The following is a 57274-nucleotide window of genomic DNA, read 5'->3' as shown; positions in this document are numbered from 1 at the left end:
CCAGGTCAGCTCGGCGTCGTCGAGGGCGCGCCGGGCGGCCTCCCGGACGAGCCCGGCGATCGACACGTCCCGGCGCGCCGCGACGTGTTTGGTCTGGCCGATGCCTACGACGGCCACGGGCTCCTTGCTCATCGCGGATCCCCTTCGAGTACGGCGACCAGGTTCTGTTGCAGACAGGGGCCGGACGTGGCGTGCCCGAGGGCGCGGTCGGACTCCCCCCGGTGGACACGGGCGGCGGCCTCGCCGATACGGATGAGTCCGGCGGCCATGATCGGGTGGGCGGCGAGGGCGCCTCCGGACGGGTTGACTCGCACGTCGTCGCCGAGCCGGAGCGCCCTGCGCAGGACGACCTCCTGCGAGGTGAAGGGCGCGTGCAACTCGGCGGTGTCGACGGGCCTTTCGAAGGCACCGGCCTTCTCGGCGGCCAGCCGGGTGGAGGGCGAGTCGGTCAGATCGCGCACGCCCAGACTGTGTGCCTCGATGCGGTGGTCGATGCCGCGGATCCAGGCGGGCCGCTCGCACAGGTCCCGGGCGCGGTCACCGGCGGCGAGGATCACGGCGGCGGCGCCGTCGCCGATGGGCGGACAGTCGCCGGTACGCAGGGGACGGACGACGTACTCCCCCTGCGGCACCGGATCCCGCAGTTGCGCGTGGGAGTTGGCGGCGGCGTCCGCCCGGCTGCGGGCGGCGACGGCGGCGAGCGCCGGCTCGTCGGTGTCGCCCGCGTCGATGAGCGCCTGTGCCTGGAGTGCGGCGAGGGCGACGGAGTCGGGCCACAGGGGGGCCACGTAGTACGGGTCGAGCTGCCGGGTCAGGACGTCGCGTACGGAGCCGGGTGAGGACTTGCCGTAGGAGTACACGAGCGCGGTGTCCGCGTCGCCGGTGAGCAGCTTGGTCCACGCCTCGTACAGGGCCCACGCGCCGTCCATCTCGACGTGCGATTCGGAGATCGGCGGCCAGGCTCCGACTCCGTCGAGGGCGAGGGTGAAGGAGAAGGCGCGGCCGGCGAGGTAGTCGCTGGAGCCGGAGCAGGTGAAGCCGATGTCGGCGGTCTTCAGGCCGGTCTGCGCGAGGACGTCGTGCAGGACCGGCATGAGCATCTCGACCTCGGAGAACTCCTCGCTGGTGCGCCGGTGTTCGGTCTCGCCGAAGGCCACCACGGCAATGTCGCGCGTCACAACAGCTCCTTGTAGGTGTCGTACTCCGCGTCCGGCTCGCCGGTCGGCCGGTAGTGGTCGGGATAGCGGGATCCCTCCGTCCACACGGCCTCGACGCGCAGGCCCATCCGCACCTGGTCGTAGGGGATGCCCGCGATACGGCCGTGCAGGGCGAGGTCCGCTCCGTCGAGGGCGATGTGGCCGTAGACGTACGGGACCTCGATGTCGAGATTCGCCGTATGCGCGGCCTTGATGTTGACGATGCAGAACGTGGTGACCGTGCCGCGCGGTCCCACTTCCACCTGTTCCGCCGTGGCCACACCACAGGTGGGGCACGCACCCCTCGGGGGGACGTACACCTTGCGGCAGGACGGGCAGCGCTCGGCGACCATGCGGCGGTCGCCGAGGGCGTGGATGTAGGCGGACTGGGCGCGGCCGGGTGAGTAGGTGTAGTCGAGGCGGGCGGGGGCGACGATGCCGGTGACCGGGTTCTCGAACTCGCCGGCGTGCACCGTGACTACGGATTCCTCGTCGCCGCCCGGCTCGAAGCAGGCGATGTCGGTGATGGCACCGGTGCGCTCCCGCGCCCACCGGATCCGGACCCGCATGCCGGTGTGCACGGCGTCGGGGCCGGGGGCGTCGAGGGCGTGCAGGAGTGCGGTGTCGGCGCCGTCGAGGCGGACCAGGACCCAGGCGAACGGGGTGGCGAGAGGCTGGCCCCGGCGGGGTTCGTGGTTCCAGGCCCAGGTGGTGACGGTGCCGGTGGAGGCCACGTTGACGAGTTCGCAGATCTCCTCGGCGGTCACGGGGTCGTACTCGACGGGCGGGACGAGAACGCGGCCGTCGCCGGTGCGTACGCCGAGGACGACGCGTTCGCGCAGGCCGGTGAGGAAGGCGCTCTGGACGGGGCCGAGGGACCGGGTGAAGGGGAACTCGACGACGAGCGGCGCTTTGAGGACGTCGGGCATCGGGGCTGCCTCCTTGGGAGGGTCAGGCGCGCTTGTACTCGGGGGGCCGCTTCTCCGCGAAGGCGCGGGCGCCCTCCTTGGCGTCGGCGGTGTCGAAGACGGGCCAGCCGCGCTTGAGTTCGGCGGCGAGTCCGTCGGCCTCGGTCTGCTCGGCGGTCTCGTACACCGAGGCCTTGACGGCCTCCACCGCCAACGGGCCGCAGGCGTTGATCTGTTCGGCGATCTCCAGGGCCTTGGCGAGGGCGGTGCCGTCGGGGACGACATGCCCGATCAGGCCGATGTCCGCGGCCTCGCGGGCGGTGTAGGGGCGGCCGGTGAGCAGCATCTCCAGGGCGTGGGTGCGCGGGATCTGGCGTTGCAGCCGGACCGTGGAGCCGCCGATCGGGAACAGGCCGCGCCTGACCTCGAACAGGCCGAAGGTCGCGGACTCGCCCGCGACGCGGATGTCCGTGCCCTGGAGGATCTCGGTGCCGCCGGCGACGCAGTACCCCTCGACGGCGGCGATCACCGGTTTGCGGGGGCGGTGGTGGCGCAGCATCGCCTTCCAGTGCAGGTCCGGGTCGGCCTTGAGGCGGTCCCGGAGATGCTCGCCCGCCATGCCCTTTCCGGCGAGGGCCTTGAGGTCCATGCCCGCGCAGAACGCGCCGCCGGCACCGGTGAGCACGATCGAGCGGATGTCGTCGTCCGCGTCCGCCTCGAGCCAGCCGTCGTACAGGCCGACCAGCATGGACAGCGAGAGCGCGTTCTTCGCTTCGGGCCTGTTGAGCGCGAGCACGAGTGTGGCGCCCTCGCGTCGCACGGTGAGGTGTTCCGTCCCAGCCATGGGCCATCTCCCCTCTGACAGAACGAGAACAGGTTGCAGGAGGCGCCGGAGCACTTCAAGAGTTTTCTGACAGTCAGTCAGATTTCTTCGGTGCGGACCCTTCACACTTGCGGCGCCCTTTGCTCTGATGACCGCGAACCGTGGCGGAGCCAGGGCCCCTGTCCGAGGTCAGGAGGAGCGGTGGAGTACAACATTGCCGACCTGTTCGAGTCGGTCGTCGACGTGGTCCCGGACCGCGAGGCGCTCGTGTACATCGACCATCCCGGCACGGGCGCGGAGCGCCGTCTGACGTACGCGGAACTGGACGCGGCGGCCAACCGCGTCGGCCATCACCTTCTCGACAGCGGGATGCGCCCTGGCGAGCACGTGGGGCTGCACCTCTACAACGGGGTCGAGTACCTGCAGACCGTGCTCGGCTGCCTGAAGGCACGGATCGTCCCGGTCAACGTCAACTACCGCTACGTGGAAGACGAGTTGGTCTACCTGTACCAGGACGCGGATCTGGCGGGACTGGTCTTCGACGCGGAGTTCACCGACCGGGTGGCGGCCGCCCTGCCCCGCACACGGGCGCTGCGGCACCTGGTGCGGGTCGGGGAGCCGGCGCCGGGGGCGGCGGACGTGACGGCGGTGCCCTTCGCGTCCGCCGAGGCGGCGGGCTCCCCGGAGCGCGGCTTCGGGCCCCGGTCGGGGGACGACCAGTTCATCATCTACACCGGAGGCACCACCGGGATGCCCAAGGGCGTGATGTGGCGCCAGGAGGATCTGTTCTTCTCGGGGCTGGGCGGCGGCGCGCCGACCGGGGAGCCGGTGAAGAAGCCGGAGGAACTGGCCGAGCGGGTCGCGGCCGGCGGTGCGGGAATCACCTTCTTCCCCGCTCCCCCGCTGATGCACGGCACGTCCACACTGACGGCGTTCATCGGCTTCAACTTCGGCCAACGGGTCGTGCTGCACCGCAAGTTCGTTCCCGAGGAGGTGCTGCGGACCATCGAGAAGGAGAAGGTCACCAGCATGTCGCTGGTCGGCGACGCGATGCTGCGCCCGCTGATCGACGCGCTCGAAGGACCCATGAAGGGCACCGACATGTCGTCGATGTTCAGTGTGTCGTCGTCCGGGGCGATCATGTCGGACACCGTGCGCCGGCAGTTCCAGGCGCTCGTGCCGAACGCGATGCTGCTCAACAACTTCGGCTCCTCGGAGTCGGGCTTCAACGGCACGGCGACCGACGACTCCGGACCCGAGCGTGGCTTCCGTATCCGGGTCAACTCCCGTACACAGGTGGTTGATCCGGCCACGTACGAGCCGGTCGCCGTCGGTGAGGTGGGGCGGGTCGCGCAGTGCGGTCATGTGCCGCTCGGCTACTACAACGACCCGCGGAAAACCGCCGAGACCTTCTTCGAGAAGGACGGCCGGCGATGGGTGCTGCTCGGCGACATGGCCACCGTCGACGAGGAGGGTGTGGTCACCGTTCTCGGCCGCGGGTCGCAGTGCATCAACACCGGCGGGGAGAAGGTGTACCCGGAGGAGGTCGAACAGGCCCTCAAGGCTCATCCGGACGTGTACGACGCGCTGGTGGCCGGGGTGCCGGACGCGAAGTGGGGCCACCATGTGGCGGCCGTGGTGCAGTTGCGCTCAGGCGCCGCCCGGCCGTCCCTGGAGGACATCCAGGCGCACTGCCGGTCCCGGCTCGCCGGTTACAAGATCCCGCGTCGGCTGGTGATCGCGGAGGCGCTCCGGCGGTCACCCAGCGGCAAGGCGGACTACCGGTGGGCCCGGGAGGTGGCGTCGGCGGGCGGGTGAGATTCGGTCCCGTTGGCTTGAACCAAAGGTGACGTTCGGACGTACTGATGGTGGCAGGCTGGGCCCTCGGGCCCTGTTCGCCATGCCATCGCACGACCGTACGGAAGGACCCCCGGGTGTCTCTCTTCACTCGCTCTCGTCAACTGCCCGACGCCGAGGGCGAGGCGATCCAGGACGGCGGCAGTACCGCTGTGACGGGCGGGACGAGAGACGAGGAGGCGGCTGAGCAGGCGGGCGAGGACGCCGACACGGTGGAGGGGACGGCCGTGGAGGCCGTTGGGACGGAAGAAGCCGCACCGGCCGAGGACAACGGGGACAAGAGGGCAGGAGCACCGACCGGCGAGGAAAGGGCAGCCGCGCCGGAGCAGTCGGACGACACCGCCGACGAACCGGCCGAAGCGGCGGAAGCGGCCGAAGCGGTGGCCGATGACCGGTCCGGCCCCGGTGAGTCCCCTGGGTCCCCGAAACCCGGCTGGTTCGGATGGCGCCGCCGCTGTCCCGGCGCCGCACGCGGTGTGGCCGTGGGAACGACCGTGCTGGCCGCTGCGGTGGTGCTCGCCGCGCTGGTCATGCCCAACCGGCTCGACCGGATCTCGGCGCTCTCCTTCCTCCGCATGCCGGTCGAGGGGATCGTCCTGGCGTGTCTGCTGCTCGCGCTCCCCGGGAAGCCGCGGCGGATCGCAGCCGTCGTCTCAGGCGTCTTCCTCGGACTGTTCACCGTCCTGAAGTTCCTGGACATGGGCTTCTACCAGTTCCTGGCGCGACCGTTCGACCTCGTCTTCGACTGGATCCTGCTGAACGACGCCGCGGACTTCGTCAAGGATTCGTTCGGCCGCTCGGGCGAGGTGCTCGCGGTAGCCGGGGTGATCGTCCTGCTGATCGCCGTCCTCACCCTGAGCACGCTCGCGGTGGTGCGGCTGACGAACGTCATGGCCCGGCACCGTCAGGCGGCCGTCTACACCACCCTCGTCCTCGGCACCGCGTGGGTCACCTGCTTCACGCTGGGTGTGCAGGTCGGCGGAGTCACGATCGCGACCAAGGGCAACACCGAGTTCCTCGCCAACCGAGTGCAGAACGTGCGCAACGGCCTGGGCGACGCCAAGGTCTTCGAGAAGAAGGCCAGGGTCGACGCCTTCGCCGCCACCCCGCCCGACCAGCTGCTGACCGGTCTGCGCGGCAAGGACGTCCTGTTCACCTTCATCGAGAGCTACGGCCGGGTCGCCCTCGACGACCCGGCGATGGCGCCGGAGATGGACGCGACCCTGAAGGAGGGCACGAGCCGGCTCAAGGCGGCCGGCTTCGAGTCGCGCAGCGGCTGGCTCAGGTCGCCGGTGTCGGGCGCCGGCAGCTGGCTCGCCCACTCGACGTTCCTGTCCGGCCTGTGGGTCAAGAACCAGCAGCGGTACCGGAGCCTGACCACCGGCGACCGCGCGACCCTCACCAGCTACTTCCAGAAGACCGGTGCCTGGCGCACGGTCGGCATCGTCCCCGGGGTGCGCAAGGCCTGGCCCGAGGGCAAGTACTTCGGTCTGGACCACATCTACGACTCCACACACCTCGGCTACCAGGGCCCGTACTTCAGCTGGACGCCCGTGCCGGACCAGTTCAGCCTGGAGTCCTTCGAACGCCTGGAGCACGGCAAGAAGGACCGCGACCCGATCATGGCGGAGATCATCCTCGCCTCCAGCCACAACCCGTGGTCCCCCATCGCCCGCGTGATCGACTGGGACAAGCTCGGTGACGGCTCCGTCTTTGACGAGATCAAGAAGGAGGGCACGGACCCCAAGGAGGTCTGGAAGAACCCGGAGAGCGTGCGCAGGGAGTACCGGCGCGCCGTCCAGTACTCCCTGGACAGCCTGACCCAGTGGGTCCAGCGCTACGGCGACAAGAACACGGTCCTGGTCTTCCTCGGCGACCATCAGCCCGTTCCGACCGTCACCAAGGGCGACACCGGCAAGGACGTGCCGATCACCATCGTCGCCCACGATCAGAAGGTGCTGGACCGGATCTCCGACTGGGGCTGGACGGACGGCCTGAAGCCCGCGAAGAACGCGCCGGAGTGGGGCATGGACACCTTCCGCGACCGCTTCCTGACCGCGTACGCCAAGTGAGGCCTCACGCCGCCAGAAAGTCCCGCACGACGGCCAGGAACTCCTCCGGCCGGGCCTCGTGCACCAGATGCCCGGCGTCGATCGTCACCACGCGCGCGTCGGGCAGGCACCCGGCGAACGCGGCGATCTGATCCTGCGGAACGGGACTGGTGACTCCACCCCCGATCAGCAGTGTGGGCATGGTGATCCGCCCCATGTGCTCCCACCACACAGGATCGGGGGCGTTGCGCAGTTCGTCGGTGGCGCGCACCATGGCCCAGTCGAAGGCCAGGTCTCCGACAGGGCGTTCGGTGGGCGCCCGCGGCGGATCGAGCGGGATCGGTGCGGGAACGTCCTCCAGGACGAGGCGGCGTACGACCTCGGGAGCGCTCTGCGCGAGCAGATACCCGACGATCCCGCCCAGCGAGTGCCCGACGACATCCACCCGGTCGAGGGCGAGCGCCCCGAGGAACGCGAGGACGTCGTCGCGCATCGCCTCGTAGCCATACGTCTCCGGGCCGGCCCCCGGCTCGCTGCCGGGCCAGTCGCTGCGCCCGTGTCCGCGCAGGTCGGGCGCGTACACCCGACGCGCTCCCGGCCCCGTGGCCAGCCGCTCGGCGATCGGCGACCAGTCCGTGCCGTCGGCAGCGCGACAGTGCAGCAGGAGCACGGGCGGGGCGTCCTCGGAGCCCCAGCGGCGGTAGGCGAGCGTGATGCCGTTCGCCTTGACGGTACGAGGGTCGGTGTCCATACCGGTGACCGTATCCGTGGTACCGAAGCCCTCCGTTCTTCCTCTGCCGAGAGCAGAACCGGCAGCCCCCCCTCTCCGTCGAGAATGTACGGACCGTTCCCTTGCCTGGGGCAGGGTCCTTTGGATTACTGATCTACAGCATCACGACCGAATGATCGGTCGCCCGGATTGTTGTGGTGGGTGAGAGGGAGAGGGTCGGCATGGCGGACGCGACGAACCTGCTCGACCCGGGGGAACGGCTCGGGCCGGACGCGCTGCGGGAGCTGCAGCTGGAGCGGTTGCGGAACTCGCTGCGGCACGCGTACGAGCACGTGCCCTTCTACCGGGAGTCCTTCGACAAGGCCGGGGTCCGCCCGGAAGACTGCCGCTCCCTCGCCGATCTGGGCCGGTTCCCCTTCACCACCAAGGCGGATCTGAGGGAGAACTATCCGTACGGAATGTTCGCCGTGCCCCAGGACCGTGTCCGCCGCGTCCACGCGTCCAGCGGCACCACCGGACGCCCCACCGTGGTCGGTTACACCGACCACGACCTCTCCCTGTGGTCCGACATGGTGGCGCGCTCGATCCGCGCGGCGGGCGGACGGGCGGGAGACACGGTGCATGTGGCGTACGGCTACGGGCTGTTCACGGGCGGACTCGGCGCACACTACGGGGCCGAGCGGCTCGGCTGTACGGTCATCCCCGCGTCCGGCGGTATGACCGCCCGCCAGGTCCAGCTGATCCGGGATCTCCGCCCCGGGATCATCATGGTGACGCCGTCGTACATGCTGACGATCCTCGACGAGTTCGAACGGCAGGGCGTCGATCCGCGGGGCACCTCGCTGCGGGTGGGGATCTTCGGCGCCGAGCCCTGGACGGAGCGGATGCGGAGCGAGATCGAGGAGCGGTTCGCGATCGACGCCGTGGACATATACGGGCTGTCGGAGGTGATCGGCCCCGGGGTCGCGCAGGAGTGCGTGGAGACCAAGGACGGGCTGCACATCTGGGAGGACCACTTCTTCCCCGAGGTCGTCGACCCGATCACCGGCGAGGTGCTGCCCGAAGGGCAACGGGGCGAACTGGTCTTCACCTCGCTCACCAAGGAGGCGATGCCGGTCGTCCGGTACCGGACCCGGGATCTGACCCGGCTGCTGCCGGGCACCGCCCGGGTGTTCCGCCGGATGGAGAAGGTCACCGGCCGCAGCGACGACATGGTGATCCTGCGCGGCGTGAACCTCTTCCCCACCCAGATCGAGGAGATCGTGCTGCGCACGCCGGGTGTCGCACCCCACTTCCAGCTCCGGCTCACCCGCGAGGGCCGCCTCGACACCCTCACCGTACGGGCGGAGGCCCGCCCCGACGCGACACGGGAGGACCGGGAGACGGCAGCGCGGACCATCACGGCGGCCGTGAAGGACGGCATCGGCGTCTCGGTGGCCGTAGAGATCGTCGATCCGGAGTCACTGGAGCGGTCGCTGGGCAAGATCAGGCGGATCGTGGATCTGCGCCCGCACTAGTCACTCCGGCACCGGTCACTCACTGAACCGGTCCCTGAGTTCCCTCTTGAGGATCTTCCCGCTCGCGTTGCGCGGCAGCTCGTCCACGAACACGATCCGCTTCGGAGCCTTGAAGTGGGCGAGTTTGTCGCGGGCGTGTGCGAGGAGGTCCTCCTCGGTGACCTCGCCGCGCGGGACGACGACCGCCGTGACCGCCTCGATCCAGCGGTCGTCGGGCAGGCCGATCACGGCGACCTCTGCGACCGACTCGTGGGTGTACAGGGCGTCCTCGACCTGGCGCGAGGCGACCAGTACGCCCCCGGAGTTGATGACGTCCTTCACCCGGTCGACGATGGTGAAGTAGCCGTGGGCGTCGCGCACCGCGAGGTCGCCGGAGTGGAACCAGCCGTCGCGGAAGGCCTCGGCGGTCTCCTCGGGCTTGTCCCAGTACCCCTCGCACAACTGCGGGGAGCGGTAGACGATTTCGCCGGGCGTGCCGTCGGGCACGTCCTTGCCGTCCTCGTCGACCACGCGGGCGTCCACGAAGAGGACGGGCCGGCCGCAGGAGTCCATGCGCCCCTTGTGCTCGTCGGGCGCGAGGACGGTGGCGAGCGGACCGATCTCGCTCTGGCCGAAGCAGTTGTAGAAGGCCAGCTTCGGCAGCCGTTCCCGCAGGCGTTCCAGGACGGGCACCGGCATGATCGACGCCCCGTAGTACGCCTTGCGCAGTCCGCTCAGGTCACGGGACGGGAAATCCGCGCGGTTCGTCAGCGCGATCCACACCGTGGGAGGTGCGAACAGGCTGTCCGCGCGGCCGGCCTCGATCAGGTCGAAGAGCTGGTCGCCGTCGGGGGCGCCGAGGATGATGTTCGTGGCGCCGACCGCGAGGTACGGCAGCAGGAACACGTGCATCTGCGCCGAGTGGTAGAGCGGGAGCGAGTGCACCGGGCGGTCGCCCGCGCTGAGGTCGAGGGCTGTGATCGCGCTCAGATACTCGTGCACCAGGGCGCGGTGGGTCATCATCGCGCCCTTCGGGAGGGCTGTCGTCCCGGAGGTGTACAGCAGCTGGACCAGGTCCTCGCCACGCGGCTCGGGACCGTCGTACGCGGGTGTCGAGGCCAGGCCTGCCAGCAGGGAGTCATCGGCGTCGCGCAGGGGCAACGTACGGAGACCGTCCGGCAGTCGACCGGCGAGGTCCGGGTCCGTGAGGACCAGGGAGCTGCCGGACTGGCCGGCGATGTACGCGAGGTCGTCGCCGGTCAGGTTCTGGTTGACCGGCACGTGCACCAGGCCCGCTCGGGCGCAGGCGAGGAAGGCGATCAGGTAGGCGTCCGAGTTGTGGCCGTACGCGCCGACCCGGTCGCCGGGGGCGAGCCCCTGCTCGAGGAGCAGACTCGCCGCGCGGGAGACGGCCTCGTCGAGTTCCTCGTACGTCCAGGCGCGGTCGGCGTACTCCACCGCCACTCGCGCCGGGGTGCGCCGGGCGCTGCGGCGCAGCACCCCGTCGACCGTGCTGCCGTGTCCTGGCGTCATGACACATGATCCTCGGTCCGGCACGGAGGCAGGTCAAGCGGTTGCCCGGGTTTCACCATGCCCGGACACGGTCCTCGCGGACACCGCCACAGAACGGCGGACGCTGAACCGGGGGCCCCGAACCACCGGCAGCCGGCTTCGCACCCGGCCCGCGACTCACGGTTGTCGGCTCACGTCTGCCGGCTGGCGGCTGGCGGCTGGCGGCTGGCGGCTGACGGCTGGCGGCTGACGGCTCGCGTCTGCCGGCTGACGGCTCGCATCTGCCGGCTGACGGCTCGCATCTGCCGGCTGTCGGCTCCCGGCTCCCGGCTCCCGGGGCACCGGTGACGACTGTGACGAGGCGGTGCCGTCATCCATGTGGTGGGGCCACACCCTTGGCTAGGCAGGGAGGTGGCCGAGCTTGTCCGGGTTGAGTACCGCGTAGATGCCTCCGATACGGCCGTCCCGGACGTCGATCGTGACGACCTGCTCGACGCCGTCGACCGCCAGGGCCGCCGCCGGCCGGCCGTTGACGTCCACACGGCGGGGCGTGCCGAGGGGGTAGCGGGTGACCAGGCCCGCGACGAACGGGATGACCTGGTCGCGGCCCTCGATCGGCCACAGGACCGTCCTGACCTTCCCGCCGCCGTCGTTCCAGGCGACCACGTCATCGGTCAGGAGTTCGATGAGGACGGCCATGTCGCCACTCTGCGCGGCCTCCAGGAACCGCGTCAGCAGTTTGGCGTGCTCATCCTCCGAAAGCGTGAACCGGTTGCGTCCGGCGGCCAGTCGGCGGACGGTCCGCAGATGCATCTGACGGCAGCTCGTCTCGGTGGTGTCGAGAATGCGGGCGAGCTCGCCGTACGACACCTCGAATGCCTCACGGAGGACGAAGACGGCCCGTTCGGGGGGTGACAGACGCTCCATCAGGTGGACGGTGGCATAGGCGATGGTGTCCCGCAGTTCGGCCGTGTCCAGCGGGCCGAGCCGGTCGGTGGCCACGGGTTCGGGCAGCCAGGGGCCGGTGTACGCCGCCCGGGCCGTCCGGGCCGAACTGAGCCGGTCGAGGGCGAGCCGGGTGACGACGGTGACGAGGTGGACCCGGCCTTCACGGATCCCGGCGTGGTCGGTGCCGGTCCACCGCAGGCAGGCGTCCTGGACGACGTCCTCGGCGTCCCACATGCTGCCGAGCAGCCGGTAGGCGAGCCCGAGCAGCGGGGGACGGTAGGTCTCGAACTGCTCGGTCGCCGATTCCGGGGTTTCCAATTCCCGTGTCCTTCCCAGTCGTTCGCTGTGCGGAGCGGTGGTGCGCGGAAGCCGCGTCCGGTGCGCGGTGGCCGCACCAGTCAACTCCGCTCCGCACCCGTCGCGCCACCCGGCGTGACAGGGACGCCAGTTCAGGGTAAGGACAGTGTGCGGTCGGGCGAGGCCCGCACCGCGACACACCTCGCATGGGCCGTCACGCCGGTCACACGGGCCGGGTGCGGCCCTCCCAGTACGGGTCCCGCAGCCGCCGCTTGTACAGCTTGCCGTTGGGGTCGCGGGGCATCTCGGCGATGAAGTCGACGCTCTTCGGCCTTTTGTACCCGGCGAGTTGCTCGGCGCAGTGGTCGAGGAGGGCGGCGGCGAGGGCGGGGCCGGGCTCGTGTCCGGGGGCCGGTTCGACGACCGCCTTGACCTCCTCGCCCCAGTCGTCGTGCGGGATGCCGAAGGCGGCGGCGTCGGCGACGGCGGGGTGGGCGAGCAGGGCGGACTCGATCTCCGCCGGGTAGATGTTGACCCCGCCGGAAATGATCATGTCGATCTTGCGGTCGCGGAGGAAGAGGTAGCCGTCCTCGTCGAGGTAGCCGAGGTCGCCGACGGTGAAGAAGTCGCCGATGCGGTTGTTCCGCGTCTTGGCCTCGTCCTTGTGGTACGAGAAGCCGCCGGTGTTCATCTTCAGGTAGACGGTGCCCAGTTCGCCCGGCGGGAGCCGGTTGCCGTCGTCGTCGAAGACGGCGAGTTCGCTGATGGGCCAGGCCTTGCCGACCGTGCCGGGTTTCTTCAGCCAGTCCTCGGCGGTCGCGAAGGCCCCGCCGCCCTCACTGGCCGCGTAGTACTCCTCCACGCACTCGCCCCACCAGTCGATCATGGCCCGTTTGACGTGGTCGGGGCAGGGGGCTGCGCCGTGGATGGCGTGGCGCATGGAGGACACGTCGTAGCGGGCCTTGACGTCGTCGGGGAGGGCCAGCAGACGGTGGAACTGGGTCGGGACCATGTGGGTGTGCGTGCACTTGTGGGTGTCGATGAGGCGGAGCATCTCCTCGGGCGTCCACTTGTCCATCAGGACCAGGCGGTGGCCGATGTGCAGGGACGCACCCGCGAACTGGAGGACGGCGGTGTGGTAGAGCGGCGAGCAGACGAGGTGCACGTTGCCGTCGAACGGGCGGATGCCGAAGATCCCCAGGAAGCCGCCGAGGTAGGCCTCCTCGGGCGGCTTGCCGGGCAGCGGGCGCCGGATGCCGCGCGGGCGGCCGGTGGTGCCCGAGGTGTAGTTCATGACCCAGCCCAGTGTGCGGTCGGCGGGCGGTGACTCCGGCTGCCCGTCGAGGAGTTCGGCGTACGGCCTGAAGCCCTCGACCGTTCCGACCGCGTACCGGTGGGTGGCGGGAAGGCCGGCCACGTCGGCGGCGTGCCGGGCGGCGCCGGCGAAGCGTTCGTGGGCGAGGAGCACCTTGGCGCCGGAGTCCGCGACGATCCAGGCGATCTCGGGGCCGACCAGGTGGTGGTTGACCGGGACGAGGTAGAAGCCGGCCTGGCTGGCGGCGAGGTACGCGGCGAAGAACTCCGGCCCGTTGGGCAGGACGACCGCGAAGGCGTCGCCGCGTTCCAGTCCGGCCGCGCGCAGCCCGTGCACGAGACGGTTGGCGGCGGCGTGCAGGCGTCCGGCGGTCCACTGGGACCCGTCGGGGGCGACCATGACCATCCGGTCCGGATCGTGGGTCGCCTGGGCCCAGAAGCCCGCGGGAGGTGTACCGGTCACTGGCCGCTCCTTCCGGCGATGCGGTTGATGCGGTCCACGGCCCGCTCGAAGCCTCGGGTGAGGTCGTCGAAGACGGCCTGGACGCTGCGTTCGCTGGTCATCCGGCCGACGATCTGGCCGACGGGGGTGCCCAGCAGCGGTTCGACCTCGTACTTCTGGATGCGCGAGACTGCCTCGGCGACCAGCAGCCCCTGCAGGGGCATCGGGAGGGTGCCGGGACCGTCGGGGTCGTCCCAGGCGTCGGTCCACTCGGTGCGCAGCTGACGGGCCGGTTTCCCGGTGAGGGCGCGGGAGCGGACGGTGTCGCCGGAACCGGCGGCGAGCAGTTTGCGGGTCAGGGCGGGTGAGTGCATGTCGGCTTCCGTGGTGGTCAGCCACAGGGAGCCCAGCCACACACCCTGGGCGCCCAGTGCCAGTGCCGCCGCCACCTGCTGACCGCTTCCGATTCCCCCGGCCGCCAGTACGGGCAGCGGGTCGACGGCCTCGACGACCTCGGGCGTGAGCACCATGGAGGCGATCTCGCCGGTGTGGCCGCCGGCCTCGTACCCCTGGGCGACCACGATGTCGATGCCCGCCTCCTGGTGCTTGCGGGCGTGCCGGGCGCTGCCGGCGAGCGCGGCGACGAGCACGTCCTGGTCGTGGGCGCGGGCCACCACGTCGGCGGGCGGGGAGCCGAGGGCGTTGGCGAGCAGCCGTATCGGATAGTCGAAGGCGACATCGAGCTGGGTGCGGGCGACCTGCTCCATCCAGCCGGTGATGCGCCAGCCGGAAGCCTCGCCCTCGGCGAGTTCGGGCACGCCGTGCTTGGCGAGGGTGTCCTGGACGAACTGCCGGTGGGTCTCGGGGATCATCGCCTCGACATCGGCCTCGGTGACTCCTTCCACCTTCTTCGCGGGCATGACGACGTCGAGGCCGTACGGCTTCCCCTCGACATGTGCCTCGATCCAGTCGAGGTCGCGTTTGAGGTCGTCCGGTGCGGTGTAGCGGACCGCGCCGAGCACTCCGAAGCCGCCGGCCCGGCTGATGGCCGCGGCGACGGCGGGGAACGGCGTGAAGCCGAAGACGGCGTGCTCGACTCCCAGGGTCTTGCTCAGCTCCGTCTGCATGGGCGCAGGATGCCGCAGTCCTCCGGACGACGGAAGAGGTTTTCTGATGCTCCGTCAGATTTCTCTTTGGCCGCACGCCCCGTTGACAGGCCGCACCCCTGACGCAAAAGTTTCACCGCGCACAGCGATCCGGGAAAGATACTTTCAGCCGGTGTGGTGGGAGGCCTCGATGAGTACCGGCTGTACGTCGGCCGCGGCGCGTACGTCGACGGGCTGCGCGTGGAGACGGCGGACGGCGTCCTGTTCGACGAGGCACGTCCGGCGGACGGGGCGCGCATCGAGGCGCGAGGCTGGACCGTCTCCGCGGACTGACGGCTCAGCCGGGAACGTCCATGCGTTGCGTCCCGACGACCGACAGCAGCCGGAACGCCTCCTCGGACGGCGAGCCCGGTTCGACGGTGTAGATGATCACGCGCTGGTCGCGGTCGGTGATGTCCAGGACGTCGCAGTTGACGGTGACGGGGCCGACGACGCGGTGGTGGAAGGTCTTGCAGAGGGTGGGGCGCGTGGCCACCTCGTGGGCGGCCCACAGCCGCGCGAACTCCTCGCTGCCGGCGAGGAGTTCCTCCACCAGACCGGTCATTTCCGGGTCGTCGGGGTAGCGGGCCGCGGCGGCGCGCAGGTGCTGGGTCGCGGTCCGGGCGAACTCGTCGGCGTCCGACACGCTGTACAGCCACCGGCCACCGCCATGCGGCTCCAGGAACCTCCGCCTCAGGAGGTTGCGGTCGCGTCGGGGCAGGGCGGAGAAGTCCTCCATGAGCGCGGCCGCCAGGTCGTTCCAGGCGATGACCTCGTACGTCGCCGACAGCACGATCGCCGCGGCCTGCGGAAGCCGGTGCAGCAGGTCGACGATGCTCTGCCGTACCTCGCGGGAGGGGCCGGGCGGCGGGCCCGGCGGCGTACCCGCGAGATGGTGGAGGTGGTCGCGTTCGGCGTCCGACAGGCGCAGGGCGCGGGCGAGCTGGGCCAGCACCTCGCGGGACGGGTGCGGGCCTCGGGCCTGTTCCAGGCGGGTGTAGTACTCGGTGGAGATGTAGGCAAGGTGTGCCACCTCCTCGCGGCGCAGTCCGGGGGTGCGGCGGCGCGGTCCGGCGGGCAGCCCCACGTCGGAGGGGGCGATGCGCTCGCGCCTGGTGCGCAGGAAGTCAGCCAGTTCTCGTCGGTCCACGCTCCCAGTGTGCGGGCCCGCCGAACCGCCAGCCAGGTACCGGTGGTGCCTGGATGAGCACCGCGGCCGGACGCAGGCTCGACGGCATGACCAACGCAACGACCACATCGTCCACGACCACCGGCCTGCTCGCCGGCAAGGTCGCCTTCATCACCGGTGCCGGCCGCGGCATCGGTGCCGCCGCCGCCCGGCTGTTCGCCCGGGAGGGCGCCCGGGTGCTCCTGGCGGCCCGTACCGAGACCCAGCTCAAGGCGGTCACCGAGGAGATCCGGGCCGCGGGCGGCACCGCGGACTACATACCCTGCGACCTTGCCGACCCGGCGAGCGTCCGCGCCGCCGTCGACCGGACCGTGCAGCTGTACGGCCGTCTCGACGTCGCCTTCAACAACGCGGCGACCATCCAGCAGCCCGGCCCGATGGACCAGCTCCCGGAGTCCGACTTCGACCACGTCTACGCGATCAACCTCAAGGGCCCCTGGCTGGCCATGAACGCCGAGATCGCCGCCATCCGGGCCACCGCCGGGACCGGGGCGATCGTCAACACCTCCAGCGTGGGCAGCCTGGGGGGCAACCCGGCGCTGCCCGCGTACGGCGCGGCGAAGCGGGCGCTGAACAGTCTGACGGCCTCGGCGGCGGTGACGTACGGCCCGGAGGGCATCCGCGTCAACGCGATCGCGCCCGGCACGACGCTGACCGAGATGATCGACGAGTGGGAGGCGGTCTCCCCCGGGATCGTCGATCAGCTCAACGCGCAGACGCCGCTCGGACGGGCCGCCGACCCGCACGAGGTCGCCGAGGCCGCCGCCTGGCTCCTGAGCGACCGCGCCTCCTACGTGACCGGCACGGTGCTCAGGGTGGACGGCGGTATGCGGGCCTGACCGGCAGCGTCGGCCGGCCCGTCACGGAAGCCGCGCGGGCCTCATCGGTCGACACCGGATTCCAGCACCGCCATCGCCGCGTTGTGCCCCGGCACCCCGCTCACCCCTCCCCCGCGCACCGCGCCCGCCCCGCACAGCAGCACGTTCGGGTGCCGGGTCTCCACGCCCCAGCGGCCGGTGCCCTCCTGTGCGTACGGCCAGGACAGGTCGCGGTGGAAGATGTTGCCGCCGGGGAGGCGGAGGTCCCGTTCCAGGTCGAGCGGGGTCTTCGCCTCGATGCAGGGCCGTCCGTCGGCGTCGGTGGCCAGGCAGTCGGCGAGCGGTTCGGCGAGGTGGGCGTCGAGCTGGGCGAGGGTGGACTTCAGGAGTTCCTCGCGTACCGCGTCGTTGTCCCGGTCGAAGAGCCGGGCCGGGGTGTGCAGACCGAACAACGTCAGAGTCTGGTAGCCCTGTTCGGCCAGGTCGGGGCCGAGGATGGTCGGGTCGGTGAGTGAGTGGCAGTAGATCTCGGAGGGCGGCGCGGCGGGCAGTTCGCCGGAGGCGGCCTGGGCGTGGGCGGTGGCCAGCTGCTCGTAGCCCTCGGCGATGTGGAAGGTGCCGGAGAACGCCTCGCGGGGGTCCACGGAGTCGTCGCGCAGCCTCGGCAGCCGCTTGAGGAGCATGTTCACCTTGAGCTGGGCGCCCTCGGCGGCGGCGGGTGGCTCGTCGCCGGTGAGGGCGGCCAGTTCCCGCGGGGAGGCGTTGACCAGGACGTGCCGGGCGGCGACGGTGCTCTCCCCGTCGGCGGTCCGGTAGGCGATCTCGGCGGTGTGTCCGTCGGTGTCGATGCGGACGGCCTCGTGTCCGGTGGCCAGGACGGCGCCCGCGGCGCGCGCCGCGGTGGCCAGGGCGTCGGTGAGGGCGCCCATGCCGCCGACGGGGACGTCCCAGGCGCCGGTGCCACCGCCGATGACGTGGTACAGGAAGCAGCGGTTCTGCGTCAGGACGGGGTCGTGGGCGTCGGCGAAGGTGCCGATGAGGGCGTCGGTGAGGACGACGCCCCGCACCAGGTCGTCGGCGAAGCGGTCCTCGATCGCCGTCCCGATCGGTTCCTCGAAGAGGGTTCGCCAGGCGTCCTCGTCGTCGATGCGGTCGCGCAGCTCGGCGCGGGTGGGCAGCGGTTCGACGAGGGTCGGGAAGACCCGCCTGGCGACGTGGCCGGTCATGGCGTAGAAGCGCTGCCAGGACTCGTACTCGCGGGCGCCGCCGGTGAGCCGCGCGAAGGCCTCCCGGGTGCGTCGCTCGCCGCCGCCGACCAGCAGACCGGTCGGCCTGCCGTCCCGCTCGACGGGGGTGTACGACGACACGGTGCGGGTGCGGACGCGGAAGTCCAGGCCGAGGTCCCGCACGATCTTCTTCGGCAGCAGGCTGACCAGGTACGAGTAGCGCGACAGCCGCGCGTCCACCCCGGTGAACGGGCGGGTGGAGACAGCGGCGCCGCCGGTGCGGTCCAGCCGCTCCAGCACCAGTACGGAGCGGCCCGCCCGGGCCAGGTAGGCGGCGGCGACGAGGCCGTTGTGGCCGCCGCCGATCACTACGGCGTCGTACGTCCGGTGTCGCTCGTGTGCAGGCATGGTTCTTGGTAACACGGGGTGATCCACGTCGGCCAGAGATGGACCGTGCCCGGGGTCGGCGGCGCGGACTCCGCGGCTTCCCGGCGGTCCTGGCCGCAGGGGCCGCGGAGGTGCCACACGGTCAGTGCCCGCAAGGGCCGGGCATGCTCGGCGGTCGCCGTCCGCAGGGGCCGCGGCTGCCTCATGGTCAGTGGCCGCCCGTCCCTCGCTGCTGCCGCAGGACGGCCACCTGGCGGTACAGCTCCACGGCCTCTGCGCCCCGCCCGAGCTGTTCCAGGCAGTGGGCCTCGTCGTTGCGGCTGGCGAGGGTGTCGGGGTGGTCGGCGCCCAGGACGCGCTCGCGGGCGGCGGCCACTGAGCGGTACTCGGTCAGCGCGTCCGGCCAGCGGCCGAGCCAGCCGAGGCCGACGGCGACCTCGCGGCGGCTGACCAGGGTGTCCGGGTGGTCGGGGCCGAGCACCCGCTCGCGGATCGCGCACACGTCGCGGGACTCGGCCAGAGCCTCCTCCCAGCGGCCGAGGCGGCCCAGGTTGACGCCGAGGCCGTGGCGGGCGCGCAGGGTCTCCGGGTGGGCGGGGCCGTGGACGCGGGTGCGGTCGTCGATGAGTTCGCGGTAGAGCTGGAGTGCCTCCGCGCTGCGGCCCAGGCGGCCGAGGCTGATGCCGACCTCGTAGCGGGCCGCGAGGGTGTCGGCGTGGTCGGGGCCGAGGGCCTGGGCGCGGGCCTCGGCGACCTCCCGGTAGGTCTGCAGGGCTTCCGGCCAGCGGCCCAGCTGGCCGAGCGCGTAGGCGACCTCGTAGCGGGTGACGAGGGTGTCGGGGTGGTGCGGGCCGAGGACACGGGCGCGGGCGGCGGCCACGTCGCAGGCCATGCGGTACGAGTCCTCCAGGCGGCCGAGCCGGCTGAGGTTGAAGGCGAGGTTGTGGCGGCAGCGCAGGGTGTCGGGGTGGTCGGCGCCCATGGTGCGCTCCCGGGCGGCGAGCACCGACTGGTAGACCTGGTGGGCGTCGAAGTGCCGGCCCAACTGGCCCAGCACGTACGCCATTTCCTGGCGGGCGGCGAGGGTGTCGGAGTGGTCCGGGCCGAGCGCGATGCTCCGGGAGCGGGCGACGTGCTTGTACTCGCGCAGGGCGTCGGTGGCCCGGCCGGTACGGCTGTAGGTGAAGGCGACCTCGTAGCGGCTGGCGAGGGTGTCGGGGTGGTCGGGGCCCAGCAGGTACTCGCGCTCGGCGGCGACCGCGCGGTGCACCTCGCCGGCCTCCGCCCAGCGGCCGAGGCGTCCCAGGCTGAGGCCGGCGTTGTGACGTCCGGCGAGTGCGGTGACCGCCTGAGGGGAGGGGGCGGGCGGTGTCTCGGCGACCGGTTCCTCGGGGCGGCCGCCGGGCAGGCGCGGGATCCACTCGCCGGTGAGGCCCGCTCCCGCGTCCGGCGGTGTGGTGCCCAGGCCCACGCCGGTGGCCTTGTGGCCGGTGGTCATGCCCCGCGTCCAGGACGGCAGGCGGTCCGCGCGGGACGGCGCCGGCTCGGTCGGGCGGAGCTCCGGTCGCGGGGTGACGACGGTCGGCACATACGCCGGTGTGGCGCGGCCCGAGCTGATCCGTCGCCCCAGCTCGCGGGCGTCGTGCGGGCGCTGCTCCGGGCGCTTGGCGAGCAGGTCGAGGATGACCTGGTCCAGGTATTCGGGCAGGTCGGAGCGGTGGCTTCGGGGCGGACGGGGCGGTGTGTCGCGGTGGCCCATGAGGACGGCCCAGGCGTCGCCGAGGTCGAAGGGCGGTGCCCCGGTGGCGATCTCGTAGAGCACGCAGCCCAGCGAGTACAGGTCGCTGCGCTGGTCGACCTCGGTTCCGCTGATCTGTTCCGGCGACATGTAGTGCGGGGTGCCCATGGCGATGCCGGTGCCGGTGAGGCGGGAGGTGAAGCCGATGTCGTGGCCGAGGCGGGCGATGCCGAAGTCGCAGATCTTCACGGTGCCGTCGGTCAGCCGCACGATGTTGGCGGGCTTCAGGTCGCGGTGCACGATGCCCTGCTGGTGGGTGTAGGCGAGGGCGGCGGCGACCTGGTCGGCGATGTCGACGACGTCGGGGACGGGCAGCGGGTGCTGTTTGTTGTCCTCCAGGAGCTGGCTGAGGTTGCGGCCCTCCAGGAGTTCCATCACGAGGTAGAGGACGCCGTCGAACTCGCCGAAGTCGTGGACGACGGTCACGCCGCGGTGCTGGAGGGCGGCGGCCACCCGCGCCTCGCGCCGGAAGCGCTCCCTGAGAACCCGGGTGAAGGCCTGGTCGTGGTGGCCGCCCAGCGGTTTGAGGCACTTCACGGCGACCTGCCGGCCCAGCGACTCGTCGCGTGCCCGCCACACCTCACCCATGCCGCCGCGCCCGATCAGGTCGAGCAGCCGGTACCGGCCCTGGATCAGCCTGGTGTCCCCCATTTCCTGCGACCGCCCCCGTCGTTACTCCCCGCCCTCCCCTGGCTTGTCCAGTATGGCGCCCTGACGTCCGAGTTTGTACGGTGCCGGGCGAGCTCCCGGTCCGAGCCGGGCCATGGCGCGCAGGATGTGTTTGGGCGGAAGCTGCCAGCGCAGACGTGCGGGAACGCCGCGCAGCAAGGTGCCCGTGGCACGCAACCGGCGGCTCACGGTGGCGGGTTTCGGGGCTGGTCTGCCGTACAACTCGTGGGCGTACGGCGGCAGGGCGGCGTACGCCAGATGTGCCACGCACCGCCACAGCACTTCGCGCGCCGGGACGAGAAGGGGGTGCGCCGGAGGGCGGAGCAGGAAGTCGTCCACCGCGCGTGCCTCTTCTCCGGCGGCGAGCTCGGGCCGCACCTTCTCGAAGTAGGCGCTCATCTCGGCCTGGTCCGCCGGTACGGCGTCGGGGTCGAGGCCCACCAGACGGGCGCTGACCTTGTGCTCACGGATGTACCGGTCGGCCTGTGCGTCGGTGAGCGGGAAGCCGGAGCGTCGGGCGACGTGCAGATACGAGTCGATCTCGGCGCAGTGCACCCACAGCAGCAGCGCGGGCTCGTCGACGCCGTAGCGCTCGCCGGTGTGGGGGTCGGTCGCGTCGAGCATGCTGTGGATCTTGCGGACGCGGGCGCCCGCCTTCTCGGCGGCCTCGGTGGTGCCGTAGGTCGTGGTGCCGACGAAGTTGGCGGTGCGCATCAGCCGGCCCCAGGCGTCGCTGCGGAAATCCGAGTTCTGCATGACGCCGCGCACCGCGCGCGGGTGCAGTGCCTGGAGGTAGAGCGCGCGGACGCCGGCGACCCACATCATCGGGTCGCCGTGCATCTGCCAGGTCACGGAGGAGGGCCCGAACAGCCCCGGGTCGGCCTCGCTCATGCCCTCACCTTGCCATGAGCCCGGGGGCCGGTCGATACCGCCGATACGGCCGACGGTCCGAGGATCCGCACAGGAGTCCGACGGGCCGTCGGCACATGGCCGCCCAGGCACTGGCGCTGACACTGGCACCGCGAGAGGGAGAGGGGAGATTCACCCTCGCCCTAGGAGTCGACCGGAAAGTACTGTCTCGGCGTGACCCCCACCAGCCGGTGGAAGGCCGCCGTGAAGGAGCTGGCCGTGGCGTAGCCGACCCGGTGGGCCACGGCCTCGATCGCCAGGCCCGCCGCGAGGTACGGCATCGCGGCCTGCATCCGCAGCCTTTCCCGCCACTGGCCGAAGGCGAGGCCCGTCTCGGCGACGAACAGGCGGGCCAGCGTGCGGGCGCTCGCGCCGACCTCGGTGCCCCAGGCCGCCAGGGTCCGGCCGTCGGCGGGGGCGGCGGTGAGCCGCTCGGCCACCGTCCGGGCCCGTGGATCGCGGGGCGTGGGCACGGAGACGCTGGTCACCGGCACAGGGTGCAGTTCGTCGAGCAGGACGGCCTCGGCGCGGGTACGGGCGTCGGCGGCGAGGTCGGTGCGGACCAGGTGGTCGATCAGGGCACGCAGCAGGGGCGTGACCGCCAGCACGGTCGGCTCACGCCAGTCGATGTGCGGACAGCACGCCGGAGCGACGTAGGCACTGCGCATGACGGCGTCGCCCGCCGACTCCGTGACATGCGCGAGGCCGGCGGGGATCCACAGGGCCAGCGACGGGGGCAGCAGCCACACTCCCTGCTCGCTGCGCACGCGCAGCAAACCTTGGGGAGACCAGGCGAGTTGGTGAAGCGGATGCGTGTGCGCGCGGTACACGGTGCCGCGCGGCATGGTGAAGTCGCCGACGACGATGCCCGCCGTGGCGTACGGGTCGTACCGTTGCTGTCCGTTCCGCGACATGAGTCGGCAGCCTAGCGCGTGGCGGACAGCGCCCCGCCCCGCCTAGCGTCGGCGTATGCCGATGAACCGAGCTCACCGCAAGCTCTGCAGCTCCGAGGGATGGGCGCAGACCACGAAGGAACACATCCTGCCCTGGGCGCTTGAAGACGTGGACCTCGGCGAGGACGTTCTGGAGATCGGCCCGGGCTACGGCGCGAACCTCCGCGTTCTCGTGGAGCGTGTGCCCCGCCTGACGGCCGCCGAGATCGACCGGGACACCGTCCGCCTGCTCGAGGACCGGTGGGGCGACCGCGCCCGCGTCCTCCACGCGGACGGCGCCGAGCTGCCGCTTCCCGACGCGTCGTTCGACTCGGTCGTGTGCTTCACGATGCTCCACCATGTGCCCACCGCCGACCACCAGGACCGCATCTTCGCCGAGGCGCACCGTGTGCTGCGCCCCGGTGGCACCTTCGCCGGCAGCGACAGCCAGCCGAGCTTCCGTTTCCGGGTGCTCCACTTCAGGGACACCATGAACACCGTTGCCCCGACGGGACTGCCGGCCCGCCTGGAGAAGGCCGGCTTCACGGACGTGACCGTCGACCTGCACCCGGCGAGCGGTGGTCTGCGCTTCCGCGGGCGCCGGGGCCGGTAGCGCGGACAGGGCCTCCTGGTGCTCGGTGCGCGTCGCGGTCCCGAGCCAGGCACCTCGGCCCGTACGGAGACCTCTCCTTCACGACGGGCGGAGTTCCCGGCGTCGGACCGGAGACGGCGGAGACGGCGGAGACGGCGGTCACTGCCTCGCGCGTCCGCGTCCGGCCCCGCGGCGGCGCCGGTGAGGGGCCGGACACTCGGCAGGGGGGGCGTCCGCAGCAGCGCCCGGGAGCCTCGCCACAGCCCCGATCGAGCGACGTTCAGGCCATGACCTCGGCAACGCGTCGTTCACGAGGTCTTGACAGCAGCTCGCTGGAACGTTCAATCTTCGACGCGTCAGCGATCGCTTTTGGTCGATCACGCTCGATCTAGTCGCTTTGTCCCCGTCGCATGTGCGACGCCTTCACGCCATACCCCCTCGTGCCGATACGCCATGCCCGGGTATGACAGCACCATCTGGAGCCGAAATGCACCATTCCGCCCCTGGTCAGCTCATACCTGATCCCAGCCGCCGCAGCGTGCTGCGCGGCGTCGGTGGCGCCGCCCTGCTCGCAGGAGCCGGCATACCCTTGCTGAGCGCGTGCGGAGGCAGCGGTACCGCCTCCGACCCCAAGACCGTCAGCCTCGGCTCCAACGCGTCGGACGCGGTGCCGAAGAAGGCCTTCGCGGACGTCTACGCGGCGTTCCAGAAGCAGTCCGGCATCACCGTGAAGGTGAACACCAAGGACCACAACACCTTCCAGGAGCAGATCAACTCCTACCTCCAGGGCACGCCGGACGACGTGTTCAACTGGTTCGCCGGCTACCGCATGCAGTTCTTCGCGGCCAAGAAGCTCGCCTCGCCGATCGACGACGTGTGGGCGAAGATCGGGGACAACTTCCCCGACGCGATGAAGAAGCTCAGCAAGGGCGAGGACGGCAAGTACTACTTCGTGCCGCTGACCTCGTACCCGTGGGCGGTCTTCTACCGCAAGAGCGTCTTCCAGCAGCACGGCTACCAGGTCCCCACCACCTGGGACCAGCTGGTTGCGCTGTGCAAGCAGATGAAGAAGGACGGCCTGGTCCCGATCGCCTTCGGCGACAAGGACGCCTGGCCGGCGATGGGCACCTTCGACCAGATCAACTTCCGACTCAACGGCTACGACTTCCACGTCGAGCTGATGGCCGGCAAGGCCGCCTGGACCGACGCCAAGGTCAAGGCCGTCTTCGACCACTGGGCCGAGCTGCTGCCCTACCACCAGGACGGCTTCATGGGCCGTACCTGGCAGGACGCCGCCCAGACCCTGGTGGCGAAGAAGGCCGGCATGTACCTGCTGGGCACCTTCGTCGCTCAGCAGTTCACCAACAAGGCCGACCTGGACGACCTCGACTTCTTCGCCTTCCCGGAGATCAACTCCGCGTACGGCCAGGACACCGTCGAGGCTCCCACCGACGGTTTCATGGTCAGCAAGGCCCCGAAGAACCACGACGGTGTCGTGAAGCTGATGGAGTACCTGGGCAGCCCGGCGGCCGAGGAGCTCTACCTCAAGGGCGACCCGAGCGTGGTGGCCGCCTCCAGCAAGGCCGACACCTCCGCCTACTCGCCGCTGCAGAAGAAGGCGTTCGAGATGATCGGCAGCGCCAAGAGCCTCACGCAGTTCATGGACCGCGACTCCCGGCCGGACTTCACCTCGACGGTGATGCAGCCCGGGCTGCAGAAGTTCCTCCAGAACCCCAAGGGCGTCGACAGTCTGCTCTCCTCGATCGAGCGCCAGAAGAAGACGATCTTCGCCTCCTCATGAGCACCGACACCGACATGAAGAGCCCGGAGGCGGCCGCTGTGCCGCCTCCGGGCCCCGCGCAGGAGAAGAAGCGGGTCCCCAAGGGCCACAAGCGCCTGCTGACCCGACGTGACCGCATCACGCTCGCCTTCATGGCGGGCGTGCCCACGATTTTGCACGTGGCCCTCGTCTGGGTCACCGCCCTCGCCTCGATCGCCCTGGCCTTCACCAGCTGGGACGGCATCGGCTTCGACTCGATCAAGTGGGTGGGTCTGGACAACTTCCAGCAGCTGTTCACCGACAACCCGCAGTTCTGGCCCGCCGTCCAGCACAACGTCATCTGGTTCGTCGCACTCATCCTGATCCCGACGCCGTTCGGCCTGTTCCTGGCCATGCAGCTGGACAAGAAGATCCGCTTCAGCCGCGTCTACCAGACCGCGTTCTTCCTCCCCGTCGTGGTGTCGCTGGCCGTCACCGGGTTCGTCTGGCAGCTCGTCTACAACCCCGACACAGGTCTGATCAACAGCCTCATCGGGGCCAACAAGCCGGGCCACTACATCGACTGGATCGGCGACCCGCACCTCAACCTGTGGGCCGTACTGATCGCCGCCTCCTGGCGGCACGCCGGCTACATGATGATCCTCTACCTGGCCGGCCTCAAGGGCGTCGACCCGTCGCTGCGCGAGGCCTCCTCGCTGGACGGCGCGAACGAGTGGCAGACGTTCAAGAACGTCATCTTCCCGACCCTGCGCCCGACCAACACGGTCGTGCTGGTCGTCACGATCATCGAGGCCCTGCGCGCCTTCGACCTGGTGTTCGTCTTCAACAAGGGCGCCCAGGGCACCGAGCTGCTGTCGATCCTGATCACCAACAACATCATCGGCGAGTCCAGCCGGATCGGATACGGCTCCGCGATCGCCGTCGTCCTGCTGGTCATCTCCCTCGCCGTCATCATCCCGTACCTGATCGCCACCTTCCGGAAGGAGCGGCGGGCGTGAGCACCCTCGCCTTGAAGAAGCGCGCGCCGGTCCGGCCGGCCCGGGTCGTGCTGCACACGTTCCTCGTCGTCACCTCGCTGGCCTGGCTCGCCCCGCTGCTGTGGGCGGTGTACGCGGCCCTGCGCCCGTACTCGGAGACCAGCAACAAGGGCTATGTCTCCTGGCCGGACAAGCTGAACTTCGACAACTTCACGAACGCGTTCGAGCAGTCCGACATGATGCACTACTTCGGCAACACCCTGCTGATCGCGGTGCCGGCCGTGCTGGTGACGCTGCTGCTGTCGTCGATGGTCGCGTTCTACGTCAGCCGCTTCGACTTCCGGCTCAACATCTTCCTGCTGCTGGTGTTCACGGCCGGCAACCTGCTGCCGCAGCAGGTCATCATCACCCCGCTGTACCGGATGTACCTGCTCATCGACCTGCCCGGCATCACGGTGAGCGGCAAGCTGTACGACTCAGCGCTCGGCCTGGTCCTCATCCACGTGGCGTTCCAGTCGGGATTCTGCGCCTTCGTCCTCAGCAACTACATGCGCATGCTGCCGCACGAGCTGACCGAGGCCGCGCTCGTCGACGGCGCCTCGGTGTGGCGGATGTACTGGCAGATCGTGCTGCCGCTGTGCAAGCCCGCGATGGCGGCCCTGGCCACGCTGCTGTCCATCTGGATCTACAACGACTTCTTCTGGGCGATCGTGCTGATCTCGACCGGTGAGAACATGCCGATCACGTCGGCCCTGAACAACCTGTCCGGCCAGTACTTCACCGACCCCAACCTGGTCGCCGCCGGCGCCCTGCTCACCGCGATCCCCACCCTGATCGTGTACTTCGTGCTCCAGCGGCAGTTCGTCAGCGGCCTCACCCTCGGCGCCAACAAGGGCTGACACCCCCTCACGTCACCTGTCTCTCCTCTCCACCGGAGCACCACCAGTGAGTACCGAACGCCGCCTGAGCCTGCCCGGTATCGCCTACGGCGGCGACTACAACCCCGAGCAGTGGCCCGAGGAGGTCTGGGCCGAGGACGTACGCCTGATGCGCGAGGCCGGGGTGACGATGGTCAGCGTCGGCATCTTCTCCTGGGCGCTGCTCGAACCGGCGGAGGGTCTCTTCGAGTTCTCCCGCATGGACCGGATTCTCGATCTGCTCCACGAGAACGGGATCGCCGTCGACCTCGCCACGCCCACCGCGGCCCCGCCCGCCTGGTTCTTCAGGGCGCATCCGGAAGCACTGCCGGTGGACCGGGACGGCCGCCGGCTGTGGCCCGGCAGCCGCCAGACCTTCTGCCCCAGCAGCCCCGTCTACCGCAGAGCGGCGCTGCGGATCGCGGGTGCCCTCGCCGAGCGGTACGCCGCCCACCCGGCGGTCGTCATGTGGCACGTCCACAACGAGTACGGCTGCCACAACGACGCCTGCTACTGCGACACCAGCGCCGCCTCCTTCCGCAGGTGGCTGCGCGCGAAGTACGGCGACGACCTCGACGCCCTCAACCACGCCTGGGGCACCGCCTTCTGGAGCCAGTGGTACTACGCCTGGGACCAGATCCTGCCGCCCCGCGCCACCGGCGCCGTCCCCAACCCCACCCACCAGCTGGACTGGCGTCGGTTCTGTTCCGACGAACTGCTGTCGCTGTGCACCGCCGAACGCGAGGTGCTGCGCCGGGCCGCTCCGGACACTCCCGCCACCACCAACTTCATGGTCATGCGGACCTTCGACGCGCTCGACTACTGGCGCTGGGCACCCGAGTTGGACATCCTCTCCAACGACCACTACCTGATGTCCGACGACCCGGAAGCCGAGATCGACATCGCCCTCCACGGCGACCTGATGCGGTCGCTCGCGGGCGGCCCGTGGTTCCTCATGGAGCACTCGACCGGTGCCGTCAACTGGCAGCCGGTCAACCGTGCCAAGCGGCCGGGAGAGATGCGGCGCAACGCACTGGCGCACGTCGCCCATGGCGCCGACGGCATCGCGTTCTTCCAGTGGCGGGCGGCGAAGGCGGGCGCCGAGCAGTGGCACTCCGCGATGCTGCCCCACACCGGCACCGACAGCGCCGTCTGGCGGGATGTCGTCCAGCTGGGTGCGGACTTGAAGGCCCTGTCCGAGGTGCGGGACTCCGCCGGTGCGGCGCAGGTGGCGATCGTATGGGACTGGGACGCCCGGTGGGCCCTGGAACTGCCCGCCCAGCCCAGCGGCGAACTGCGCTACCAGGACCTGGTGCGCGACTGGTACACACCCCTGTGGCGGGCGGGCGTCGGCGTCGACTTCGTACGCCCCGACGACCCTGGACTCGACCGCTACAAACTCGTCCTCGTACCGTCGCTGTACCTGGTCTCTGAGGCGGCCGCGGCGAACCTCGCCCGGTACACCGAAGACGGGGGGACGCTGGCGGTCGGCTTCCACAGCGGCATGGTCGACGAGAACGGCCACGTCCTCCTGGGCGGCTACCCCGGCGCGTTCCGCGAGGTCCTCGGGGTGGTCACCGACGAACTCTTCCCCCTGCTACCGGGAGAGACGGCCGGCCTGACCGGTGAAGTACCTCCGGGCGCCACGGCCGACCTGTGGTCGGAACGGGTCGGACTCGCCGGCGCGCGGGCTGTCGCCTCCTACGCCGACGGACAGCTGGCCGGCGTCCCCGCCGTGACCCGCCATCAGCACGGCAGCGGAATCGCCTGGTATCTGGCCACCCACCCCGACCAGGACACGCTCGCCACTGTGCTCCACCGCATCAGCCAGGAGGCCGGCGCGACACCGGAGCACCGGGCGCCCGCCGGGATCGAGGTCGTCCGGCGCCGCGGCACGGAAGCCGACTACCTGTTCCTCATCGACCATGCCGGGAAGGGCGCGGAGGTGCCCGCCGAGGGCGTCGAACTCCTCACCGGCACAACCGTGACCGGCACCGTCACCGTCCCACCGGGAGGCGTCGCCGTCGTCCGCGAGGCACACTGACCGCAGCGCACCGGGCAGCCTCTGTCCGCGCCGATCAGTGCGGCCGGGCCGTCGGGATCACCGGGCGACATAGCCGCCGTCGACGGGGAGGGCGACTCCGATGACGAAGCCGGCCCCGGGGCTGCACAGCCACAGGACGGCCTGGGCGATCTCCTGCGCGGTGCCGAGGCGGTTGATCGGCTGGTTGGCCTCGGCCTCGGCGCGGTCGAGCTCTCCCTTGGCGATCATGTCGCTGACCATCGGGGTGTCGATGGTGCCGGGGCACACGGCGTTGACACGGATGCCGCGCGGGGCGTATTCGAGGGCGGCGCTGCTGGTCAGGCCGATCACGCCGTGTTTCGAGGCGTGGTAGGAGGCGCGACCCGGGAGACCCACCAGGCCGCCGAGGGAGGAGCAGTTGACGATGGCGCCGCTCCCCTGTGCGCGCATGTGGCGCAGTTCGTGCTTCATACAGGCCCAGACGCCTCGCAGGTTGATGGCGTTGACACGATCGAACGTTTCGACGGGTTCATCGGCTGCGTCGCTCGGGGGAATCTGGATGCCCGCGTTGTTGAAGGCCATGTCGAGGCGGCCGAAGGTTTCCACGGTGCGGTCGACCGCGGCGGCGACCTGGTCCTCATCGCTGACGTCGCAGGTGAGGGCAAGGACCTGGTGGCCGGCGTCGGTGAGTTCCTGCGCGGCCGCGTTCAGGGCGGCTTCGTCGATGTCGGTGAGGGCGACGGCGGCCCCGGACTCGGCGAAGGCCCGGGCGGTCGCCAGGCCCATGCCGGAGCCGGCTCCGGTGACGAGGGCGACCTGACCGGTGAAGTCATACGTGGGGTTCACGTCGTGGTCTCCGATCGAGAGCTGAGTTGCGCGGTGCGGCGTGGTGCCGGGTGGGCTGCTGGGATGGGTGCCTCAGCAAGGGACTTGCCGGGCCCTCAGACGGTTTGGCCGCCGTCGACGACCCGGACGGCGGCGTCCGAGACGACCGCGAGGGGCCCGGGCCGGGCTCAGTGATGTGAGGTGTCGTGCACTCGCTCCTCGTTTCGCGACCGCGTGGAAGGTGAGCGCTGCGCCACGATGCGCGATGTGCCCGGGGCCGACTGGACGGCCAGGACGATCAGCGGAAGCAGCGTGAGAGCGGCGATGACGGCGCCCACGAGAGGCGGTCCGGTCAGACCGAGGGAGGAGTCCAGGGCGGTACCCGCGATCGCCGTTCCGGCGGCGACGCCGGTGTTGAAGGCGGAGGTGGTCAGCGCCGAGGTGAGCGTGGGGGCGTCGCCTGCGAAGCGCATGGCGAGTGCGGTGACGACCGGGTTGACCGCGAATCCGGTCAGGCCCATGAGGAAGACCAGGGCGGTGGCCGTGACGGGGTTCGTGGACAGCGGGATCAGAAGAAACAGGACCAGGGCGGTGGCGGCCGCGGCGGTGAGGGTGGTGGCCATCGGGCGGTACTCGCCCAGGCGGCCGCCGGTGGTGGTGCCGCCGAGGGCGCCGATACCGAAGGCGATGAGGACGAGCGGTACGGCGCCCTCCGGAATGCCGGCGCGATCCGTCAACAGCGGGGTGACGTAGCTGTACGCCGCCAGGACACCGCCCATGATGAACACGGCAGGGGCGAGCGCCAGCCACAGCCGGACCTGACGCAGAGCGCGGAATTCGGCCCGCATCGACACCTCGGCGCGCTGCTCGCTCGCGGGGATGAAACGGCCGATGAACACGGCGGCGAGCCCGGAGAGAGCCGCCAGGGCCCAGAAGGGTCCGCGCCAGCCGGTGAACTGGCCGGCGAAGGAGCCGACCGGCACGCCGACGACGTTGGCCAGGGTCAGGCCGCCGATCATGGTGCCCGTGGCACGGGTGGCACGGTCCGGGCCCGCCGCGGTGGTGGCGACGACGAAGCCGACGGACCAGAACGCTCCGGTGGCCAGGGCGGTGACGACGCGGGCGGCGAGCACGACCGTGAAGGACGTACTGAGGGCCGCGATGACATGTCCGAGGCAGAAGACGGAGAGCGCGAGGACCAGTGTCCGGCGCTGGGGCAGGCGCAGGGTGGCCAGGGCCATGGTCGGGGAGCCGATGATCATGCCGATGGCGAAGGCGGTGATCAGCAGCCCTGCGTGGGAGACGCTGACGCCGAGGTCACCGGCGAGCTCCGGCAGCAGGCCGGCGACGACGAACTCGGTGGTCCCCATCAGGAACGTGCCGGCGGCGAGCACCCAGACGACGAAGGGGAGCTTGCCGGGGGTGGTCCCGGATGCGGAAGGCATGCGTGTGGTCCCTCCTTGCGTGGAGAACGGGGAATCTTGGTGGCCGCTGAAGCCGTCGCGGCGGAGAGTGGACGGCGCGGCCACGTCTTCGACGGTTCCACGCGGCGAACCGGACGAAAAGGGGAGGTTCTCCTCCCCCCTTCGTACAGGGGCGAACGGTGGGGTGGGTCAGGGCACGGCTTCGACGGTGATCTCATCGGCGGTGGCGAGCTGCTCGGTGCCGCCGTCGGCCATGCGGCCGAGGATGACCAGGCCGGTCGCGTAGGGGGCGTCGCGGTAGTAGGTGGCGAGCTGGTTCCGGGGGGCGTAGTACGCCAGGTCGCCGACCTGGGGGTCGGCGCCTTCCGGGGCACCGGAGGTGGACAGCTTCCGGGGCAGATCGGCGATCTTCTCGGCCTGGTTGAGGTCGCGCAGGGAGAGGGTCAGGGGGAGCTGGGCGGCGAAGTCGCGGGCTGTGGGGCTGTCGTTCAGGGTGGCGTCGATGTGATGGCCGTCGAGGGTGAGCCGGATGTTCATCGCGGTTGTCCTGCCGGTCGGTGGGGTGGCTGCCGGGGCCGTCGAAGCCTGCGGCGACGCGGGCTCGGAGGAGGCGGCGGCGGACGGGGAATCGTCGGCGCAGGCGGTCATGGCCAGCAGCAGGGTGGCGGCCGGGACCATGCGGGCGAGAACGCGAAGGGGAGCAGAGTTCACGGGGTTGTCCAGTGGCTAGCCGGGCAGGGGCTCGGCGTAGTGACGGAAACCGTCCCGCTCGCGATGGATGTCGTACAGGCGCTGCGCCAGGGCGTCGGGGCTGCTGTGTTCGGCTTCGGGGTGGATGGCGCCCGGGATGATCAGCTGGGCTGCGTGGATGCGCTCCGGGGCGAGGGCGTCGTGCAGCATGCGGGCGTAGGCGCTCTCGGCGGCGAAGGCGATGGAGGTGCCGGCCCGGTCGGGGTTGGGGCGTACGGCGCTGCCGCCGTTGACGAACAGCAACGTGCCACGACCGAGGGCGCGCATGCCGGGCAGGACGGCGTTCACGCAGGTGACAGGTCCCTTGACGGAGAAGGACAGCGGGGCGTCGAGGTCGTCGGCGCCGGTGTCCAGGACCGGCCGCATGAAGTCGGCGCGGGGCAGGGGGCTGTACTGGAGGATCTCGACGGGCCCGAGTGCGTCGGCCGCCGCCCGCAGGGCCGCCGTCAGGCTCGCCGGGTCGAGGCAGTCGGCCGGGAAGCCACGGGCCTGGATGGAGTCCCGGGCGAGTTCGGCCGTCAGGTCGTCCAGGTTCCCGGCGCCGCGGGAGATCAGGGCGACGGTATGGCCGGCGGCTCCGAAGCGGCGGGCGGTGGCGAGCCCGAGGCCGGGTCCGGCGCCGACGAGTGCGAAGGTCGTCATGGTGAGTCCTTGGGTGGAACGGGCCGATCGCGTCCGGACGCGCCGTCGGCGGTGCGCCCGGGGACGTGGACGCGCGCGCTGTCAGGGAGTCAGGAGGGCCTTGATGGCGCGGCGCTCGTCCATCGCCTTGTAGCCCTCGGCGACCTGCTCCAGGGGGAGGGTGAGGTCGAAGACCTTGCCGGGGTTGATCCGGCCGGACAGGACCAGGTCGATCAGTTCGGGCAGGAAGCGGCGCACGGGGGCGGGGCCGCCGCGCAGGCCGACGTGGGAGAAGAACAGCTCCTGGCCGTCGATCTGCACCTCGTGGGGCACGCCCACGAAGCCGACGTTGCCGCCGGGCCGGGCGGAGCTCAGGGCCTGCCGCATGGCCTCCGAGGTGCCGACGCACTCCAGCACCGCGTCGGCGCCGATGCCGCCGGTGAGGTCCTTGACGCGGGCGATGCCTTCGTCGCCGCGTTCGCTGATGATGTCGGTGGCACCGAATTCGAGGGCGAGGTTCTGGCGCGACATGTGGCGGCTCATGGCGATGATCCGCTCGGCACCGAGTTCCCTTGCGGCGATCACACCGCACAGGCCGACCGCGCCGTCGCCGACCACGACCGCGGTGCAGCCGGGCTTCACCTCGGCGGCGAGGGCGGCCCACCAGCCGGTGCCCATCACGTCGGAGACGGCGAGCAGGCCGGGCACGGACTCGGCGTCCGGGTGCTCGTCGGTGGCGACGAGAGTGCCCTGGGCGTTGGGGATGCGGACGTACTCGGCCTGGCAGGTGCTCATGAACTCGCGGTGCAGGCAGTTGGACTGCCAGCCGTTACGACAGTTCGCGCAGGTGTTGTCCGAGGTGGCGAACGAACCGACCACGAACTGGCCCGGCCTGACCGACGTGACCGCGCTGCCGACCTCCTCGACGACGCCGACGTACTCGTGCCCCATCGGGTGAGGCTCGCCGACGGGTTCGAGACCGCGGTAGGGCCACAGGTCCGAACCGCACACGCAGGCGGCGACGGTGCGGATGACCGCGTCGGTCGGCTGAGTGATCTCCGGCTCGTCGCGCTCCTCGAAACGCACGTCGCCGGGGGCGTAGATGACTGCTCCGCGCATGGTGGTGCTTCCTTCAGTGCGAGGTTCCGTGGCCCGCAGCCAGGGGTTGCGAACGGCTGCGCACCTCGAGCCTCACACGGGCGGGCAGGCACGAAAAGTGGAGAAACACATCCTGGGAGAGGAACATCCAGGGAGTAAACTCTCCCCCCTTCAGCAGGTGCCATCGGTGTCATGCTGGGAAACATGACCGGCAACGTTCCCCTCAACGAGCTGGGAGAATTCCTCAAGAAGCGCCGCTCGGAGCTGAGTCCGCGCACGGTCGGCCTGCCCCACGGCGGCGGCCCCCGCCGGGTGGACGGGCTGCGCCGCGAGGAGGTCGCCCAGCTCGCCAGTATCAGCACCGACTACTACACGCGCCTCGAACAGGGCCGCATGCAGGCATCCGCGCCGGTGCTCGACGTACTCGCCCGCGTACTCCATCTGGACGACGACGAGCGCGGCTACCTCTTCCAGCTCGCGGGCAAGACCACGACCCGCCCCCGGCGCCGCGGCCGGCAGAAGGTCCAGCCGCAGCTCCAGCGGGTCCTGGACGACCTCACCGCCACCCCGGCCATCGTGCAGGGACGCCGCGGAGACATCCTGGCCTGGAACGCGCTGGCCGCCGCGCTGGTCACCGACTTCTCCCGCCTCCCGGAAAAGAACCGCAACTATCCCCGGATCCAGTTCACCGATCCGGCGATGCGCACCCTGTACGCCGACTGGGAGGCCTCCGCGCAGATCGCCGTGGCCCAACTGCGGATGGAGGCGGCGAAGTATCCGGAGGACCCCCGCCTGATCGAACTGGTCGGTGAACTGTCCATGCGGGACAAGCAGTTCGCCCAGTGGTGGGGTGACCACCGCGTCGCCGGCCGCACCGTCGGCACCAAGACCCTCAACCATCCGGTCGTCGGCGAACTCGTCCTCGACTGGGACACCCTCACCGCCAACACCGACCCCGACCAGCACCTGACCGTCTGGACCGCGCTCCCCGGCTCCGCCACCCACGAGCGGCTGCGCATCCTCGCCTCGTGGGCCGCGGATCAGCACCTGTCCGCATCGCAGCCACCCGCGTGACGCGCCGGCCTGTTCGCGGGACACGGCGGCACCGTCGGCGTGGCCTGCGAACCGGGCACCGGCAGCGCCTTCCCCGAGGGCAAGCGGGTGGCAGGCGACGTGGTGGAGCCGGCCGTCATCAGCGTGGTGCCGGGCTGCCCGAACTCCCGTGCCACGAGCGGGCTTCGGGTGACCGGGCTGGTACCGGGACGCTGAGCACCGCACCCGAGGCGGCCGTCGGGCGAGGCAGCCCATGCCCGGCGGTGGTGACGAGGAGGCGGGACTGCGAGGGGTGCAGGCAGACGGAGGAGGGCTGCGGGGCGGGCACGGCCAGAGTCTGGAGCAGGTGCCCGTCGGGGTGGTACCGGCGGACCGCGCCACCGCCCCACACGGCGACCCACAGGCAGTCCTCGTCGTCGACGGTCATTCCGTCGGGGCTGCCCTCGTCGCTGCGGAAGCGGGCGAAGGTCTCCCGGCCGGTGAGGTCGCCCGTGGCCGGGTCGACGCGCCAGCGGTGGACGGTGCCGGCGGCGCTGTCCGCGAGGTAGAGGACCGTGCCGTCGGCGTTGAACGCCGGCCCGTTCACGATGGTGAGACCGTCGAGGACGCGTTCCACTGTGCCGTCGGGATCCGCGCGGTACAGCGAGCCCGCGCCGGGAGTGCCGTCGTAGGGCATGCTGCCGGCCCAGAAGCGGCCCGCGGGGTCCGCGACGCCGTCGTTCATCCGGCTGGGCACGAGGGTGCGGTCCTCGGGACGGTCCAGCCAGTCCAGCGTGCCGTCGGCGGTGAGCAGGGCGATGCCGGTGCCCGCGGCGGCGATCCAGGTGTCCGGCCGGCCGTGCACCGGTGCGACGGCGCCGAGCGGCACATCCAGCTGGGCCAGTTGGCGCGGGGCCGGGTCGGGTCCGTCGTGCAGTTCGAAGAGCCGGCCGCTGAGGATGTCGACGTACACGAAACGGCCGTCGACCCAGCGCCCCCCTTCGGCGAGCTCGTAGCCGCCGTGGACCACGGTCGTCGTCGACTGCTGTGCGGCGGATGTCATCGTCTCTCTCCTTGTCAGCGGATCGTTGTGCCGTCCGGTGCGTCGAGCAGGCCGAGTTCGTCCTGCGTCGGCAGTCCCTCCCAGTCGCCCCGGGTGCTGACGGCGAAGGCCGCGGTGGTGACGGCTCGGTGCAGGCGTGCCGGGATGTCGGCGCCGTGGAGGAGTGCGGACAGGTATCCGGCCACGAAGGCGTCGCCCGCGCCGACCAGATCGACCGCGTCGACCTGTCGCGCCGAGCGGTCGGTCGCGCCGTCGGCGGTATAGGTGGTCGCCCCGCGTGCACCACGCTTGACGACGACCTCGCTGACACCTGCGGCCAGGAGGCTCTTCACGCCCTCGGGCTCGCCTGCGTCGGGCCGTCCCAGCGTCAGCGGCAGCTCGTCCTCGGAGGCGATGAGCAGGTCGGTGCGGTCCAGCAACGGCCGGAGCACCGTGCGCGCCCGGTCAGCGGTCCACAGCCGGGAGCGGTAGTTGACGTCGAGGCATACGGTGATGCCGGCGTCGCGAGCGGTCGTGGCCACTGCCAGAGCCGCCTCGGCCGCCGACGCGCTGAGCGCGGGCGTGATGCCGGTCAGATGCAGGACGCGGGGCCCCGACGCGAGGGCGGGCAGCACGTCTGCCGCTGACACGCCGGAACCCGCGGAACCGGCGCGGTAGTAGCTGACGCGGGTCAGGGTGCCCAACCGGGGTTCGGTCAGCAGCAGTCCTGTGGGGCGTCCGGTGTCGTCGGTGACCGCGTACGCGGTGTCGACGCCCTCGGCGCGCAGCGTGCGCAGCACCAGTGCGCCGAGTTCGTCCGCACCGACCCGCCCGGCCCAGCGCACGCGGTGTCCGAGCCGGGCGAGGCCGATGGCGACGTTGGATTCGGCTCCCGCTATGGACAGGCCGAGGTTTCCGCCGAGCCGTAGCGTGCTGTGGGCCCGTAGTGCCGCCATCGTCTCGCCGAAGGTGACCACGTCGGGCGCGGCCTGGTGGCCCGGTGTCGTCACGGCGTCTCCCCTGCGGCCACCTTGCGGAACACGGCCGCGCGGGCGCGGAGTTGGTCCAGGTCGCCGCCGTCGGCCGCGTCGCCGACGAGTGGTGAGCCGACGCCGACGGCGAGGGCGCCGCGGTCCAGGTAGTCGCGGGCGGCCTGGGCGTCCACTCCGCCGACGGGCACGAAGGGCACGTCGGGGAAGGGGTCGCGCAGGGCCCGCAGATAGCCGGGTCCGCCGAGGGAGCCGGGGAAGAGTTTGACGGCGTCGGCGCCCCGGGCGAGGGCGACTTCGATCTCGCTGGGGGTCAGGGCTCCCATCAGCACGGGTACGCCGTAGGGCGCCAGCCCGTCGACCAGTGCCGGGGTGACGAGGTACGACGCTCCGGCGTCGACGGCGCGGGCGGCGTCCGCGGCCGACCGGACGGTTCCGGCACCGAGCAGCGCCTCGGGGCCGAGTTCGGCGCGCGCCTGCCGGATCACTGTCAGGGCGTCGGCGGTGGTCAGCGACACCTCGATGGCGGCGATGCCTTCCTCGGCCAGCGTGAGCACGGCGCGCAGTGCGGCGGTGGTGTCCTTGCCGCGTACGATCGCCAGCAGGCGGTGAACTCCGAGCGATTCCACCAGGTTCATGGGATGGGGCTCTCCTTGAGCGGGTTCTTCTGTGGGCGGTCGGTGGGTCACCATTCGGTGAACGATCCGTCGGCGCCGCGCCATACGGGGTTGCGCCAGCGGTGTCCGCTCTCGGCGGCGCGGCGTACCGCCTTCTCGTCGATGTCGACGCCCAGCCCGGGGCGGGAGCCGACGGCGGCGTAGCCACCGTCGAAGCGGAAGGGTTCCGGGTCCATCACGTAGTCCAGCAGGTCGCACTGCTGGTTGTAGTGGATGCCCATGCTCTGTTCCTGGATGAGGAAGTTGGGCACCGCGAAGGCGATCTGCAGGCTGGCGGCGAGGGCGATCGGGCCGAGGGGGCAGTGCGGGGCCATGGTGACGTCGTGCGCCTCGGCCATGGCCGCGATGCGGCGGACCTCGGAGATACCGCCGGCGTGCGACAGGTCGGGCTGGGCGACGGCGATGCCGCTGGTGAGTACCTCGCGGAAGTCCCAGCGGGAGTAGAGGCGTTCGCCGGTCGCCAGCGGCACGCTGGTGGACTCCACGAGGCCGCGCAGGTGGCCCGAGTGTTCCGGCAGGACGGGTTCTTCGACGAACAGCGGGTGCAGCGGTTCGAGCAGGGGCAGCAGGCGGCGGGACATGGCGGTGGAGACCCGGCCGTGGAAGTCGACGGCGATGTCCCGCTCGTCGCCGAGCACGTCGCGCACGGCCGCGACGCGCTCGACGACCTCGGCGGTGCGTGCCGGGGTGTCGATCGCGGCGAGTTCGGCGGAGGCGTTCATCTTCACGGCGGTGAAGCCGGCCTTCACCTGTTCCCTGGCCAGCTCGGCCACCTCGCTCGGGCGGTCTCCGCCGATCCAGGCGTACATCCGCACGCGGTCCCGTACCGGGCCGCCGAGGAGACGGTGCACCGGGACGCCGTAGGTCTTGCCGGCGATGTCCCACAGCGCCTGGTCGATGCCCGCGACGGCGCTGGAGAGGATCGGACCGCCACGGTAGAAGCCGCCCTTGGTGAGCACCTGCCAGTGGTCCTCGATGCGCAGCGGGTCCCGGCCGACGAGGTGGTCGGCCAGTTCGTGGACCGCCGCGCGTACCGTCTCCGCACGGCCCTCGACCACCGGCTCGCCCCACCCGGTGACACCCTCGTCGGTGGCGATGCGCAGGAACAGCCAGCGCGGCGCCACCAGGAACGTCTCAAGTTCGGTGATTTTCAAAGGAGTCACTCCTGCCGGTGCTCGGCGGCGTCTTCGTCGTGTTCGTCAGGGGGCTGCACGGCCGCCAGGTCCTGGGAGGCCTGCGTGAGCAGCGACTCGACGGCGGACACGGCGGCGTCGGGATCGCCTGCCTCGATCGCTCGCAGCAGTTCCCGGTGCACCGGTACGGAGTCGGAGAAGTGCTGCGCGCCGTGCACGATCCGGTCACGGATGCGCAGACCGGCCTCGATGACGACCTCCATCCGGCTCAGCAGTTCGTTGTGCGCGGCCTCCAGCAGAGCGCGGTGGAAGGCCAGGTCCGCCTCGACCATCGCGTCCGCGTCCGCTCCGGCCGCCGCCATGGCGTCGAGCGCCAGCCGGATCGCGGCCAGGTCGGCATCGGTACGGCGGGCCGCGGCGAGCCGGGCGCCGGCGGGCTCGACTATGGCGCGGACCTCGGCGAGGTCGTCCAGGAAGCGGTCGGTCGGAGCGCTGCTGCCCTGCCAGCGCAGCAGGTCGCTGTCGAGCAGGTTCCAGTCGGCGCGGGGCCGGATCGTCGTGCCGCGTTTCTGACGGGATTCGATCAGTCCCTTGGACGCCAGCACCCGCAGTGCCTCGCGCACCACGGTCTTGCTGACGCCGAGGTCCTCTTCGAGCTTGTCCGGGTGCAGTACGGAGCCCGGCGGGTAGTCGCCGCGGATGATGCGCCGGCCCATCTCTTCCACGGCCTGGCCGTGCAGCCCCCTACCGGGATGTGTCACCACGTTCTCCGTCTCAGCTCAGGCCCGGTGCGCGGGCCTCGCGTACCACTCTTGGCCTCATGATCATCGCTCACGAGGACTCCTTCATGACGCTCCATCCTCCATCGACCACGAGGCTCGCGCCGGTCACATAGGAGGCGTCGGGGGATGCCAGGAAGGCGACCGCGGCGGCGACCTCCTCCGGCCGCCCGAACCGCTTGGCCGCCGTGGCCGCCGCACTGCGCTCCCGGTCGGACTCGGGGATCGAGTCCCAGGCGGCGGTGAGGATGGGGCCGGGCAGCACCGTGTTGACGCGGATGTCCGGACCGTACTCGACGGCCAGTTGGCGTCCCAGCGAGCACAGCGCGCCTTTGGCCGCGGCGTACGCGGCATGGCCGGGCAGACCGATGACCGCGTGCACCGAGGAGGTGAGGACGACGGACCCGGACACCTCGCGCAGCATGCCGGCGAAGGTCTTCATCCCCCGCCAGGCCGGTTTGAGCAGCACGGCCATCTGACCGTCCCACTCGGCCTCGCTCAGTTCGTGGGCGGGCTTGGTGAGCTGGGCGAAGGCGTTGCTGTGCAGCACGTCCAGCCGCCCGTGAACCTGCTCGACGTGGCGGGCCAGGTTCTCCCAGTCGGAGGGGGAGGTGACGTCGCACCGTACGTACTCCGCCCGTTCCCCGCTCTCGACGATGCCCGTCGCGAGCTCCTTGCCGGCCGCGTCGTCCACGTCCGTGATCACGACCGTCGCGCCCTCGGCCGCGAGCCTGCGGGCCGTGGCCGCACCGATCCCGTGTGCGGCTCCGGTGATCACCGCTACGCGCCCCGTCAGCCTGCTGCATTCCGTCATCGCAGCCCTCTCCTTCCGTTCTGAGCCCACCCTAGCTGTTTCAATTAATAATGGAAATATCTTGACGGGCGCGCTACGGCGCTTCGAAACTGACCGGCATGCGACAACAGCCAGATGCGGTAGCAATCGACAGTCGGCGGCGCCTGCGCCCGGACGGGATCGCCTTCGGCGGCGACTACAACCCCGAGCAGTGGCCCGAGGAGGTGTGGGCCGAGGACGTCACGCTGATGAAGGAGGCCGGCGTCTCCATGGTGACGGCCGGCATCTTCTCGTGGGCCAAGGTCGAACCGAGGCCGGGCGAGTACGACTTCACCTGGTTCGACCGGGTCATGGACAACCTCGCCGGGGCGGGTGTGGCCGTGTGCCTGGCCACCATGACGGCGTCCCCGCCGCCGTGGCTGTCCCGGCTGCACCCCGAGATCCTGCCCGAGACAGCGGACGGCCGCCGCATGTGGCCGGGCGGGCGGCAGCACTACTGCCCCTCCAGCGCCGTATACCGCGGCCACGCCACGCGCCTGGTCGAGCGGCTGGCCACCCGGTACGCCGACCACCCCGCGCTGGAGATGTGGCACATCGGCAACGAGTACGGCTGCCACACGCCGATGTGCTGGTGCGACGAGTCGGCGGCCGACTTCCGGCGCTGGCTGTCCGACCGGTACGGCACCGTCGAGGCGCTCAACGACGGCTGGTCGACGGCATTCTGGTCACAGCGGTACGACAGCTTCGACGAGGTGCTGCCGCCACGGCTCGCGCCCACCTTCCCCAACCCCGCACAGCAGCTGGACTTCGCCCGGTTCTCCGACGACGCACTGCTGCGGTGCTACATGGCGGAGAAGGAGGTGCTGCGGCGAATCACCCCGGACGTCCCCGTCACGACGAACTTCATCGGCGTGCACAAGCCCGTCGACGCCTTCCGCTGGGCCGCCGAGGAGGACGTCGTCTCGGTCGACGTCTACCAGGACCCGCACGACGGGGACACGCACATCGCGGCGGGTTTCATCTTCGACGTCAGCCGCTCCGCCCGCGCCGGTCAGCCGTGGATGCTGATGGAGCAGGCTCCCAGTGCGGTGAACTGGCGTGACCGCAACGGCCCGAAGCCGCCGGGACGGATGCGCCTGTGGAGCTGGCAGGCGGTCGCCCAGGGCGCGGACGCGGTGCTGTACTTCCAGTGGCGCCAGTCCCAGGGCGGGGCCGAGAAATACCACTCGGCGATGCTCCCGCACGGCGGCACCGACACCCGCACCTTCCGTGAAGTGCGCGAGCTCGGGCGCGAGTTGGCCTCGGTGCCGCGGGTCGCCGGCACCCGCTCCCGCGCCGAGGTCGCCCTGGTGCTGGACTGGAACAGCTGGTGGGCTCTGGAGCTCGACTCGCATCCGTCCACCGCGCTGGACCAGATGGAGATCGCGCTCGCCCACTACCGGCCGCTGTTCGAAGCCGGCATCGCCTGCGACGTCGTACCCCCCGACCGCGACCTGTCCGGCTACCGCCTCGTCGTCGTGCCGGGCCTGTATCTGCTGAAGGAACAGGACGCCGAACGCCTCACCGAGTTCGTACGCGGAGGCGGCCACCTGCTCGTGTCGTTCTTCTCGGGCATCGTCGACGACTGCGACCGGGTGCACCTGGGCGGATACCCCGCTCCGCTGCGCGAGGTACTGGGCCTGCACGTCGAGGAGTTCTGGCCGCTGGCGGAGAAGGAGACGGTCGACGTCGCCCACCGCGACGGCGCCGTCAGCCGCGCCGACCTGTGGTCGGAGGTCGTGGTACCCGAAGGGGCCGAGGCGGTGGCCGACTTCGGCTCCGGGCCGCTGGCCGGACAGCCGGCCGTCACCCGCCACTCCTTCGGCGAGGGCACCGCGTGGTACGTCGCGACGCGCCTCGCGCCCGAGGCCATGCGGGCCCTGACGGACGACGTGTGCCGTGCCGCGAACGTCGGCCCCGTACTGGCCGGGCTTCCGGAGCACGTGCAGGCGACCGTCCGTGAGGGCGAGAGCGGACGGTTCATCTTCCTGCTGAACCACGGCCAGGAACCAGTCGAGGTCACGCTGCCCGAGCCGATGACCGACGCGCTGGCCCCGAGGACGGCTGCCACCGACCGCATCACGCTGCCGGCCGCCGGAGTGGCCGTACTGACCAAGCCGTGAGCAGGCGCTGAGCCGCACTGGGCCGCGCTGAGCCGCCTCTGAGCCGTGCCGAGCCGCACTGGCCGCACTGAGCCGCGCTGAACAGACCGTAGAACAAAGGGACACACACGGACACGCCAACACCCTCGCGGAGAGCCGTTCTCCGGTGGGGCACGGGGGCGGCAGCGGCGCTCACCGCCGCCCCCGCCCTGACCGCCTGCGGCCAGACCATCGGAGCCGCCCGCACCACCAGACAGGAACCCACGCGCCGCGGCCAGAAGGTCAAGCTGGTCTTCTGGACGTGGGTGCCGATGCAGAAGACCGTCGACCTGTGGAACCGAACCCATCCCGACATCCAGGTCGAGATGCAGGCGATCCCCGCCAACGTCCAGGGCGGCTACCAGAAGATGCACTCCTCGCTGGCCGCCGGAGACCCCCCGGACCTGGCGCAGGTCGAATATCACGAGCTTCCCGGCTTCATGCTGGTCAACGGCCTGACGGACCTGAGCGCGTACGGTGCCGACAAGCTGCGCGACAGCTACGTGCCGTGGCAGTGGAAGCAGGGCGTCTTCGACGGCCGGGTCTACACCATCCCTCAGGCGTCCGGCCCGATGGGACTCTTCTACCGCCAGGACCTCTTCGCGAAGTGGGGCATCGAACCCCCCACCACATGGGCCGAGTTCGAGAAGGCGGCCCGCGTGGTCAAGGCCCGCGGCGACGGCGCCCGGTTCTGCGCCTTCGCACCCAACCAGCCCAGCTGGTTCGCCGCGATGTGCTGGCAGCGCGGCGCACGGTGGGTGCGCACCGAGGGCGACACCTGGGTCGTCGACATGAACGACGACCTCTCCCGCGAGGTCGCGGACTACTGGGCGAGGATGGTCCGCGACGACCTCGTCTTCGTCGAACCCGACATGTCCAGCGCCTGGTACCGGCATGTCCAGACCGGAGCCGTCTCCGCCTGGGTAGGGCCGCAGTGGGGCGATGCCCTGCTCCGTGGCAACGCGCCGGGCACCAAGGGAATGTGGCGGGTCGCCCAGCTGCCGCAGTGGAAGGCAGGAGAGAACGCCTCCGCCAACTGGGGCGGGTCGTCCACCGCCATCCTCCAGGGCAGCCGCCACCCGCGTGAGGCTCTGCGGTTCGCGCACTGGATCAACACCGACCGCCGGGCCGTCGACCTGAACATCGGCGTCGGCTACGGCTGGCCCGCCGCCGCCGGCATCTTCCGCGGATCGGCACTCGACAAGCCCGACCCGTTCTTCGGCGGTCAGCGCTACAACGACGTGTTCGCCGCCTCCGACCGGGCCATCGACACCTCCTGGAAGTGGTCTCCGACGACGGACGCCGACTTCGCCCAGCTCCAGGACGCCTTCGGCGCCGCCATCGCCGGGGACGGCACGCTCGCGTCGACGCTGTCCGGGGCCCAGAAACACACCGTGGACAACCTGCTGGCCAAGGGCCTGAAGGCGAGGAGCGCTCGATGAGCACCGCGATCAGCCGGAGGAAGACGTCCGCGCCGGGCGGCCGGCGCTCCGCTCGCCCCGACCGCTCCGCCTGGGGCTTCCTCCTCCCCTTCGTCGCCCTCTTCCTGTTCACCTTCGCCCTCCCGCTCGGCTACGCGGTCTACGAGAGCCTGCTCAAGCCGGTCCGGTCCGGACCACTGGGCCTGGGCCCGGCCACCGTCGGCTTCGCCGGACTGGACAACTACACCCTCGCCCTGCAGCAGTCGGCCTTCCTGGAGGGCTTCGCACGGGTGCTGTTGTTCGGCCTCGTGCAGATCCCGGTGATGCTGCTGCTGTCCACCGCGCTGGCACTGGCACTCGACACGGTCTCGAACCGCTGGGCGGGCGTCCTGCGGGCCGCCTATTTCCTGCCGTACGGCGTTCCCGGCGTCATCGCCTCCATCCTGTGGGGCTTTCTGTACGTACCGGGCGTGAGCCCCCTCGTCGACCTGCTCGGCAGGATCGGTCTCGCTCCCGACTTCCTCGGCTACGACAGCGTGCTGTGGTCCATCGCCAACATCGTGATCTGGGAGTTCGCCGGCTACAACATGCTGGTGATCGTCGCCCAGCTCAAGGCGATCCCGCAGGAGCTCTACGAGGCCGCGCGCATCGACGGGGCCGGGGCGTGGCAGACGGCGGTCCGGATCAAGCTCCCGCTGGCCCGGCCCGCCCTCGTGCTCACCGGCGTCTTCTCCATCATCGGCACCCTGCAGCTGTTCGCCGAACCGCTGGTCATCAAGCCGCTGACCTCGACGGTCAGCAGTTCGTACACCCCGAACCTGAGCGCCTACACCGAGGCCTTCGCCAACAACAACATCTACCTCGCCGCAGCCGAGTCGGTGATCCTCGCCCTGGTCGCGAGCGTGCTGTCCTTCGGCTTCCTCAGCCTGGTGAACCGCAAGGAAAGAAGGGATGCACGGTGAGCGTGTCCACACCCCCCGTCAAGAAGCCGGCGGCCGCCTCCGCCGACGCCCCACGCTCCACCGGACAACGCCGCCACGGCGGGCCGTACCGTGGCCTGAAGCCCTCGCGGATCCTGCTGGCCGCACTGCTGACCGTCGCTGCGCTCTACTTCCTGCTGCCCGTCTACTGGCTGGTGGTGGCCTCCACCAAGAGCAGTCCCGACCTCTTCGGGACCTTCGGACTGTGGTTCTCCGACCCGCGGTGGCTGCACAACCTGTCGCAGGTCTTCTCCTACGGCGACGGCATCTTCTGGAGCTGGACGTGGAACAGCCTCCTGTACGCGGGGGTGGGCGGCGCGCTGGCCACCCTGCTCGCGGGTGCCGCCGGGTACGCCCTCGCCGTCTACCGGTTCCGCGGGCGGGAGACGGTCTTCAAGGTGGTGCTCGCCGGCGTCCTGCTCCCCAGCACCGCGCTCGCCCTGCCGATGTACCTGCTGTTCAGCAAGGTCGGCCTGGCCAACACATACTGGGCGGTGCTGATCCCCAGTCTGGTCAGCCCGTTCGGTGTCTATCTGTGCCGGATCTACGCGGAGGCGGCGGTGCCGGCCGAGATGCTGGAGGCGGCCCGCGTCGACGGCGCCGGCGAATGGCGGATCTTCGGCACCCTCGTGCTGCGCACGATGACGCCCGCGCTGGTGACCGTGTTCCTGTTCCAGTTCGTCGGCATCTGGAACAACTACTTCCTGCCGCTGGTCATGCTCTCCGACGACCGCAAGTACCCCATCACGCTGGGCCTGACCACCTGGCAGTCGGCGGCCGACCGCAATCCGGAGCTCTATCAGCTCACGGTGGGGGGAGCGTTTGTCTCGATCCTTCCGCTGGCCGCCGCGATGCTCGTCCTGCAGCGCTACTGGCGCTCCGGACTGACTCAGGGCAGCGTCAAGGGCTGACAGGTACGAGGGCTGGGTGTGACCGATCCGTCGGTGGCCCGCACCACGGGCCACCGACGGATCATGTGGGCTACGTCATTCAGACACCCCGCGGACCGGCCGCCTTCCGGAACGCCTCGTAGACGAGCTTGGGCCGCTCATCGGCGAAGGTGAGCAGGCCCATGACGGAGATGCCGTTGTGGTCCTGGTTGTACCCGGCCCGTTGCTTGTAGTCCTTGAGCACCCAGTACGTGAAGCCGGCGACGAACTCGCTGCGCTCGGCCACCTGGGTCCAGTGGGCGGTGAAGCTGTCCGCCTGCCATTCCTCCGTGCCCTGGGTGGTGTTCGAGCCGTGATTGCCGGCCTCGGACCAGGTGCCGTTCTCCGTGATCAGGATCGGCTTGTCGGGGTACTTGGCGTGCACGGCGTCCAGCGTGGGGCCGAGGTCGGCGTCCTTGCCGTAGAAGTAGCCGAAGTACTCGTTGAACCCGATCACGTCGGCGATGTCGAAGGCGGGGTCGTTGCTGGTGTTGGAGGCCCAGGTCACGGGGCGGGCGGTGAGGTCGACCGACTTCACGGCCGCCTTGAGATCGGCGAGCCAGGCGCGGTACACGGGGGCGCCGTCGGCGTCGATCTCCGACTCGTTCTGCAGGCCCCAGAGGATCACTGACGGGTGGTTGTGCTGGTTCCACGCCATCGTCAGGGCCAGGGCCCGGGCCAGACCGTAGTGCTCGGTCTGCAGCCTTTCCTGGCGGGTGTTGAGCCACATGGTGTCGATGTCGTCCATCACCAGCACACCGTGCTCGTCCGCCCAGTCGTAGACGTACGGGTGGCGGTTGTAGACGCAGTTGCGGACGAAGTCGGCGCCCAGGGCGGTGATGTGACCCAGTTCCCTGTCGTACTCGGCCGGCGTCATCGCCCTGCCGTGCGCGGCCGTCTCCTCGTGCCAGTTGAGGCCCTTGAGGAACAGCGGCCTGCCGTTCAACCGCAGGTGCGCGCCCGCCACGGACAGGTCACGCATTCCGTAGACCGCGGACAGGGTGTCCACGCGCGGGCCGCCGGGTTTCGAGGCGGTCAGCGTGGCGCGGGCGGTGAGCGTGTGCGGTGAGCCCGGAGCCCACCGCGACGCGCGGGGCACGGCGACCGACACGGGCACCACACCGACCGATCCCGCCGCGATCCGCGCCGGGACGACCGTCGTCCGGCCGCCGCTCCCCCGGCCGGGATCCAGCGTGAGGTAGCCGTGGAAGTCGGTGGTGCCGTGGTTCTCCACGACCGCCCGTGTCTCCAGCTTCCCTCGCACCCCGGCCGTGAGCAGCTTCGCGATGGTGACCCGCGGAACCGCCTCGATCCAGGCGGACCGGGTCAGACCCGCGTAGGGCCAGTGGTCGACCGGCTTGTAGGGGATCTCGTAGTCGTCGGTGACCGGCTGCGAGGTCGGGTCGGTGTAGTCGGCACAGCTGGCCCGGCGGAAGACTCGCACCGCGATCGTCTGCCGCGTTCCCGGCCGGAGCGCCCCCGCCGCCAAAAGCGCGAAGGGGGAGTTGGCTCCTTCGTGCTTGCCGAGGTGGGTGCCGTCGAGCCAGACCTCGGCGCTGTAGCCGGCGGCGAGGAAGGCCAGTCGCACGTGGCGGGCACGCCATGACGCGGGAACGTCGACGGTGGTGCGGTACCAGGCGTAACCGTCGGCGAATGCCGTGCCCGTGCCGAAGGTGGCGGTCTCCGTGGCGAATCCGGGGGTGTTCAGCAAGTCCCAGGCCGCCGGGACGTCGATGCCGTCCCAGGCGCGGTCGTCGAGGTGCGGGGACTGCCAGCCCTCGCCGAGTCCGCGGCCCTGGGGGTCGAAGCGGAACTGCCACCGTTTGTCCAGGGACAGGTACTCGCGGGTCGGCTCATGGGTGCGCCAGCCGTCGAAGCTGGGGAGCACGGCGCCGTACTGGAAGACGACGTTGGTGCCGCCGACGCCGCGCACGTGGGTTGCGGACGGCTCGGTGTCCGGATGGGTGTCGAGAGCGGGGCCGTCCGACGTGGTGGTGGCCGCACCGGCTGCGGCTGATGCCTCGTCCGGCCATGCCGGGAGGGCGACGAATCCGGCGGTGGCGCCGAGTGCGGCGACCACAGTGCGCCGTGACGGGCGGCCGGCGGCCGCGGGTGCTTGTTCTGACGGGTGGGCGTGATCGGTCATGACGTGCTTGCTCCCTCGGCTCACCGACCGTGCGGTGCCTGGGCGTTCGCACGGTGGCTGGTGACATGCGTGTGTCCGTTCGCCGCAAGAGCCTGGGACAGTCCCCGAGACACTGTCAAGGAATATTCATTATTAATGAATTGATGTAGCGTGGAGCCGCCGAGCCGGCCGCAGCAGCTCGGCCGACTCCAGGACACTCACCGCTACAAGCGACGGGCGACTCCATGACCGCATACGGACAGGACACTTCGGGCGAGACCAACGGTCGGCTCGCCATCACTCTGTGGGACTTCAGCTGGTACACGCAGGCCGGGCCCGGGGAACCGTTCGCCGACCTCGACCGCGCCTTCGCGGAGGCAGTGGACCGCGGCTTCAACACCGTACGGATCTGCGCCATGCCCTTCCTGCTGTTCTCCGGCCGCGTCCCCGACCCGGAATCCCTCCGCATCCGCGGCCTGGGCAAGCAGTTCGGACAGCGCACCCGCTGGTACAACGTGCCCGGCGGCCACGCGGTGGACGGCCGCCGGCGCCTGGTCGAGCTGTTCGAGGCGGCCGCCCGGCACGACTGCCGGGTGATCGTCTCCTCGTGGGAGTACCAGCAGTCCCCCTGCTTCGCCGAAACCGACACCTGGCACCGCGCCCTGGCCGAGATCCCCGGGCCCGAACGCGCCGAGGTGATGGCCGAAGCGCTCAGCGGGCTCCTGGACTTCCTCACCGATCGCGGACTGGCCGGCCCGGTCGCCTACGTCGAGGTGCACAACGAGGTCGACAACTGCAACCTGGTTCCGAGCGACGGCGGCTCCCACTACTCCCGGCTGCGCGGCCCCCTCGGACGCGCCGTGGAGCTGCTGCGGGCGCGCCACCCCGGCATCCCGGTCACGTACTCACTGGGAGAGCCCTGGCCGCTCGAACTCGACGAGCTGCCGGAACAGTCGCAGATCGCCCACTTCCACTTCTACGTCTACGGCGTCCTCGGCGCGCTGTACCAGGCCGTCGGACTCGGCCACGGCACCGAGCAGGCGCCGGCCACCGCCACCTGGCCCACCCCCGAACTGGCCGGCATGCTGCGCCCGGACGCCCCCGCGTTCGCCGACTACCAGCCGGACGAGCCCTGGCGGCTGGCGGCCACCGGGATCCCGCGCGAGCTGTTCTACGCGCACGACTGGGTCGATCCCGACCGCTGGGACCTGTGGCTGTACGAGAACTACCTTCCGCACCGCGAGGCCATGCGGCAGACCCTGGCCCTGTGGGTCGACTCCGTCGCCGGATTCGCCCGCCGCCGTGGAATCCCGGCCGTCCTCGGCGAGGGCGTCGTGGGCTACACCCCTCTGCTGACCCGTTTCGAGGAGGACGCCGTCGGCAAGGACATCGCGGAGTTCGTCGTCGACCGATGCCTCGACGCGGGGTTCAAGGGTGTTGTCCTGACCTCGAACGCGGCACCTCACCACCCCATGTGGAACACCGACCGGGACTGGATGCGCCGCGTCAACGCGCGTATCACGGCCGGCTGAACACGGACCACACTGTGCGGCTGTCGCAGACCGCCGGTCACGAAGAACACCGTTGCCCCTCGCTCACGTGACCGCGACCGGCCGCCTCGGCCGGGGCGGCCTGTGGATCGGACCGGTGATCAGGGTCAGAGGCCGGCCCGTGCCCTGGTTGGTCTGGGCGATGATCTCCGCGGTGATCGACAGTGCCGTCTCCTCCGGTGTGCGGGCGCCGAGGTCGAGGCCGATCGGGGAGCGCAGGCGGGCCAACTGGGCGTCCGTGACGCCCTCTTGACGCAGGAGGCGCAGGCGTTCGTCGTGGGTGCGGCGGGAGCCCATGGCCCCCACGTACCCGACGGGCAGGCCGAGCGCCACGCGCAGCAGGGGGATGTCGAACTTGGCGTCGTGGGTGAGGACGCAGACCGCGGTGCGCTCGTCCACGCTCGCGCGCTCCAGGTAGCGGTGGGGCCATTCGACCACCACCTCGTCCGCGTAGGGGAAGCGCGCGGTCGTGGCGAAGACGGGGCGGGCGTCGCAGACGGTGACCCGGTAGCCGAGGAAGCGGCCGGCCTGGCTGAGGGCCGCGGCGAAGTCCACCGCGCCGAAGACCAGCAGGCGCGGCCGGGACGCATGCACGTGGAAGAGAACGGACAGCCGTTCCCGGCATCCGTCTCCCTCCCCACCGATGTCGACGCGGGCCGTGCGGCCGGCCCGCAGCAGGGCCCTGGCCCGGTCGGCCACCGCCCGGTCCACCGGACCGCCGTCCACGCCCCCGTGGGCGACGTGATCATCACCGAGGACGCTCAGGGTAGGTCCGAGGAGGTTGTCGGGGCCGTCCAGGACCTGGGCCACGGCAGCCGGTCGCCCTCGGACGATCTCGGCAAGGGCCGTGGAAAGGTGCGGCTGGGTTGCGGGATCAATGCGCTGGACGTAGACATCGAGTTCGCCGCCGCAGGTCAGGCCGACCGCGAAGGCGTCGTCGTCGGAGTAGCCGAACCAGGCGCGCTGCGGGGCGCCCCGGTCGTGGAGCACCTGTCGGCACAGTTCGTACACCGCGCCCTCGACGCAGCCTCCGGAGAGGCTGCCGACCGCGTTGCCGTCCTCGTCCACCGCCACCGACGTACCGACGGGCAGGGGTGCGCTGCCGTGCACGTCGACAACGGTGGCCAGGGCGAAGGGACGTGCCTCACGGCACCACCTGTGAAGTGTGTCCGCGATGTTGAGCATGGGCCTTCCTCCGTGGTGCGCCGAGGTTCCGTGGTGCGCCGTGGCGAGGGTGGGGCGGGCCGCCGCCGCGCCGCCGGGGGAGCGCATGCGCGGCGACGGCCCTGGGAGGTCCGGCAGTCACGGGGCGGCCTGCCGGACCGGTCGACGGGCCCGTCCCTGAAGGGACGGCCAGGGTCAGAGCAACGCCTCGGCGGTGATGGGCAGTTCGCGGATGCGGCGGCCGGTGGCGTTGAAGACCGCGTTGGCGATGGCGGGCGCCACGCCGATCATCACCAGCTCTCCGAGGCCCTTGACGCCCAGCGGGTCGGCCTCGCGGTCCTCGCCGTCCAGGTAGATCGCCTTGAGGTCGGGGATGTCGGCGTTGACGGGGACGAGGTAGTCGGCGAGGTTGGCGTTGACGATCCGGCCGTCGCGGTGGTCGGTGACCGTGTGCTCCAGCAGGGCCGTGCCGATGCCGCCGACCATGCCGCCGAGTGCCTGACTGTCGGCCAGCTTGGGGCTGATGATGCGGCCCGCGTCATACACACCGAGCATCCGCCGCACCCGCACCAGCCCGAGGTCGGCATCGACGGCCACCTCGGCGAAGGTGGCGTTGTAGCCGTAGAAGGAGTGCCGCTCGGGCCCCGAGGGCGGTGCGAAGGAGCCGTCCGCTTCGAGGTGGGTGCGGTCGTTGCGGGACAGCAGCCGCTGGTACGTCTCCCCGCGGGCCGGATCGCTCTTCCTGTGCAGTCGGCCATTGCGTACGACGACATCGTCGGCCGGCACGCCGTACAGCGGTGACTCACGGTCCTGGACGGCCAGGTGGATCGCCTGACGGCGGACCTGGTTGCAGGCGTCCAGCACGGCGGAGCCGACGCTGGCCATGGTCATCGAGCCGCCGTGCGGCGGGGTCGGCGGGAACAGGGAGTCGCCGAGCCGGGAGGTGATCGTGCCCATGCTCAGTCCGAGTGCGTCGGCGGCGACCTGTGTCTGCGAGGTGTAGGTGCCGGGCCCCATGTCGGTGGCGGCGGCATCCACCACGGCGGTGCCGTCGGCGTCGAGGCGGGCCCGGGCCTGGGCCGGCATGCGCGCGGTGTCGTAGACGCCGGCCGCCATGCCCCTGCCGATCAGCCAGTCCCCCTCACGCGTCGAGCGGGGCTCGGGGTCCCGCCGGTCCCAGCCGAACTCCCGGGCACCGACCGCGTAGCACTCGCGCAGCCGGCGGGTGGAGAACGGCAGGTTGGTCGCCTCGTCCTCGTTCGGTTCGTTGCGCCGGCGCAGCTCGATCGGGTCGATGCCGATCTTGTGGGCGAGCTCGTCCATGGCCGACTCGATGACGAAGGAGGCCGTTTGGAAACCGGGGCCGCGCATGTACAGCGGCGTGGGAAGATCGAGCGGCACGGTCCGATAGGCCTGGCTCACGTCGGGCGTGCTGTAGAGCATCTGCCCGGCGGCCAGGATGGACTCGGTGAACTTCTCGTAGGAGGAGGTCTCGGCTTCCAACTCGTGGACCGCGGCGGTCAGTCGGCCGCGCCGGTCGCTGCCCAGCCGCAGGCGGTACGCGTAGGACGGCCGGAAGCCGGTCCCGAGGTACATCTGTTTGCGGCTCAGCACGAGCTTGACCGGACGTTTCGTCTCGCGAGCGGCCAGCGCGGCGACGGCCACGTGCGGCCAGCAGCGCAGTGCCGTACCGAAACCGCCGCCGACGAACGGCGAGATGACACGCACCGCGTCCGTCTCCAGGCCGAAGACCGCGGCGAGTTCGGTCTGCGTGCCCACCACCCACTGGGTCTTGTCCCAGACGGTGAGCTTGTCGCCGTTCCAGCGGGCGATGGTGGCGTGCGGCTCCATCGGGTTGTGGTGGTTGCGCGCCGTGCGGTAGGTCAGATCCAACCGCACCGCCGCGGAACCGAGGGCGGCCTCGGCGTCGCCGCGCGCGTAGTTCGTCGGCTCGTCCGCATCGGCCTCGTGCAGGTCGGTCGAGGGCTGTTCGGCCTCGTAGCCGACCTTCACCAGGCTCGCGCCGTGCTGTGCGGCCTCCAGGGTGGTGGCGATCACGACGGCGACCGGCTGGCCGTGGAAGAGCACCCGGTCGTCCTGGAAGACGCGGAGGCGTCGGCCGGGCGGGTTGTTCGACCCGGAGTTGTCGCGGTACGGCAGTTTCGGCGCGTTGCCGTGATGGATCACCCGCAGCACGCCCGGGTGGGCTTCGGCCGCACCGGTGTCGATGGAGGTGATACGGCCACGGCCGATGCTCGCGTTGACGATGACGGCGTGCGCCGCCCCGTCGGAGGTGGGGGTCCCCCCGCGCGAGGCTGTTCGAGCCTGGGGGTGCTCGGCGGCGTACAACGCTTTGCCCGTGACCTTCAGCCGTCCGTCCACCCGGGACAGCGGCGCGCCGACGGCTGCCTGCGGCTGGGGGCTCACTTGGTACCTCCTACGATGCGCAGCTGGCGTTCCACGGTCCGCTGGAGCAGTTCGGCCTTGAACCGGTTGTGCCGAAGGGGACGGGCGCCGTCCGCCGCCTTCGCGGCCGCCTCCGCCCACAGGGACTCCGAGGGACGTTCACCGATGAGGTGCTGCTCGACGGCGGGCAGCTTCCACGGCACGGTGCCCACTCCCCCGGCGGCGACCTTGGCCTCGCGGACCACCCCGCCGCGTACGTGCAGCGCGACGGCCGCCGACGTCAGGGCGAACTCGTAGGACTGCCGGTCACGCACCTTCAGATAGCCGGACTTCAGTGGCCGCGGGAGGGCCGGGATCTCCACCGCCGTGATCAACTCTCCTCGCTTCAGCGCCTGTTCACGATCCGGTGACTTACCCGGCCGCAACAGGAAGTCGGCGAAGGGCAGGGTGCGCTCCCCGTCCGGGCCCAGCAGGCGCACCGTCGCCTCCAGCGCGGCGAACGCCACGGCGACGTCGGAGGGGTGGGTGGCCACACAGGCGTCGGAGGCGCCGAGAATCGCGTGAGTGCGGTTGAAGCCCTCCAGCGCGGCGCAGCCGGAGCCGGGCTCACGCTTGTTGCAGGCGGCGGTCACGTCACGGAAGTAGGTGCACCGGGTGCGCTGCATGATGTTGCCGCCGATGGTCGCCATGTTCCGCAACTGGGCCGAGGCACTCAGCTCCAGCGCCTGGGAGACGACCGGGTACAGCGTGCGCACCTTGGGATGGGCGGCCGCCTCGGACATGCTCACCAACGCACCGATCCGCAAGCCCCCGCGCTCGGTGACGCTGACCCCTCGCAACGGCAGGCCGGAGATGTCGACCAGCGACTCGGGACGCTCGACCGTCTCGCGCATCAGGTCGACCAGCGTGGTGCCCCCGGCGATGTAACGCCCGCCGCGGCGACCGGCGTCGAGGGCTTCACGGGTGCCCGAGACGCGGGTGTAGGAGAAGGGATGCATACGGGCCGCTCCCTTACTTCCGGCCCGCGGTGTGCTCCACCGCGCGCACGATCTTGACGTAACAGCCGCAGCGGCAGATGTTGCCGCTCATCCACTCCCTGATCTCCTCCGGCGAACCGGTGTGACCCTCCTGGACACAGCCGACACCGGACATGATCTGTCCGGGAGTGCAGTAGCCGCACTGGAAGGCGTCCTGGTCGATGAACGCCTGCTGCAGAGGGTGGAGTTCGTCACCGTCGGCGAGACCCTCGATGGTGGTGACCTCGGCGCCCTCCAGCCGTACCGCGAGCGTCAGGCAGGCGTTGCGCCGCTGCCCGTCGACGAGCACCGTGCACGCGCCGCAGGCACCGGCGTCGCAGCCCTTCTTCGAGCCGGTCAGGTCGAGATGCTCGCGCAGCAGGTCCAGCAGCGAGGTGCGGTTGTCGACCGTCACGGCTTGGCGGGTGCCGTTGACGGTCAAGGTGACACGGCTGGAAGGCGGTTCCTCAGCGGCCGTCGCTTCCTGCGCATCAGCGAGGAACGAACCTCCGATCACGCCGCCCGCGACGACGGCACCGCTGACGGCGGTGCCGGCGGCGATGAAGGTGCGCCGGGTGGGGGCCGGGGAGGACTCGCTGGATCCGGTGGGGGGCGGGACAGCAGATTCAGGGAGTTCAGTAGACATACGTACGCCTTCACATCACAGACGGGTCAGTCGTACAACAACAGCGGGAGGAGAGGCGGGATCTTCACCACCGCGTGGATCCTGCCGACCGTGTGCCTTGGCGGTGGCGGCTGCTCCCGGGGGGAGTCTCGCATCACCGGCATCGCTCGTGGCAGGGAGACTTTCCTCCCCCTTTACGCTCCCTCAGGAACGACTCACCGACAGGATCGGGGGCACTCGCGCGCGCGGCTGAGCCGGACGGAGCCGCGCCGCCTCCCGGGTGCGGGTTGCGTCATCCGGTCATGGCCCGATGAAGACTTTCTCTCGGGCGGGCACGGTGACCAGCTCGGCACCGGTTGGCCCGCCGCTGGATGCGCCGGGCCACGCCGGCACCGAACTGTCGGCCCTGCCTTCTAGGACAATTCGCGCTTGAGGATCTTCCCGGTGGAGGTCATGGGCAGGGCGTCGACGAACTCGACGATGCGCGGGTACTTGTAGCCGGCGAATTGTTCCTTTCCCCAAGCTGTCAGCTCGGCCTCGGTCGTACTGTCACCGGCCTTCTTGACGACGACGGCCTTGATCTCCTCCCCGTGACTGAGGTGCGGAACTCCGATGACGGCGACCAGGGAGACGGCGGGGTGCTCCATGAGCACCTCCTCGAGCTCACGGGGGTAGACGTTGAACCCACCGCGAATGATCATGTCCTTGGACCGGTCGACGACGAAGTAGAAGCCGTCCGCGTCCTTGCGAGCCAGATCTCCGGTGCGGAACCATCCTTGGCTGATGGCCTCCGAGGTGGCCTCGGGGCGCATGTAATAGCCCTTCATGATGTTGTAGCCCTTGATCGCGATCTCCCCGACCGCGCCGGGGTCGTCCTCCACATCCGACCAGTCATCGTTGATGAGCTTCATCCCGACGCCGGCGATGGGCCGGCCGATCGATCCGACCCGGGGCTCCTCGCCGTACGTGGCGAATGACGCGATGGCCGCCGTCTCCGAGAGCCCGTAGCCCTCGAGGATCGTGACACCGAAGCGTTTCTTGAACTCTTGGTGGATCTTCGCGGGAAGCGCGGAACCACCGGACACGGCGATGCGCAGGCTGGCGGCCAGTCGGGCGACGTCGACGCTGTCGTCGAGTGCCTCGAGCAGGCCCCAGTACATGGTCGGTACGCCGCCGAAGAACGTCACGTCATGGTCGAGCATGAGCTCCAGCGCCTGGCGGGCGGAGAACCTCGGTTGCAGGACGAGTGTGCCGCCGAGCCCGATGGCGCCGTTCTGGATGACCATTTGGCCGAAGGCGTGGAAGAGCGGAAGAACGCACAGGTAGACGTCGGGTGTCGCGGGGTCCGACGCGAAGAGCTGGACACCGGCTCGGGCGATGTCGTACACGTTCCGGTGTCTGAGTTCTGCACCTTTGGGCTGCCCGGTGGTGCCGGAGGTGTAGAGGATGACCGCGGTGTCGTCGTCGGCGCTCTCGACCGTCTCGAACGTCTCTGGCTGCCCGGCGACAGCGGTAGCGTAGATCTGGTCCGGGGTGACGCCGTCCACGGATGCGCCGCTGCCGATGAAGAAGAACTGTGTGGCCCGATCGGCGGCCTGAAAGCCCGACCATGCCTCGCGCCCGATCGGGAGCTGCGAACTGCCCTCGACGGCGAAGTACGCCGTCGCGTCGGAGTCGTTGAGGTGGTAGGCGATCTCACGCGCCTTGAGCAGCACGTTCAACGGCACGACGACCGCGCCGGCCTTGAGGATCCCGAAGTAGATCGTCGGAAACTGCGGGATGTTCGTGCAGGACAGGGCGACCTTCTCGCCGGGGCGGACGCCGCGCTCGATCAGCAGGTTCGCCACCCGGTTCGACGCCGCGTCGAGTTCCGCGTAGGAGATCCGATCGCCACCGAAGACGATCGCCGTGCGCGCCGGGTGTCGCGACGCGGTGCGGGTCAGCAGACCGGAAACGTTCCGGGTCGAATTCATCATCCATGGCTCCTGGTCCGTGCGTGGTCGGGGCCCCGTGGTGTTCCTGACATCAGGTGGTCAGGAAGTCCTCGCCTTCACGCGCGTCAAGGCGTCCGAGAATGCTCTGGACCGTGCGATCCCGCGTCAGGTCGGAGTCCAGGGCGGGTGCGACGATGCCGCGGACTCTCGAGATCACTGTCCATCTGCGCGGACGGAACACCCGCACATCCCGGCGACACAGGCCCTCCACGATGGCTTGCGCCGCTTGCTCGGGACTGATGCGCTTGCGCAGGAACCTCGGTTGGGTGTCGAGCAGCGCCTGGGCCGCAGGATCCTCGTCGACGCTCTGCCGGATCATGTCTGTGTTGATCATCGCGAAGTACGCGGTCGTGACGCTGACGCCATGAGCGGCGAGCTCGACCCGCAGTCCACGGCCCAGCTGCTCGACCGATGCCTTGCTCATCGCGTACGGGATCGTGCCGGCGCCGTTGACGAACGCGAACACCGACGAGATCAGTACGAGCCGGCCACGGTTGTCGATGAGGCCCGGAAGGGCAGCACGGACCGTGTTGAGCACACCCCCGACGTTCACATCGAAGAGCCGGTCGACCACCTTGGCCGATGACGCCCGGAGGGTCACGCCCCGCGCGACCACGCCTGCGTTCGCGATCACGATGTCCAGGCGGCCGGCGTCCCTGACGACGGTCGCGACCGCTCGGGTCATGTCGCCTAGGCCGTTTCGTTCGGATCATCTGATCGTTGGTCCGGGAGTGCCGTTGACTGACGCGCAGTGGGCGCGGATCGAGCCTTTACTCCCGGACCGG

48 protein-coding genes (1 of these 48 cut by a window edge) are annotated in these 57274 nt (G+C 70.6%); 16 read left to right on the top strand and 32 right to left on the bottom strand.

Annotation, left to right across the window (positions count from 1 at the left end):
- The 4 genes in view from ACIBK3_RS39175 to ACIBK3_RS39160 are tightly spaced (at most 22 nt apart) and all read right to left on the bottom strand, a layout consistent with a single transcriptional unit that may run on beyond the window.
- A protein-coding gene (locus tag ACIBK3_RS39175; protein ID WP_399372721.1) for a thiolase domain-containing protein crosses the window boundary here: on the bottom strand, positions 1-132 show its 5' portion. Its footprint begins 1035 nt before the window's first position; only the first 132 of its 1167 coding nucleotides appear in the window; its start codon is at positions 130-132; the stop codon falls past the left edge of the window.
- Positions 129-1178: a thiolase domain-containing protein gene (locus ACIBK3_RS39170; protein WP_399372720.1), complete on the bottom strand. Its 1050-nt coding sequence runs from the start codon at positions 1176-1178 to the stop codon at positions 129-131. Before ACIBK3_RS39170 ends, ACIBK3_RS39175 begins: the two co-directional genes overlap by 4 nt.
- On the bottom strand, positions 1175-2125 hold the full coding sequence (locus ACIBK3_RS39165) for a Zn-ribbon domain-containing OB-fold protein (protein ID WP_399372718.1): 951 nt from the start codon (positions 2123-2125) through the stop codon (positions 1175-1177). Before ACIBK3_RS39165 ends, ACIBK3_RS39170 begins: the two co-directional genes overlap by 4 nt.
- 22 nt (positions 2126-2147) lie before the next feature.
- Complete coding sequence (locus ACIBK3_RS39160; protein ID WP_399372717.1) at positions 2148-2948, bottom strand: crotonase/enoyl-CoA hydratase family protein; 801 nt, start codon at positions 2946-2948, stop codon at positions 2148-2150.
- 180 nt (positions 2949-3128) lie between these two features.
- Here ACIBK3_RS39160 and ACIBK3_RS39155 point away from each other — a divergent pair, with 180 nt between their 5' ends.
- On the top strand, positions 3129-4745 hold the full coding sequence (locus ACIBK3_RS39155) for an acyl-CoA synthetase (RefSeq protein ID WP_399372715.1): 1617 nt from the start codon (positions 3129-3131) through the stop codon (positions 4743-4745).
- A gap of 116 nt (positions 4746-4861) precedes the next feature.
- On the top strand, positions 4862-6856 hold the full coding sequence (locus ACIBK3_RS39150; protein WP_399372714.1) for a sulfatase: 1995 nt from the start codon (positions 4862-4864) through the stop codon (positions 6854-6856).
- Positions 6857-6860: 4 nt separating this feature from the next.
- On the opposite strand, the gene ACIBK3_RS39145 is transcribed toward ACIBK3_RS39150, so the two are convergent.
- On the bottom strand, positions 6861-7586 hold the full coding sequence (locus tag ACIBK3_RS39145; protein WP_399372712.1) for an alpha/beta fold hydrolase: 726 nt from the start codon (positions 7584-7586) through the stop codon (positions 6861-6863).
- Positions 7587-7786: 200 nt separating this feature from the next.
- On the opposite strand from ACIBK3_RS39145, the gene paaK reads away from it, so the two are divergent.
- Positions 7787-9082 carry a phenylacetate--CoA ligase PaaK gene (gene paaK / locus ACIBK3_RS39140; RefSeq protein WP_399372710.1) on the top strand — a complete coding sequence of 432 codons (1296 nt, stop codon included), beginning with the start codon at positions 7787-7789 and terminating at the stop codon, positions 9080-9082.
- Between the two features lie 15 nt (positions 9083-9097).
- Here the strand turns inward: paaK and ACIBK3_RS39135 are convergent, their stop codons facing one another.
- The 4 genes from ACIBK3_RS39135 to ACIBK3_RS39120 all read right to left on the bottom strand — a co-directional run bounded on the left by ACIBK3_RS39135 (position 9098) and on the right by ACIBK3_RS39120 (position 14701).
- A complete protein-coding gene (locus ACIBK3_RS39135; RefSeq protein WP_399372708.1) occupies positions 9098-10594 on the bottom strand; it encodes an acyl-CoA synthetase in 1497 nt (498 codons plus the stop codon).
- 378 nt (positions 10595-10972) lie between these two features.
- The gene (gene sigJ / locus ACIBK3_RS39130) at positions 10973-11839 is read right to left on the bottom strand and encodes an RNA polymerase sigma factor SigJ (protein WP_399372707.1); all 867 of its coding nucleotides are present in this window, start codon (positions 11837-11839) and stop codon (positions 10973-10975) included.
- A gap of 202 nt (positions 11840-12041) precedes the next feature.
- Positions 12042-13595, bottom strand: coding sequence for an acyl-CoA synthetase (locus ACIBK3_RS39125; RefSeq protein ID WP_399372706.1), 1554 nt, complete (start codon positions 13593-13595; stop codon positions 12042-12044).
- Positions 13592-14701, bottom strand: a complete 1110-nt coding sequence (locus ACIBK3_RS39120; RefSeq protein WP_399372705.1) for an NAD(P)H-dependent flavin oxidoreductase — start codon at positions 14699-14701, stop codon at positions 13592-13594. Before ACIBK3_RS39120 ends, ACIBK3_RS39125 begins: the two co-directional genes overlap by 4 nt.
- Before the next feature lie 156 nt (positions 14702-14857).
- On the opposite strand from ACIBK3_RS39120, the gene ACIBK3_RS39115 reads away from it, so the two are divergent.
- Positions 14858-15013 carry a hypothetical protein gene (locus ACIBK3_RS39115; protein ID WP_399372902.1) on the top strand — a complete coding sequence of 52 codons (156 nt, stop codon included), beginning with the start codon at positions 14858-14860 and terminating at the stop codon, positions 15011-15013.
- A gap of 4 nt (positions 15014-15017) precedes the next feature.
- Here ACIBK3_RS39115 and ACIBK3_RS39110 read toward each other — a convergent pair whose 3' ends face one another.
- Complete coding sequence (locus ACIBK3_RS39110) at positions 15018-15869, bottom strand: helix-turn-helix transcriptional regulator (RefSeq protein ID WP_399372703.1); 852 nt, start codon at positions 15867-15869, stop codon at positions 15018-15020.
- Positions 15870-15922: 53 nt separating this feature from the next.
- Here ACIBK3_RS39110 and ACIBK3_RS39105 point away from each other — a divergent pair, with 53 nt between their 5' ends.
- Positions 15923-16747, top strand: a complete 825-nt coding sequence (locus tag ACIBK3_RS39105; protein ID WP_399372702.1) for an SDR family NAD(P)-dependent oxidoreductase — start codon at positions 15923-15925, stop codon at positions 16745-16747.
- Positions 16748-16788: 41 nt separating this feature from the next.
- On the opposite strand, the gene ACIBK3_RS39100 is transcribed toward ACIBK3_RS39105, so the two are convergent.
- From ACIBK3_RS39100 to ACIBK3_RS39085, 4 genes are all read right to left on the bottom strand, one after another.
- Positions 16789-18360, bottom strand: a complete 1572-nt coding sequence (locus ACIBK3_RS39100) for a phytoene desaturase family protein (RefSeq protein WP_399372701.1) — start codon at positions 18358-18360, stop codon at positions 16789-16791.
- 187 nt (positions 18361-18547) lie between these two features.
- Complete coding sequence (locus ACIBK3_RS39095; RefSeq protein ID WP_399372700.1) at positions 18548-20788, bottom strand: tetratricopeptide repeat protein; 2241 nt, start codon at positions 20786-20788, stop codon at positions 18548-18550.
- Positions 20789-20809: 21 nt separating this feature from the next.
- A complete protein-coding gene (locus ACIBK3_RS39090) occupies positions 20810-21697 on the bottom strand; it encodes an oxygenase MpaB family protein (protein ID WP_399372699.1) in 888 nt (295 codons plus the stop codon).
- Positions 21698-21858: 161 nt separating this feature from the next.
- Positions 21859-22629, bottom strand: a complete 771-nt coding sequence (locus ACIBK3_RS39085; protein WP_399372697.1) for an AraC family transcriptional regulator — start codon at positions 22627-22629, stop codon at positions 21859-21861.
- Between the two features lie 55 nt (positions 22630-22684).
- On the opposite strand from ACIBK3_RS39085, the gene ACIBK3_RS39080 reads away from it, so the two are divergent.
- The 5 genes from ACIBK3_RS39080 (at position 22685) to ACIBK3_RS39060 (ending at position 28957) form a co-directional block, all read left to right on the top strand.
- Positions 22685-23260: a class I SAM-dependent methyltransferase gene (locus tag ACIBK3_RS39080; protein WP_399372696.1), complete on the top strand. Its 576-nt coding sequence runs from the start codon at positions 22685-22687 to the stop codon at positions 23258-23260.
- Between the two features lie 466 nt (positions 23261-23726).
- Positions 23727-25040, top strand: a complete 1314-nt coding sequence (locus tag ACIBK3_RS39075) for an ABC transporter substrate-binding protein (RefSeq protein ID WP_399372695.1) — start codon at positions 23727-23729, stop codon at positions 25038-25040.
- Complete coding sequence (locus ACIBK3_RS39070) at positions 25037-26017, top strand: carbohydrate ABC transporter permease (protein ID WP_399372693.1); 981 nt, start codon at positions 25037-25039, stop codon at positions 26015-26017. Before ACIBK3_RS39075 ends, ACIBK3_RS39070 begins: the two co-directional genes overlap by 4 nt.
- Entirely contained in the window at positions 26014-26895 is an 882-nt protein-coding gene (locus tag ACIBK3_RS39065; protein ID WP_399372692.1) for a carbohydrate ABC transporter permease, read from the top strand. The genes ACIBK3_RS39070 and ACIBK3_RS39065 overlap by 4 nt, the downstream gene beginning before the upstream one ends.
- 46 nt (positions 26896-26941) lie before the next feature.
- Positions 26942-28957 carry a beta-galactosidase gene (locus ACIBK3_RS39060; RefSeq protein ID WP_399372691.1) on the top strand — a complete coding sequence of 672 codons (2016 nt, stop codon included), beginning with the start codon at positions 26942-26944 and terminating at the stop codon, positions 28955-28957.
- Between the two features lie 57 nt (positions 28958-29014).
- Here the strand turns inward: ACIBK3_RS39060 and ACIBK3_RS39055 are convergent, their stop codons facing one another.
- The 5 genes from ACIBK3_RS39055 to ACIBK3_RS39035 form a co-directional block, all read right to left on the bottom strand.
- Positions 29015-29782, bottom strand: a complete 768-nt coding sequence (locus tag ACIBK3_RS39055) for an SDR family NAD(P)-dependent oxidoreductase (RefSeq protein ID WP_399372690.1) — start codon at positions 29780-29782, stop codon at positions 29015-29017.
- Positions 29783-29949: 167 nt separating this feature from the next.
- Entirely contained in the window at positions 29950-31206 is a 1257-nt protein-coding gene (locus ACIBK3_RS39050; protein WP_399372688.1) for an MFS transporter, read from the bottom strand.
- A gap of 168 nt (positions 31207-31374) precedes the next feature.
- Complete coding sequence (locus ACIBK3_RS39045) at positions 31375-31896, bottom strand: cyclophilin-like fold protein (RefSeq protein WP_399372687.1); 522 nt, start codon at positions 31894-31896, stop codon at positions 31375-31377.
- A gap of 15 nt (positions 31897-31911) precedes the next feature.
- A complete protein-coding gene (locus tag ACIBK3_RS39040) occupies positions 31912-32577 on the bottom strand; it encodes an SDR family NAD(P)-dependent oxidoreductase (protein WP_399372686.1) in 666 nt (221 codons plus the stop codon).
- 81 nt (positions 32578-32658) lie between these two features.
- Complete coding sequence (locus tag ACIBK3_RS39035) at positions 32659-33675, bottom strand: zinc-dependent alcohol dehydrogenase family protein (protein WP_399372685.1); 1017 nt, start codon at positions 33673-33675, stop codon at positions 32659-32661.
- Between the two features lie 171 nt (positions 33676-33846).
- On the opposite strand from ACIBK3_RS39035, the gene ACIBK3_RS39030 reads away from it, so the two are divergent.
- A complete protein-coding gene (locus ACIBK3_RS39030) occupies positions 33847-34728 on the top strand; it encodes a helix-turn-helix domain-containing protein (protein ID WP_399372684.1) in 882 nt (293 codons plus the stop codon).
- 118 nt (positions 34729-34846) lie between these two features.
- Here ACIBK3_RS39030 and ACIBK3_RS39025 read toward each other — a convergent pair whose 3' ends face one another.
- The 6 genes from ACIBK3_RS39025 to ACIBK3_RS39000 all read right to left on the bottom strand — a co-directional run bounded on the left by ACIBK3_RS39025 (position 34847) and on the right by ACIBK3_RS39000 (position 40120).
- Positions 34847-35749: an SMP-30/gluconolactonase/LRE family protein gene (locus ACIBK3_RS39025; RefSeq protein WP_399372683.1), complete on the bottom strand. Its 903-nt coding sequence runs from the start codon at positions 35747-35749 to the stop codon at positions 34847-34849.
- A 14-nt stretch (positions 35750-35763) separates the two neighbouring features.
- Positions 35764-36684: a sugar kinase gene (locus tag ACIBK3_RS39020; protein WP_399372888.1), complete on the bottom strand. Its 921-nt coding sequence runs from the start codon at positions 36682-36684 to the stop codon at positions 35764-35766.
- A 50-nt stretch (positions 36685-36734) separates the two neighbouring features.
- On the bottom strand, positions 36735-37355 hold the full coding sequence (locus tag ACIBK3_RS39015; RefSeq protein WP_399372682.1) for a bifunctional 4-hydroxy-2-oxoglutarate aldolase/2-dehydro-3-deoxy-phosphogluconate aldolase: 621 nt from the start codon (positions 37353-37355) through the stop codon (positions 36735-36737).
- Between the two features lie 47 nt (positions 37356-37402).
- Entirely contained in the window at positions 37403-38548 is a 1146-nt protein-coding gene (dgoD, locus tag ACIBK3_RS39010) for a galactonate dehydratase (protein WP_399372681.1), read from the bottom strand.
- Positions 38549-38553: 5 nt separating this feature from the next.
- The gene (locus ACIBK3_RS39005; protein ID WP_399372680.1) at positions 38554-39291 is read right to left on the bottom strand and encodes a FadR/GntR family transcriptional regulator; all 738 of its coding nucleotides are present in this window, start codon (positions 39289-39291) and stop codon (positions 38554-38556) included.
- Between the two features lie 67 nt (positions 39292-39358).
- Complete coding sequence (locus tag ACIBK3_RS39000) at positions 39359-40120, bottom strand: SDR family NAD(P)-dependent oxidoreductase (protein WP_399372679.1); 762 nt, start codon at positions 40118-40120, stop codon at positions 39359-39361.
- A 98-nt stretch (positions 40121-40218) separates the two neighbouring features.
- Between ACIBK3_RS39000 and ACIBK3_RS38995 the strand changes: the two genes are divergently transcribed.
- From ACIBK3_RS38995 to ACIBK3_RS38980, 4 genes are all read left to right on the top strand, one after another.
- On the top strand, positions 40219-42261 hold the full coding sequence (locus ACIBK3_RS38995; RefSeq protein ID WP_399372678.1) for a beta-galactosidase: 2043 nt from the start codon (positions 40219-40221) through the stop codon (positions 42259-42261).
- A 290-nt stretch (positions 42262-42551) separates the two neighbouring features.
- Positions 42552-43721: an ABC transporter substrate-binding protein gene (locus ACIBK3_RS38990; RefSeq protein WP_399372676.1), complete on the top strand. Its 1170-nt coding sequence runs from the start codon at positions 42552-42554 to the stop codon at positions 43719-43721.
- The gene (locus tag ACIBK3_RS38985) at positions 43718-44662 is read left to right on the top strand and encodes a carbohydrate ABC transporter permease (RefSeq protein WP_399372675.1); all 945 of its coding nucleotides are present in this window, start codon (positions 43718-43720) and stop codon (positions 44660-44662) included. The genes ACIBK3_RS38990 and ACIBK3_RS38985 overlap by 4 nt, the downstream gene beginning before the upstream one ends.
- A gap of 95 nt (positions 44663-44757) precedes the next feature.
- On the top strand, positions 44758-45591 hold the full coding sequence (locus ACIBK3_RS38980) for a carbohydrate ABC transporter permease (RefSeq protein WP_399372886.1): 834 nt from the start codon (positions 44758-44760) through the stop codon (positions 45589-45591).
- A 79-nt stretch (positions 45592-45670) separates the two neighbouring features.
- Here ACIBK3_RS38980 and ACIBK3_RS38975 read toward each other — a convergent pair whose 3' ends face one another.
- Positions 45671-47755: a glycoside hydrolase family 2 protein gene (locus ACIBK3_RS38975; protein WP_399372673.1), complete on the bottom strand. Its 2085-nt coding sequence runs from the start codon at positions 47753-47755 to the stop codon at positions 45671-45673.
- A gap of 224 nt (positions 47756-47979) precedes the next feature.
- Between ACIBK3_RS38975 and ACIBK3_RS38970 the strand changes: the two genes are divergently transcribed.
- Positions 47980-49266: a cellulase-like family protein gene (locus ACIBK3_RS38970; RefSeq protein WP_399372671.1), complete on the top strand. Its 1287-nt coding sequence runs from the start codon at positions 47980-47982 to the stop codon at positions 49264-49266.
- A gap of 63 nt (positions 49267-49329) precedes the next feature.
- Here the strand turns inward: ACIBK3_RS38970 and ACIBK3_RS38965 are convergent, their stop codons facing one another.
- From ACIBK3_RS38965 to ACIBK3_RS38940, 6 genes are all read right to left on the bottom strand, one after another.
- Positions 49330-50469 carry an XdhC family protein gene (locus ACIBK3_RS38965; RefSeq protein WP_399372669.1) on the bottom strand — a complete coding sequence of 380 codons (1140 nt, stop codon included), beginning with the start codon at positions 50467-50469 and terminating at the stop codon, positions 49330-49332.
- A 174-nt stretch (positions 50470-50643) separates the two neighbouring features.
- Positions 50644-52875 (bottom strand): xanthine dehydrogenase family protein molybdopterin-binding subunit, encoded by a 2232-nt coding sequence (locus ACIBK3_RS38960; RefSeq protein WP_399372668.1) that lies wholly within the window; start codon positions 52873-52875, stop codon positions 50644-50646.
- Positions 52872-53852 carry an FAD binding domain-containing protein gene (locus ACIBK3_RS38955; RefSeq protein ID WP_399372667.1) on the bottom strand — a complete coding sequence of 327 codons (981 nt, stop codon included), beginning with the start codon at positions 53850-53852 and terminating at the stop codon, positions 52872-52874. Before ACIBK3_RS38955 ends, ACIBK3_RS38960 begins: the two co-directional genes overlap by 4 nt.
- A gap of 13 nt (positions 53853-53865) precedes the next feature.
- Positions 53866-54516 (bottom strand): 2Fe-2S iron-sulfur cluster-binding protein, encoded by a 651-nt coding sequence (locus tag ACIBK3_RS38950; RefSeq protein WP_399372666.1) that lies wholly within the window; start codon positions 54514-54516, stop codon positions 53866-53868.
- 392 nt (positions 54517-54908) lie between these two features.
- Positions 54909-56471 (bottom strand): long-chain fatty acid--CoA ligase, encoded by a 1563-nt coding sequence (locus ACIBK3_RS38945; protein ID WP_399372664.1) that lies wholly within the window; start codon positions 56469-56471, stop codon positions 54909-54911.
- Between the two features lie 49 nt (positions 56472-56520).
- Complete coding sequence (locus ACIBK3_RS38940; RefSeq protein WP_399372663.1) at positions 56521-57174, bottom strand: SDR family NAD(P)-dependent oxidoreductase; 654 nt, start codon at positions 57172-57174, stop codon at positions 56521-56523.
- Positions 57175-57274: the final 100 nt, after the last annotated feature.

It is taken from the genome of Streptomyces sp. NPDC050287 (genome assembly GCF_044459385.1).
Taxonomy (GTDB): Bacteria; Actinomycetota; Actinomycetes; order Streptomycetales; family Streptomycetaceae; genus Streptomyces.
Note: the sequence above shows the minus strand (reverse complement) of the source record. Positions and strands in the feature narration are given on the sequence as shown.

Excerpts from the sequence above, each read along its gene's own strand:
- ACIBK3_RS39165 (WP_399372718.1), bottom strand. The coding sequence starts at position 2,125 with ATGCCCGACGTCCTCAAAGCGCCGCTCGTCGTCGAGTTCCCCTTCACC.
- ACIBK3_RS39160 (WP_399372717.1), bottom strand. The coding sequence starts at position 2,948 with ATGGCTGGGACGGAACACCTCACCGTGCGACGCGAGGGCGCCACACTC.
- ACIBK3_RS39145 (WP_399372712.1), bottom strand. The coding sequence starts at position 7,586 with ATGGACACCGACCCTCGTACCGTCAAGGCGAACGGCATCACGCTCGCC.
- paaK (WP_399372710.1), top strand. The coding sequence starts at position 7,787 with ATGGCGGACGCGACGAACCTGCTCGACCCGGGGGAACGGCTCGGGCCG.
- ACIBK3_RS39135 (WP_399372708.1), bottom strand. The coding sequence starts at position 10,594 with ATGACGCCAGGACACGGCAGCACGGTCGACGGGGTGCTGCGCCGCAGC.
- ACIBK3_RS39120 (WP_399372705.1), bottom strand. The coding sequence starts at position 14,701 with ATGCAGACGGAGCTGAGCAAGACCCTGGGAGTCGAGCACGCCGTCTTC.
- ACIBK3_RS39105 (WP_399372702.1), top strand. The coding sequence starts at position 15,923 with ATGAGCACCGCGGCCGGACGCAGGCTCGACGGCATGACCAACGCAACG.
- ACIBK3_RS39100 (WP_399372701.1), bottom strand. The coding sequence starts at position 18,360 with ATGCCTGCACACGAGCGACACCGGACGTACGACGCCGTAGTGATCGGC.
- ACIBK3_RS39095 (WP_399372700.1), bottom strand. The coding sequence starts at position 20,788 with ATGGGGGACACCAGGCTGATCCAGGGCCGGTACCGGCTGCTCGACCTG.
- ACIBK3_RS39090 (WP_399372699.1), bottom strand. The coding sequence starts at position 21,697 with ATGAGCGAGGCCGACCCGGGGCTGTTCGGGCCCTCCTCCGTGACCTGG.
- ACIBK3_RS39085 (WP_399372697.1), bottom strand. The coding sequence starts at position 22,629 with ATGTCGCGGAACGGACAGCAACGGTACGACCCGTACGCCACGGCGGGC.
- ACIBK3_RS39080 (WP_399372696.1), top strand. The coding sequence starts at position 22,685 with ATGCCGATGAACCGAGCTCACCGCAAGCTCTGCAGCTCCGAGGGATGG.
- ACIBK3_RS39075 (WP_399372695.1), top strand. The coding sequence starts at position 23,727 with ATGCACCATTCCGCCCCTGGTCAGCTCATACCTGATCCCAGCCGCCGC.
- ACIBK3_RS39070 (WP_399372693.1), top strand. The coding sequence starts at position 25,037 with ATGAGCACCGACACCGACATGAAGAGCCCGGAGGCGGCCGCTGTGCCG.
- ACIBK3_RS39050 (WP_399372688.1), bottom strand. The coding sequence starts at position 31,206 with ATGCCTTCCGCATCCGGGACCACCCCCGGCAAGCTCCCCTTCGTCGTC.
- ACIBK3_RS39040 (WP_399372686.1), bottom strand. The coding sequence starts at position 32,577 with ATGACGACCTTCGCACTCGTCGGCGCCGGACCCGGCCTCGGGCTCGCC.
- ACIBK3_RS39035 (WP_399372685.1), bottom strand. The coding sequence starts at position 33,675 with ATGCGCGGAGCAGTCATCTACGCCCCCGGCGACGTGCGTTTCGAGGAG.
- ACIBK3_RS39030 (WP_399372684.1), top strand. The coding sequence starts at position 33,847 with ATGCTGGGAAACATGACCGGCAACGTTCCCCTCAACGAGCTGGGAGAA.
- ACIBK3_RS39025 (WP_399372683.1), bottom strand. The coding sequence starts at position 35,749 with ATGACATCCGCCGCACAGCAGTCGACGACGACCGTGGTCCACGGCGGC.
- ACIBK3_RS39020 (WP_399372888.1), bottom strand. The coding sequence starts at position 36,684 with ATGGCGGCACTACGGGCCCACAGCACGCTACGGCTCGGCGGAAACCTC.
- ACIBK3_RS39015 (WP_399372682.1), bottom strand. The coding sequence starts at position 37,355 with ATGAACCTGGTGGAATCGCTCGGAGTTCACCGCCTGCTGGCGATCGTA.
- ACIBK3_RS39000 (WP_399372679.1), bottom strand. The coding sequence starts at position 40,120 with ATGACGGAATGCAGCAGGCTGACGGGGCGCGTAGCGGTGATCACCGGA.
- ACIBK3_RS38995 (WP_399372678.1), top strand. The coding sequence starts at position 40,219 with ATGCGACAACAGCCAGATGCGGTAGCAATCGACAGTCGGCGGCGCCTG.
- ACIBK3_RS38990 (WP_399372676.1), top strand. The coding sequence starts at position 42,552 with ATGCAGAAGACCGTCGACCTGTGGAACCGAACCCATCCCGACATCCAG.
- ACIBK3_RS38985 (WP_399372675.1), top strand. The coding sequence starts at position 43,718 with ATGAGCACCGCGATCAGCCGGAGGAAGACGTCCGCGCCGGGCGGCCGG.
- ACIBK3_RS38975 (WP_399372673.1), bottom strand. The coding sequence starts at position 47,755 with ATGACCGATCACGCCCACCCGTCAGAACAAGCACCCGCGGCCGCCGGC.
- ACIBK3_RS38970 (WP_399372671.1), top strand. The coding sequence starts at position 47,980 with ATGACCGCATACGGACAGGACACTTCGGGCGAGACCAACGGTCGGCTC.
- ACIBK3_RS38965 (WP_399372669.1), bottom strand. The coding sequence starts at position 50,469 with ATGCTCAACATCGCGGACACACTTCACAGGTGGTGCCGTGAGGCACGT.
- ACIBK3_RS38955 (WP_399372667.1), bottom strand. The coding sequence starts at position 53,852 with ATGCATCCCTTCTCCTACACCCGCGTCTCGGGCACCCGTGAAGCCCTC.
- ACIBK3_RS38950 (WP_399372666.1), bottom strand. The coding sequence starts at position 54,516 with ATGTCTACTGAACTCCCTGAATCTGCTGTCCCGCCCCCCACCGGATCC.
- ACIBK3_RS38945 (WP_399372664.1), bottom strand. The coding sequence starts at position 56,471 with ATGATGAATTCGACCCGGAACGTTTCCGGTCTGCTGACCCGCACCGCG.
- ACIBK3_RS38940 (WP_399372663.1), bottom strand. The coding sequence starts at position 57,174 with ATGACCCGAGCGGTCGCGACCGTCGTCAGGGACGCCGGCCGCCTGGAC.